Here is a 54,358-nt window from a genome sequence, read left to right as displayed (position 1 = left end):
ATTACCGCGCCCTTCAGCATCAGGCCGTCATCGACCTTGGCGGCGAATTCCCCCTCGGCCAGCCCGAACTTGGCGAGCGTGCCATAGAGCAGCGGCCCCGCGCCATCGCCGGTGAAGGGGCGGCCGGTACGGTGCGCGCCATGCTTGCCGGGGGCGAGGCCGACCACCGCCAGCCAGGCCTGGTCATCGCCGAACGGTGGCACCGGTGCGTTCCACCAAGTGGGATATTCGGCGGCGACCGCCTCGCGAACCTCGACCAGGCGGGGGCAGAGCGGGCAATCGCGCGGCGGCTGGATCGGGGCCAGCGTCGCGGGGATGACGGGAAAGGATGCGTCGGACATCGCGCTCGGGTAGTCGGGGGCGATGACGACGACAAGCTATGCCATCGCATTGGGGTCCAACCGTCCGGGGCGGCATGGCGGGCCACGCGACGAGATTCGCGCGGCGCTGGCGGCGCTGGACGGGGTCTATGCCGTGTCGCCGATCATCACCACCGCGCCCGTCGGGCCGTCGATCCGCGCCTTCGCCAATGCCGCCGCGCTGGTGGAGAGCGATTTGACCCCGCCGCAGATGCTGGCAGCGCTCAAGGCGATCGAGCGGCGCTTCGGCCGGCGGCGCGGGCAACGCTGGGGCGCGCGCGTCATCGACCTGGACATCATCCTGTGGTCGGGGGGGCAGTGGCGCTCGGCGGGGCTGACGGTGCCGCACATCGCCTATGCCGACCGCGCCTTCGTCCTGCATCCGCTCGTGCATATCGCCGCCGACTGGCGCGACCCGCGCGACGGGCGACGGATACGACATATGCGACAGAGTGTTGACCGGAGGCGTCCGCGCCCCTAGGTCGCTTCCACCCCGATGGAGGGTCCGTAGCTCAGTCGGTAGAGCAAGCGACTTTTAATCGAGAGGTCCCGGGTTCGAGCCCCGGCGGACCCACCACGGGGTTGTTTCAGGGCGTCGCAGCGTGTCTCACGCCCTTGCTAAACCACAGAAATTCAGGTGCGAACGTGTCGCGGGGTGTCTCACCCCGTGCCCCCGTATGTCATGCTCCGTGGGGGCACGACTGGGGGCACTGAAATTCAAAGTGGGGGCATCGTGCCGCTGACCGATACGCAGTGCCGAAAAGCACAAGGGGCCGAGAAGGATTACAAGCTCGCCGATGCTGGTGGGCTCTACCTGTTCGTGACGACCAAGGGCGCCAAGTCCTGGCGCATGAAATACCGCTTCGGGGGCAAGGAGCGGCGCATCGTCTTCGGCCGCTATCCTGAGGTCAGCCTGGCCAAGGCGCGCGAGCTGCGGGACCGGGCACGGGCCGAGCTACGCGAGCACAAGGACCCGCAGGTCGAGGAGCACAAGCGGGAGATGGCGGCGCAATCGGCGGCCGGCGCGACCTTCGAGGTCGTGGCCAAGCGCTGGCACGAGGCCCAACTCGGCCGCTGGTCGGTGGTTCAGGCCACCAAGGTCCGCCAGGCGCTGGAGCGAGACGTCTATCCTGCGATCGGTCGTATGCCGCTGCCTGACATCACTTCAGGCATGGTGCTCGACATGCTGCGCCAAATCGAGCGGCGCGGGGCGATCGACACGGCCAAGCGCATCCGCCAGCACGTCTCGGCGGTCTTCGCCTTTGCCATCCCGGAGGGGCTATGCACGGCTGACCCAGCTGGGCCAGCGCTGGTGAAGAGCCTGCTGCCCACACCGATCGGCGGCAGCCAGCCGGGGCTCAACTCCGTCGACGAGATCCGTAAGCTCCACGCGGCCATGGAGGCATCCACGGCGGCGCCATTGACCAAGCTGGCTTCACGCCTGCTGTCGCTGACCTTTGTGCGGCCAGGCATCGTGCCAACGGCGCGCTGGCATGAGTTCGAGGGCATCGACTGGAGCGATCCGACCGGCGCCAGCGACGCGGCCGAGCCGATCTGGCGAGTCAGCGCCGAGCGGATGAAGCTGGAGCAGGCCGACAAGCGCGAGGAGGCCTTCGAGCATATCTCACCACTGCCGCCCCAAGCCGCCGCGGTTCTGCGCGCCGTGCACCGCCTGACGGGCCGCTTTCCCTATCTTTTCCACAGCACGCGCTCGACCCATCAGCCGATGAGCACCAACACCATCGGCTATGCCTATAACCGGTGCGGGTACCAAGGCAGGCATGTGCCGCATGGCTGGCGCACCAGCTTCTCGACGATCATGAACGAGCGGGCGGCGGCGGCAGGCAGGCGGCGCGAGTTGCAGCCGATCATCGATGCAATGTTGTCCCACCGGCCGCGCGGGATATCGGCGGCGGAGTTCGCCTATAACCGGGCCGAGTACATGCCGCTCAGGTGGGAGTTAGCGCGGGAGTGGGCGAGCCTGACCTACTAAGATGCTCAGGACGCGTGAATATCAAGTAAGGCGCGTACCCATGCGATCAAATGCCGGATGGGCAAGCGACAGAATCACTACCCATCCAATATAAGCCAGAGCACGCCTCTCGATTTATTTTACGATCCGCAGTCGCCTTTCTGATGGCATGCTCGGCTGTATGCCATACAAATTGTTCAGGTCGTCCTGCAGAACATGCAGCATACGAGATAGGTCGGTGCTCGAATATCCCATTCCTGTTGCATGAAGATCGATGATGTGTTGATATAAATTTGGTTTTTCAGTCGGGAATTGAGTCTCATCAGGCTCCCTAACTCTCCACCCTCGAGAGCTTAGCTGCTTCCAAAGGTAGCTTGCTTGATTTGCCGTCAAAAAGCCGGATTTTCCAAACTTATAAAGAAGGGATGCAACGGAAACCTTCCAATACATCTTCAATTGGACAAGTCTTTCAAGCGTGATTCGGCCGCCAATAACATCGGCCCGAACTTGAGACACGGGAGCCAATAGCTCTCCTGCAAATGTATCTGCCTCATCTTCCATATCATCGGTAGGTATGGTGTGCATGATAAGATGGCCAAGCTCATGAGCCAATGAATGCCTCATACGATCTGCTGGTGAGTTCTTATTGAGAAAGATCAATGGCGGAAGATCCCGCACGCGCATTGTCATGCCATCTACCTTCTCAACGAAGTCACAGTGGATTACCAATATGCCGGCTCGTTCGCAGTAGGCAGTAAGGTTTCCAATCGGTCCGTCGGGAATGGACCAAGCTCGCCGTATCAACGCCGCAACCTTAGCAGCGCCACCAGTATCTTCGGCGTCAAAGCGAGGCATGGGCAAATCTGAGTCCAAATCAACGGCCTCAAGGTACCTGCGCACATGCATTATCCGCAAATTCAATTCTGCATGCAGTCTTTTCAAATCAGACGCACTTACCGTTGTGCGCTTTCTCCAAAATGGATCATGAATGCTGAGAGGTAGGCCTGCAACATCACTACGTTGGTAAAAAAAAGACGAAGGAAATTTTACCGCGCGGGCTACCGACTCAACCGTTGCTTCTGACGGGGGGCCGTTCATTAGCCCTCTTTCTAGTCGGGAATAATTGCCTTGGTCGAGATTTGCGATGGATGCCACTTCAGCTTGACTCATGCCTCTGAACTGGCGGGCCATAAGTAGCAATTCACCGTTGAACTGTTCGGTCATAATCTGCCGCTATCTGTGCTTTTTGCCTCCTCCTCGTTGGGAGCAGGCGTCTTGATACGAACCAGCTGCGTTGTGTCGATCTCAGGTGCATCAATCGGAAGACGTGCCGGTGCTGCGACCATGCCTGAGTCATCCAATTCGATTTTCCAGAGGAAGCGCCCCTTACTGTGCGCGGCGATGCCAATCCAGACAATTTCTGTTTCGTAGTCGTCTAGAATATAGCATAGACGAACCCGTTGAAGAGATGTCCTGCCAAATAGATCTACGGTGTGATCGTCAAAATCAAGAGCCTGTCCAGTTGGGACGTTCCTGGTCGCCAGCTCAATATCTGCGTGTTTTAGTCGTAGCAGAATCTGGTCATCGATGACTAATGAGACGGTGTCGTGGTGCTCAACGAATTCAATAGTGCTATCGGAAGACGCGATTGCCCGAAGCTTCGTGATAACCCGCTCCCAAAAGACATTCCTCGAAGTAGCTTTCCGCGTCCATAGGCGGCGCTCAGGATACTCATCCGTGAATTCTGACCATGCCTCGTGAATTGCCGTAAAAAACTTCGCGCCCCGCTGCCCTGTCTCCAGGCTTCCACGAACGTGATCTTCCAACGGCAGGGGCATGGGTGTCTCCGATCTTGCGCGATCGTATGACGGGTTTTTCCAAAATGCAATGCGAAATATGTAAATAACGATGTAACCCCCTCTCGCAGCGATCATGTTGACCGAACTTCGTGCAAAATGGCTAGTAATGCAGCGGCGCTTGGGCTGGAGGGGTGGGGGGACGCATGAAATGCTGCAGCCCTCCCCTTATGCCACCGCCTGCCACGACATAGGCTCGCGCAGCCACGCCTCGAAATCACTGGAATGCCAAGCGACGGAGTTCACGCCGATCTGCACCGATCGCGGAAACTCACCGCGTGCCATCTTCCGGTAGATGGTCGCGCGGGACAGCCGTGTACGCTCCAGCACCTCGGACATGCGGACGAGGCGCTCCACCGCTTCCCCCTTCTTCATTCAGGGCGCCTCCAGCCCATCGGGTTGGCCACCCAGGCATCGATGTCGCTCTCGTACCAAGCGACCAGTCCAACGCTGAGACGGATGGAAGGCGGGAAGGTGCCTGCGGCAATCCGGCGATAGATGGTGGTGCGGCCGAGCTTCGTCCGCGCCTTCACGTCAGCGATGCGCAGGAGGTTATCTTTGCTGCGATCTACGGGACCGTTCATGCGACCCGCCGGATCGGGGTGACAACGTTATCCTGCCGCTCGCCGCCGTCGGGACCGCCAGCGATCTGCGCCTTCCATTCCCCGCAGTGACGGCTCTCATGTGTCACGGGGAATAGCGAGACGGGGAAGGGGCCTGCCGCCTGGGCAACGCTCGGCGCCCGGACCTGGCAGGTGCCGGTGTCTGCCGCCGCGCCGGGGTCACGGATGGCGTTGGACAAGCGGGCGCCCATGCGCTGCCACCAGCGGCACGTTGCGCAGCTCTGTTCGCATGCGTTCGACATCAGGCCTCTCCTTTCGGGAAGGTACGTGGGCGGCCGGGCTGGGTCAGTTCCTGCGCGAGGGTTGCGATCGGCGTGCCGGCGCGCAGCATGTCGGCCGGGGGGAGCCACAGGTCGCAGGGAAGCAACGGCTCGCTGACGGGTTCGTCGGGCAGCAGCGCAGCGACGATATCGTCCGGCCGGGACATCATCCTGATCCGGTTGGCCGTGGCGGTGAGCGTGCGGGTGGTGAAGCTGGCGCGGACGCCAGCTTCCCGTTCTTCGCTTGTCCGGCGATCGGACCGGCGCCCCATCTCCCGACAAATCTCCTCCGCCTGCACCCGACCCAGCTTGTAGCCCTGGATCAGCAAGCGTCGTTCGTTGGCGGTGCCCTGGCCTTTCTTGGGTCGGGCGGCGGTCACAGGGGCATCCTGCTGTTGAATTCACCGCATTCTTGGTCGCGGTGGACGTACGGGAACACCGACATGGTGTCCTGCTTGTCGAGGTCCGGCACCCAGCGGGGTGGATAGCGGCGGCAGATGCCTTGCCCCGGTGCGACGCGCGCCAAGGCAACGACTTCGAAAGTGGCGGCGGGATCAACCTCCGAGGCAGCCGCCGCGCCCTCGAGGAAATGCAGGCAGGAGGAGCAAGCCATGATGCTATGCCCTTTCGTGACGGAATTGCGAGGGCAGGCAGTCGTCAGCGAGCATCGACCGGTATTCCGGTACAACGAGCAGCGCTTCATGGGCCATGTCGGCGGGCACCTTGTCGAAAGCCACCATGTGCCAAGCATCGATCATCAGTTGGAGCTGCTGCCCGATGGTACCCTTGGCATCCCAGTTGGCGAAGCACGCGCCGACGTTGCAGAGGTATTCGTCAGACAGGCCGATCTCGTCGGGATAGGATACGACCTTGCAGGCGGGCGTGTCGCCGTGGCGACCGCCGGTCCAGCACAGCATGGCGCTGGCAATCGGAATGTCGCGGCTCATGCCGTGGCCTCCTGGCTCTGCTGGTATTCAGCCTCACTCCGCCGATGCTCAGCCCGCTGGTTCCGCTCGTCGATTTCGTGCTTCAGGTAAGCGTCGACCGATGGAAACGAGACATAGTCGAGGTCGCCGACCGCGTGCACGGCCCCATCCGGCATTTCGACATAGCCCCAGCCGTTCTTCCACAGGCGGCCATCATCGACACCCATCGGCGTGACGATGCGGATCGAGCCATCGAAGCATAGTGCCCAAGCGATGACGGGCGTCTTGGAAACCTCGGACACGCCGTCCTCGATGCAGGCGGAGAGGGCCATGATCCCTGGCTGAGCTGGCATAAGCTGAAGGGGATGCGCCATGATCTGGGAATAGGCGTATTCGGATATCTCGTCCGACGTTTCCTCGCCCTCCAGGCGGACATAGTAGGCCATGTCCCCGATCTGGGCTTTGTCCTTCCGCGTGATCCGGGCGATCCGCGACAGCGGATAGGACATCCGCCAGTTCATATCGAACATGCCGGTCATGCCCCCACCTCCGACAGGTTGACGCCGCCGATGCGGGCGAGGTCTTCCATAATTTTCCAGAGAATCTGGAGATTGCCCGAATCTTCCTTCAGGCCCCGGAGAAACTCGGGGTGGCTGGGGTCGACGATTGCGCGATCCGCGTAGCCGTGGTTGCTTAGCTGAGGATACAGGGCCTTGAACCGCGTCAGGACGCCCTCGATGGTCGTGGCGCTCGTTGACCAGATGATCTCCTCAGCCTCCAAGGCGACCCGTTCGGACTGCTCTTCCGTTTCGATGGTGGCGGGCTCACGATCGGTGCGCAGCCAGTAAACGGCCTCCGCACGACGCTTGCGGAAGGCGTCGAACAGTGGCTGATCGTTCTGCGTGAACGCACCATGGCTGCCGAACCGGCGCGCATCGGCTGCGATCACTGCGAGGAGATCGGCGGGCGCATTGTCGAGACACATCCGGTTGTCGTGAAATAGCTTCAGCTTGGTTGCGAGTTCGGTAGGTGCCGGGGCTACGCAACGGATGAGGGCCTGCAATGCCTCGTATTCGGCATCGGCCAACTGGTCGAACCGGCTCTGCTTTGCCTCGAAAGCGATCTCGGTGTCCGTGTCCTGAACGGAGGCCTCGTACTGTGCCGATGCCAGGGCAAACTCGCCCTTCTCGTACAGGGTGCGTTCCACCTTTGCAGCGGCGTAGGCCTCATAGGCGCGCTGCCACTGAATGAACGGGCCGCGCATGAAGGGATCATAGCCCTGCGGCAGGGTGATCGGGGTTGGCCACCGAGGCTGAGCCGTTTCCAAGGGCGTATAGCCGATGCCGAAGTGTTTCCGGGCTTCGGTGATTGCCTGCGATGCCTCGGTATCGTCGACCTCGCGACCGGTAGCGGTGATCTGGGCCAGCGCGATCAGCTTCACGATGGCGTCGTCAGTAGTCGCAGCGGGGCTCGCCGTGATTGCCCTCTCCAGTCGATCTGATTCTAAGCAGGCGGCCCTCACTGTATCTTCGTCCAAGCTCGTATCGGTGTTCAGCTTGTCGGAGATCGCGTTGCGTTCGATCAGCAGGTTGCGGAGCGGCAGACCGGTGGGTGTTTGAACGGGTATTCCGGCGATCGCGTCGAGGAACGGCGTGCGGGCCGCTGCACCGATCGCAGGCGAGATGTTGATGCCATAGTCCGTCAGTTTAACGGCGCGGGTCGATAAGGCGTCGAACTGCTTGACCAAGTCGTTCATGTCGGGGGACAGGTGGAAAATGCCGTCCTCGCCCAGTGGCCCCAGCACTTGGCCGTCCGCAGCCATTTCCGCCAGATAGGCCTTAAGCGTGAAATCGCTTGGAGAGACGGCGGCATGTCCATGCAAATCGTCGCGCAGTTCGCAGGCCGCAATCCAGCGGCGAGAACCCTCGCTGTCGTCACTGCCGTCATAGCTCGCACAATGGAAAGCCGCCTCTGCCCAGCGCAGAAAGGCGGGATAGATGGCCGTCGACAGGCGGGTCTTGGCGAGCGCGATCACGTCGCGGGCCAGGGCGGCAATCTCCAGCTCTTCCAGCGTCGCTTCCTGCGTCTCGGCAGGCAGCTTCGCCAGTTCGCCAGCCATCGCCGTCTGGGCGGGGCCGGGCAGGAACACGACGCGGATGTTGGGCTTGGGCGTATACGGCGCTTGGCGTGCGAAAGTCGGATCGATCGGTAACGAAGCCATGCTGCATCTCCTGCATCTGTGGCGCAGGAGTGCGGCAGGGGCCTCCGTAGAGAGCGTGCGTTACTGGCCTGCGGTCAGCCGATTCGCAAAAGCTAACTTGCTGACATGCATTACGTACGCAATGTATATACGCACATCAACCCATTTGTTTGGCCTCGATTGGGGGTAGCAGATCCTCGACGTTGACCAAGCGAGCCATGAAATCAATCGCTTGGCTAGATAAATCGAACTGCCGCTCTGGATTGAATTGCGAAAAGAAAATGCGTGACGTTTCAATCTTATCGATCCGTGCGATAAAATGAACGAAGCGCAAATCTACATCCCGTGAAAATCGAGCGACGACGCAGTCACCCGCTCTGACAGGGCGGGTTCCATCAAAAACGACAAACTGGCCGACCTCATATTTTGGCCACATATTACTTACCGGGGTAAAAAATCCCGCCAAGGCGATATTCTGAAGATGACTAGGTGTTTTAATGACGGTTCCAGATGCCTTTCTCGTAAAGACCTCCAAAAATGATAGTTTTTCGTCATCTATCCCCTCAGCAACCCACTGCGCTGTGGTAATTGGGATGGTGTCGTTGGTCGTTATCCAGCCGCCTCCCCAAGTGTGATCGACCTCCTTAAGAAATTTTGTATCGCCGTACAGCCGCAGGACTTCCGCCTCTTCAATGGGCGGTTGGCCTCGACCGCCGAGCGCAGCCGCAAGTCGCCGCCCTACGATCCTGTTGGGCTGCGAGGGCGAATAATCTTGGTTGAAAAAGCGCTGAATGGCGGAGGCAGAGCGGTAGCCAGCAGCTTGGGCAATCTGGGCCAACGTTAGGCCGCTTCGATCTTTCAGGTCGAGCAGCGCTGCACCGAGCGTCTGCGCCTCATTCGGTTCTTGCACAAGCATATCCTTGACTGCGTGTACGCATTGCGTATTTTCTCGGTATGAAGGTTAGGTCGATCATACGCCTTTTTGGAGGCATACGCCCTATGGCACGCGCCCTTGGTCACGCAACTCACTCGACCGTTCAAGGGTGGTGGCTACGGGACACCATTCCAGCCAAACGTCAGGCCGAAGTGCTTCGAGCTGCGCGCCGGGCGGGTCTTCAGTTGTCCGCAAACGATCTAATTGATTGGATGGAAGCTGCCTGATGTTCTGGTCCCAGAAGCATGGCGCTAATTCCGCTTACTCCCCGCCCAGCCGGATCGGTCGCGGCTCGTGACTGACGGCGCCGCTCCGACCCACCGCCGCCATGCACTCGCGGAAGACGGAAATCGCATCGTCCTTTGCGGCGACGGAGCCGGGGTCCTTGTCGGCGATGTGCTGGAAGAGGGCGAAGGCGACGGCGGCTTCGCTGCCGGTGGCTGCCTGCACGCGCATATCAGGGTCGAGCATCGCGGTTCCTCAAGGCCACCACGGCATGGGGCCGTTGGCGGCAACAGTGATGCGGCCGTTGCGGATGGTGGTGACGACCAGTTCGAACGGCCCATAGCCATCATCGGAAATGAAGGTGAGCGCGTGTCCGATGATCTCATGCTCGAGGCTGTCCTCGAACGTGATTGCGCCATCGGCCTGGCGGCCCCGAGTGGTTTCCAGTCCGACCAGCGAGAGGTCGGCGCGTCCGAGCGGCTGATCCCCGAGAAAGGCGTCGCCGCTGCCTTCGTATCTGCGTTCGGCCATGTCGCCCTGTCTCCAGTGGATTGCGGGCGCCATGATAGCCGCAGGGCAGGGGGCGTCCAGCTGTCTGCGGTCCCGTCCGCCTCAATCATTGGCCACGACCTCGCCGCGCAGCACATCGGTGACGAAGTGCATGAAGGCCCCTGCGCCTGCCGGTGGCAGCATGTTGGTGTTCAGCCGGTCAAGCTCGTCGAGGAAGTGGTGCACGATGTCGTTGGGCAGATTGGTGTTCTGCATCGTGTCGACGATCGCCGCGACGAGGTTCGCCAATGCGATCGCGGTCAGCCGGTTGTCGGCACGTGCTCGTTTGTCTTTCCCCATGCCGGAGCTTGTGCGCGATGACCGCACCGCACATCCACGGACGTCGCCGCACCTTTTCCGCGTCATCTGCGGTCGATGCGCAGAACGCCGTGCTGACCGCGATCAAGACGGAGGACGCGGCGACCTGGGCGGATATCGGCCGGGTGCTAGGCAAGTCCGAGGACCGGGCGGCGGCCTATGCCAATACCGCGTCGCCGCTCGACTTGCCGACCTTCCTGGCCGGATGCCGGGAATGGGGAGGGCGGTTCGCCGATCCGCTGCTGACGCTGGTCGGCGGGCGCTGGGCGGAGGCGGGCGCGATCTGCACGGGCGATGAGAAGGCGGCGCTGACGCTCGCCACGCTGCTGCCCGCCGTGATCGCGATCGAGGCGGACGGGCTGACCGAGGCCGTCGAGCTCGTGCCGCACGAGGTGCTGATCCGCCGGGTGCACCGGCTGACCACGCTGTGGCTGAACATGATCGCCGAAGAGAAAGGGGGCGTGTCGTGAATCGTCGTCGCACCTATGAACAGGAAGCGGAGTTTCGGCGCGTCGTCGACGAGGCCAAGCAGCGCTACAACATCAGCGACATCGTGGCGCGGACCCGCAAGGTGACACGCGCCGGGCGCAACGAGATGCGGGCGCTATGCGCGTTCCATAACGAACGCACGCCGTCGATGCAGCTGAACGACGCCAAGGGCACCTATCACTGCTTCGGCTGCGGGGCGTCGGGTGATCTCGTCAGCTATGTGATGAACACCGAGCGGCTGGGCTTCATGGAGGCGCTGCGCTGGCTGGGTGCGGCGAATCTGCCCGGTGTCGATCCGGCGCAGCGAGCCATCGCGGCGGCCGAGGATGAAGCGACCCGGCGCCGGGCGATCGAGCGGGCGCAGGGTGTATGGGACAAGGCGATGCCAGCACCCGGCACGCCTGCCGAGGTTTACCTGCGCGGGCGGGGCATCGTCATGCCGATCCCGCACAGTATCCGCTTTGCGATGACCCCGGCCTGGTATGACGACGACACGGGTGAATGCGGGCCCGATTTGCCTGCGCTGGTGGGCGCGGTGGTCGATGGCGGCGATCAACTGGTCGGGCTTCAGCGCATTTTCCTGGCCGATGGCGGGCGGCGCAAGGCGGGCATGGCCAAGCCGAAGCGCAGCCTGGGGCGGGTGAAGGGTGGGGCGCTTCGCCTCAACTCCGACATCGACAGCGTGTCGGACACGCTGATCGTCACCGAGGGGCCGGAGGATGGTCTGAGCCTCGCGCAGGAGATGGACCGGGAGGTGTGGGTGACGCTGGGCACCGCACTGATGCCGCATGTCGACTATCCGCCGCGTGTCGTGACGATCGTCATTGCCGGGCAGAATGATGCGCCGGGTCGAGCCGCTGCGGCGAAGGCCGAGGAAGAGCTGTCCGAGCGTGGCTATGCGACGCGCACCATGTGGCCGGCCGAGGGCTTCAAGGACTGGAACGACCAGTTGCGGGGTATCCGGGCATGAGCGGCATGTTCGATCCGCAGTTCGCGGCGTCCGAGCAGGGCAACCCGCTGACCAATCCCGAAGCCGAGCTAGGGCTGCTAGGCGACCTGATCGCAAACAATGCGCTAATCGACCTGTGTGCCGATCGGTGTCGGCCGAACGACTTCTCCGTGCCGCTCTATGGGCAGGTCTATGCCCGGATGCTGGAGCGGACCGCGTCGGGTGCGGCGGTGGATGCGGTGATGCTTGCGCCGCACTTCGCTAATGACGAGGGCTGGGCGCGCCTGTTCAAGGTGCTGTCGGCCGCTGCGCTCAACGCTGGCCCGGTCGAGCGGACCAAGGCCTATTTCGAGCAGGTCGTGGCGCTCTCGGCCCGGCGTCGGCTGGTTGCGGGATTGCAGGACGTCGTCATGTCGGCCCGCGATCTCAGCGTGCCGCGCGAGGAGTTGGTCGCCAATGCCGACGAAGCGGTCGGGTCGATGGTGGACGACACGACGATCCGCCAGGCGCCGGCCGGGACCTATGCGCAGGGCGTTATCGACAGCTTCGGCAAGCCGGTCGTCGGCGTCCGCTGCGGCATTATCGGCTCGCTCGACGATGCGGTTGGCGTGCTGCGCCCCACCAACATGGTGGTGGTCGGTGGACGGCCGGGCATGGGCAAGACGGCGCTTGTCACCTCCTATTCGATCGGGGCGGCGGCGCGCGGTCACGGCGTGCTCATCTTCTCGCTGGAGATGAGCGCGGACGAACTGACGCGGCGTATCCTGGCCGACATGACCTTCTCGCCGCGTGGCGGTGTTCCTTACGAGCATGTCCGTGACGGCACGGTGCGGGCCCATGAGATGGACGCGGTGCATCGTGCGCAGCGGCGACTGTCCGAGATGCCGCTGGAGATCAACGACGGCTCCGGCCTGACCCTACAGCGCTTCATCCGCCAAGCGCGGCGTCACAAGCGGCGGCTGGAGGCTCAGGGCGGTAAGCTTGAGCTGGTCGTGATCGATTACCTCCAGCTCATGACCCACAGCAGGCGCGGCATGTCGCCTTACGAGCACGCATCGGAGGTCAGCATGGGCATCAAGCAGTTTGCCAAGGACGAGAACCTGACCGTCATCGCTGTGGCGCAGCTGAGCCGTGACGTGGAGCGTCGGCCCGACAAGCGGCCGATCCCCGCCGATCTGCGCGACAGCGGCCAGATCGAGCAGGACGCCGACCTGATCGTCTTCGTCTACCGCGAGGAGGAGTATCTCCGTCGCGAGGAGCCCGAGGACCAGTTCGGGTCGAAATACGAAACCTGGCGGACGGACATGGAAGCCGTGCGCGGTAAGATCGAATTTCTCGTGCCCAAGCGGCGCAGCGGCCCGACCGGCAAGGCGTCGGGCTATTTCTTCGGTGCCAACGCCGCCGTGCGTGGCAGCGACTTCTATTCATCCCATCATCAGTCGGAGACCATGTAATGGCTCGTATTCGCTCCGTGCATCCGGGTCTCTGGACGGATGAGGCCTTCGTATCGCTCACACCCTTCGCCCGGCTCTTCTTCATGGGGCTGTGGGGCGAGTGCGACGACATGGGTTCGTTCGAGTGGTCGCCGCTCAAACTGAAGATGCGCATCCTGCCCGCCGATGGTGTCGATGCAGGCGACCTGCTGGCCGAACTGGAGCAGGCCGGTTGCATCATGCGCTACGAGGTCGGCGGGCGCACGATCGGCGCGGTCCGGAATTTCTGCCAATTTCAAAGACCTAAGAAGCCGAACTCGGTGTACCCGCAGACGGAAGCGGTTCGGAACTGGGTCGGAACCGAGGAGCGTTCAAAGCGCGACGGTTCGGAACCGGTTCGGAACTCGGGGGGAAGCAGTTCGGAACCGGTGGGGAACCAGTTACCCACTGGTGGGGAAAAAGCTCGCCAGATGGAGGATGGAGATACCTTTCCTATCGGAAAGGGCGCTGAGGCGCCGCCAGTCGATTTGCGGAAAGTCGTTTTCGACGAGGGGGTGAAACTCCTGACCCAGTCCGGGCAGTCGGCCAGGGCAGCGAGGGGGCTGGTGGCGAAGTGGTGCAAGGCCCACGGGGAGGGGGCGACGCGGGAAGCGTTGGTCAGCGCTGGCGGCCGAGCCGATCCCGTCTCGTGGATCGAGGGGCGATGGCGAACCAAGGTCCAGCACACCGCCGACGCTGCCGCGATCAGCCATGCCCGTGCCGAGCGCTACCGCCGCATGGACCTGCCAGGGCCACCGCCCGAGGTCTTGGCGCGGATGGTGAACGGGGCGATCTGCCTGCCGGAGCCCGAGGTCCAGCATGCCTGAGTGGGGTTCGCCTGTCGTTCGCGAACGGGTCGCGTGGCGCGGAAGTGGGGAGGGCGTAACGCGGATCTCCACGTCACGCCCCCTGTCGATCACCGGCAGACCCGGACTCGTTCCCGGCCATGATGGCGGTACTCGGTCCAGCACCGCTGCCGGTAACCGTATCCGCCACGGTACCCGTAGCCACGACCTCGGTAGCCGTAGCCGTTGTCGCGGTACCCGCCGCCATAACCGTACCCGTCATACCGTGGCCCGTCATATCCGTCCCAACGTCCTGGGGGCGGTCCAGGCGGGGGAGGCGGGGGCGGGCCGTCCCAGCCGGGGCCAGGCCCATGGCCGGGGGGCGGTGGCGGCGGTGGGCCCCATTCCTGGGCGCTCGCACTCACGCTCAGGCCGAGCGTGGCAATGGCAAGTCCAGCAGCAACGACACGTGTCAGCTTCATGGTCGCATCCTCATGCCCGACGATTGGGCATGGAACGGGGTTACGCCAGCGTCCTATTCACAGGGCTGAACGCGGTTGTTCTCCGTCGTTCAGAATTGACCGGCCGGTTGGTGGTTGGAGCTGGATTAGTGCGAGAGTGGCGGCAAGCGTACTTCGCTTGGATTTTTGACGGCCGTCGTCGAGGCAGCGAATGAACGCGGCATTTGTCACCAGTGTACCACAGGCGATCCGCATCGACGTGAAGATCGTCAGCTTTGTTCGGGCGTTTCGCCTCGTCTATGATCGCGGACCGAGCCTTCGCGAAATCATGCTTGAGGTGAATGCAGGATCGAAGACGACGGTCAGCCGGGCGGTGGCTCGGCTTGTGTCGGCTGGACGGCTGGTTCGATGCAGCGACGGACCTGCAGTGCCTGACGATGTCGAGACGGCTGTAGCGCTGCTCCGGCGCAGTGGCTGGCATGTTGTAGCGCCACATGTAATCAGCCAAAGCTCGATTTAGACCGATGACGTGAAGGGGACTCGAACCATCGAGCCCCCTTGCACTTTTACAGCGTGATCGTGCTGCTGTTGTCCTTCGTCGGGAGCGCCGTGCCATCCGAGCTCTGCGCGCCAGTGTTGGATGCTGGAAGGCCGCTCGAAGCGACGTTGAAAGTGTTCCCCTGAGAGTCTTCGACCTGAAGAACGAGAATGTAGGCCGATGCGTCGACCTGAACGTTGGGGTAAATGCCAGTTACCTCTAGGCCGATCTGAACCGTTCCGCTCACCTTCTGCGATTGCTGAATTTCGTGGAAGGTCTGCGTGATCTGTTCGTGTTCCTTTGTGCCCCCGGCATGAAGACCGATCCAGCTCCAAAACGCGCTGATGCCTGCCTCAACCTTGTAAGAGTCGCGGATCTCTTGATAGGTTTTGGAGTCTTCCAAGCGCATGATCTCGAAAGTCATGCTGCCCGTCATTTTTGCCCAAGCGCCGGCTCCAGAAACGGATACGCCAACACCGGAGATTGCACCGCGCTTATTCGTAACCTTGTAGGTCTGCGCATCACCAAGAAATGCCAGCTGCGCGTGGTCCGAAGTGATTTTCAACGACATGGCTATTTAACTTTCGTTATAGGAAAATTATCAAAGCCTTACACGACCCATGAGTCGCTGTTTTATAATTGGTAATCTTAGAAATGAATATTGGAACTTATCAATTTGCGGTGATGCATATAGTCCATAGTGAACGTAATAAAGTATCGCTTTATCTCACATTATACTGTCATGCGGCCGTCACGTCTGGTTTGCCGGAATGGTGGCCAGCCCAAGAGGAATACGATGGGAGGAAGTTTTAGTGAATAATTGCTGCAAGTGGCATGGCGCATAATAGTTGCGGAAGCGAAATGGGTGCTCAGGCGAATGCCGTAAACGGCTTTTCCCTTTGCGCTATTCCCGAAAGGTGGAACGGAATGGCAACTATCCGAGACTGATAGTGCAGCCGCATACTTGAGGTGCGGTCGTCGCTTGCTCCCGGGCGGCGGCCGTACACCACCGCATCATGCGGCATGACGTAACCGGGTAGCCATGCGGCGGGGCGAAGTTCATGGGTCAGGCGAAGAAGAAGCCGGTGAGTATGAAGGTCCGCCGGGCAGTTCGGACCGAGCGTGATCAGGTCAGGGACCTAGCCAACGCGTGCGGTGTGCCGGATGCGCAAGTCGGTAATCTCGGACTGGCCAAGATCGTCGATCTCAGCGGCGAACTTGGTGAGCGACAGAAGACCTATACCGTGCTGGTGAACCGGGGCGGGACCGCGATCGATCGCTGGATTAGCGGGGACAAGGGGGGGCTGTTCGGCGAGCCCCAGCAGCGAGCCATTCGCCATACCCAGCGGTTGTGGGTGAGGGCGGACGGGCACTTGCGCGCTCTCGATCCTGCCCGTGACGTCGTGGACGAGCATGTCGATGGCATGTCTCAGCAGGAGGCGCTCGACGAGCTACAGCGCTACAAGGATCGCATGCCGCGACTGTACTGGGACGTTTATGAGAATGTCTGCCGGTTTGATGAAGAGGCCGGTGTCGCGGGTGCCAGGATCGCGACAAATGCCCGGTCAGCGGTCGATGCGGCCAAGACGACGGTCGCTTTCACGGCCAGCCTCATTGTGATGTGGCGGGGGCTCTAAGTGAAGTCGGACGGCTCACGGCCAAGAACTGCCAAGAGGCCGCGAATATACCTGAGAACCAGACTGTATGCGGACCGTATCGGCTGGACGGCTCGGAGTGACGGTACCCTCAAAAGCATCCGCATAATTTTTTGCTTCATTCACATAGGGAGAATTAATTTTGGTTGAATGGACGACCTTCCCGGTCGCGCTATCTAATATTTCAATTGACCAAAATCCCATTATCACACCTCTTGACCACTGCGCAGCTATGTGGGATGTACACGGTAGTTGAAAGAGCCGCGCCCGACGGGGTTAGCGGCTCTTTCTGTATCTGGGCGGTTGGCCGTCAGGTAACAAGCGGCTTGAGTTGAGGCGTGTCCGAGCATGCGGCCGTGGCCTTTGATCTTGGACGTACGTGCCACTGTATGACCGCCTCACCGTATCAGCTGCTGCCGGTGCGTCTCCGTAAGGCTTTAAAATTCTTTGAAGCGTACTGCCTGATCGTTGGGCTCGTTTAGCACCGTCATTATCACTTCACAGCATTGGAACGGGCGATGGCCGGGCAACGCAATTTCGGATCTTCTCGGAGCGGCGGCTACGCCAGGGCCCCGAGATTGAACGTTATAAATAGCGGTCGCGAATCCGACGGCGAGCCTCGTGCATTAAGCGAAAACTTGATCGTAACGGCTCGTCCGACGGTTGCTCGGAGGGCCAAGCAGGAGCCTGCCATCCTTGGAATGGGCTCCAAGAAGCACCCGGAACCGACATCGCCCATTTGTTAAAGGCAATCATGGCACTATTGTTAACCCTATATTGCTGAATAGCTTGTTCAACGTCCTCGTCGTCAACCAGTATCACGTAACGGTTCTCGATCGATGCCGGCCATTGTAGGTTAACCGGCACTGAGTCGTCAGGAATAAATGCTGTCACTCCATCACTAGGCTGAGCCCGTTGTGGTGCGGTTACATCGACCATTTGACCATTCGGCAGCTTGACGACCGCGTGGTGCATAGCCTGAATGTAAACGTTCGGTAGCCATTCGATCATCCAGCCGTGCTGCACCGATGCACCGTTCTGCTTGGCGACGTCATCCGCAATCCAATAGCATGCACCGGCAGGGCCGAGGGCCTGCCTATCGACTTCAATCGGCGTAGCACCAAGCAATGCTTTGAGCTTGCCGACGGTCGGATCGGTGATTGGATAGTCGGTCAGATCAAAATCGACACGTTCGGTCATGATTCGTCCCCTCGTTCGGGATAGTTTGGCCTAAGGGCTAGCAATCGGCAACGGCTTGGAGTTCGTAGCCTTTGGGTCCTTCCCAGCCTCACAGATAATACGGGGGGCAAAGGCGCTACTTCGGTCTAGCCACGAAAAAATGGCATAGTTCTTCCTCCCTGTTGACCGCAAAAGCCGCAGAAACCCGCCATTTCTTGGCATTTTGACAGGGAAGTATGACACCCTGGGGAGGGAAGTGGTGGAAATTGACCTCGAAGAGCCCACCCGCGCCATGATCGGCGCCGTCCTTGGCGTTTCGAGCCGGTGGATCGGCGAGTTGCGGTCGAAAGGCGACATGCCCGCCGATGGCGCGACCCTCTTGGAAAACGTTGAGGCCTGGGCTGCCAACAAATACGGGATCGAAGGGGCGCAGGGCGACCTCGACCTCGAAACCGAGCGGGCGCGGCTCGCCAAGGAACAGGCCGACAGCAAGGCCATGGATAATGCGGAGCGTCGCCGGGAATTGGCGTCGCTGCCCGACATGTCCGGCGCCGTCGTCTCCGTCATCGCACTGGCCGTCACCCGGTTGCAGCAGGTCGGGCTGGAGGTGGCGAACGGCGACCACAAGCTGCGCGCCAAGATCGACACTGCCATCAACGATGCCCTAGAAGAATTGACCGTGGCGCGCGTCGAGGAGGCAAGAGGCGGGGGCCTAAATGAGGAAGAGCCCTCGGACGAAGAAGAGGGCTGAGCCCTCGGCCATTCAGGTCGTCGGCGCCGAGATCGCGGCGGCGGCGCGCGAATGGCTCAGCATCTTCAAGCCCCGGATCAAGCCCAAGCTGTCCGAGTTCATGCGAGATCATGGCCGGACGGACGATGGGCGTCGCATTCGCCCGTTCCCGTTCCAGTCGGATATGGCGGACGCCTTTACCGACCCAGAGACTGAACAGGTCTCGGTTCGGAAGAGCAGCCGCATCGGCTATTCGACCATCTTGCAATGCTTCATCGCGTACCGCATCCGGTACGACCCGGCACGCTCGCTGATCTACCAGCCGACCATCGACGACGCCGAGAAGTTCAGCCGCGACGACCTCGACCCGGTCCTGCAATGGAAGATCGTCCGCGAGGTCGCGACGTTCAAACCACGGCACGCGGACAACCAGATCCGGGCCAAGCGCTACAAAGGCGGCTGGGTCCAGATTAAGGGCGCCAACAGCCCCAAGGAATTCCGGCGCGTCACCGCTGATGACGTGTTTCTGGAGGAATGCGACGGGTACCCATGGGCCGCCAAGGAGGAAGGCGACCCCGCCCGACTGGCTTTCAAGCGCAACCTCACCTCGCCGCGCCGTTTCCGCGCTGCCGGTTCAACCCCTAAGGTCAAAGGCTTCAGCCGGATTGACGGACTGTTCGAACAGGGCAGCCAGGAATATCGGTACGTTCCCTGCCCTGAGTGTGGGCACATGCAGAAGCTGGTGTTCGGCGACGGCACCGGCGCCGGCATCCGGTGGGAGCCGCGTCACGCACCGACCCGCGCGTGGTACCAGTGCGAAAACGGCTGCGAGATCGACGAAGAGCACAAGCCGTGGATGGACGAGCAGGGCGAATGGCGGGCTGACAATCCGGCCGCCTTCCCCCGACATCGGTCCTTCCATATCTGGGCGGCCTATAGCCAGCATCCCGGTGCCGCCTGGCTGGAGATCGCCCGCGAGTTCCTGGAAGTTCGGCACGATCCGAATCTGCTGAGGACCTTCGTCAATCAGGTACTCGGCGAGGCATGGGCCGAAAAGGGCGAGGCCCCGGAGTGGCAGCGCCTTTACGATCGCCGGGAGAAGGCGATGATGGTCGGCACGCCTTCTGCCAAAGCCGCTCTGCTGATCGGCGCGGCCGACGTTCAGCGCGGCGGCGGTGGCCGTATCGACCTGGATATCTGGGCATTCCGGCCGGATGGCGGGCGCGAGTTCGTCGAGCGCATCGAAGTGTTCGGTCCCATTGCCGATCCGAAGACCTGGGCCGGGCTTGATGAGGCGGTAGCGCGAACCTGGGTGACGGCCGATGGCCGTCGCCTCCGCCTCGCCCGCGTCGCGATCGACTCCGGTGACGGCGAGAACACGATGGAGGTCTATCGCTGGGCTCGCCGCCATCCCGGCTTTGCCATGGCGGTGAAGGGGCGCGAGAGCATCGCCGCGCAACAGGCCATCGGTTCGCCGACGTGGCAGGACGTCACGGTCAACGGACGCAAGATCAAGAAGGGCGTCCGGCTCTGGAACATCGGCACGTCGATGCTGAAGATGGAGTTGTACGGCCAGCTGGCGCTCGAAAAGCCTGTCGACGGCGAGGACTATCCCAAGGGGTACGTCTTCCTGCCTGACGGCACGCCGGATGAATGGATCAAGCAGCTGGTCGCTGAGGAATTGCGCATCATCCGCCTGCGCAACGGCGGTTTCCGGCGGGAATGGCACAAGGTCCGGGACCGCAACGAAGCGCTCGACAACGCTGTCTATGCGCGAGCGGTCGCAGTAAGCCTCGGCGTTGACCGCTGGGGACCGCGCCAGTGGGGCAAGCTAATGGGTGCGATTAAGGCACCGCGAAAAACCGCCGCCCCGGCGCAGGCATCCGAAACAGTCGCCGACCAAGCATCCACGCCAATACCGCCGCCCCGCGCGAAACGTCCCGCTCCGGCCCGCCGGTCCAACCCATTCACCAGTCGAGGGAGATAGCGATGGCATATCAGCAATCCGATCTCGACCAGTTGCACCAGACGCTGCTGACCGTCGCCACCGGCGCGCAAAAGGTCCGCTTCGCTGATGGGCGCGAGACGACGTTTCAGACCGTCGATGCCGTCACGGCCGCCATCAAGGTCGTGGATGCGCAGTTGAAGATGCAGCGCATTGCCCAGGGCGGCATCTCGCGTCGGCGCACGCCCTATTATCGCAGCGGCCTCTGACCTTGGCGGGGCGTTCTCTCCTTGACCGGCTGCTGCGCCGACCCGCACCCGCCGGATCGGCGGTACCAGCGGCAAATCAACGTATCCGGATGGGGCGCGGCGCCCGCGCAGCGTACGACGGCGCCACAAAGGGCAAGCGGGCCGCGGGATGGCGGCGGAACCGGCTGGACGCGAATAGCGAGCTGACGCCCGCCGTTCAGGCGCTGCTGCGCGGCATCGCAGCTGATCTGGTTCGCAATAACCCGTTTGCGGCACGCGGATCGGCGAAGGTCGCGGAGGCGATTGTCGGAACGGGCATCACCTTCCAGGTCTATCGGAACGGCAAGGTCGATGACCGCCTCAACGGCATCGCCCGACGCCACCTCGACAAGGCGACCTGCGACGCGGGCGGGCGGCATGACCTGTACGGTCTTCAGTTGCAGGCGGCCCGGACCATCGTCGAGCGCGGCGGCGCTGTCGTGCGACGGCGCTGGCGCCGGGCATCCGACCGACTGCCACTGCCGTTCCAGCTTCAGGTGCTCGAGCCCGACTACATCGATCCATCGCACAACGGACCGCTGTCGAGCGATCCGGGCAAGCCGGGCGGGTTCTGCGTCTATGGCGTCCAGTTCGACCCGATCGGTCGTCGCGAGGGATACTGGCTCTACAATGGGCACCCCGGCGGCAACCGGGTAGACCGGCTCGGCTCGACATATGTGCAGGCCAGCGAGGTCGCCCACATCTTCCGCGCCGATCGGCCGGAGCAGGAGCACGGTGCGACTTGGTTCGCACCGATCATCCTGCGGATGCGCGATTTCGCGGACTATGAAGACGGCCAGCTCACCCGCCAAAAGATCGCGTCGGCGTTCGTGGGCGTGGTGCGTGGTGATGATGATGGCGGCACGGTGCCCGGTATCGTCAGCGAGGGGGAAGATGGCGGCGATATCGTCGGTGACGGCATCGGCGAGGATCGCGAGCCGCTCGATTATGTCGAGCCCGGCACCTTCCAGTATCTGCGCAGCGGCGAAGAAGTCACATTCTCCAGCCCGCCGTCGGTCGAGGGGTACGGGGAATATACGAAGGTCTCGCTGCGCGCGATCGCGGCCGGTCTTGGTGTCCCGTATGAGGTCCTGACCGGCGACCTGTCCGATGTCAGCTTCATTTCCGGCCGCCTCGGTCGATTGGAATACCGCGACACGGTTTCTGCCTGGCAATGGCTGATGTTCATTCCTCAGTTCTGCGGCTCAGTCGAGCGCTGGGTGATCGAAGCGCTCGAAATGATCGGCGAGGATGCGACCGGCGTCGAACTGCGCTGGACACCTCCGCCGACCAAGATGCTCGACCCGGCCACTGAGATCGCCGCCAACAAGGAGGCGGTCCGGTCCGGTCAGGCGACCATCTCGTCGCTGGCGCGCGAGCGCGGCGAGGACCCCGACAAGTTCCTGGCCGAGTGGAAGGCAGACGCCGAGAAGCTCGATACCCTCGGCCTGATCTTCGACAGCGATCCGCGCCACGTCACCTCTGTCGGCAATGCCACCAATCTCGCTGACGCCGTCGCGGCGCGGACAGCGCGGGAGCAACCCTAAATGGCTGAAATTTTGATTTATGGGATCGTCGGCGACAGCTGGGACGGTCTCGATGCCAACACGCTCGTCCCGCTCATCAGCGAAGGCGACGACGATCTCGACATCCGCATCAACAGCCCCGGCGGTTACGTCATGGAGGGGCTGGCGATCTTCAACGCGATTACCCGCGAGAAGAAGAAGGGCCGCACGGTCACATGCCACATCGATGGCCTCGCTGCCTCCATGGCGTCGATCATCGCCATGGCGGGTGACGAGACCATCATGGCCGACAACGCCCTGATGATGATCCACAATCCGTGGGATTGCGCCTGCGGCGATGCAGCCGAACTGCGCCGCGCCGCGGACCAGCTCGACCGTATCCGTGACCAACTGGTCGGCATCTATGCGGCTCGCACCGGCCTCACCGCCGACGAACTGATCCCGATGCTCGACGCCGAGACCTGGCTGACGGCCAAGGATGCGCTCGACCAGAAATTCGTCACGTCGATCAGTGCCGCCGTCGAAGTGCAGGCCGCGATCAGCGTCAAAGCATTCGGGTTCCGCAAGGCCCCCGATAGCCCGCTCATCACCATGATGGCGATGGCGGGCAACCGGACGGCGCCCGCCGCTCCGCCCCAGCAGAAGGAAACCAGCATGCCTCAGGGTAACCAGCCGGGCGGCGACAACCAGCCGCCCGCCGACACCATCACCGCAGTCGACGCGCAGGCGCGCGCCGATGCCGCCGTCGTCGCCGAGCGCCAGCGCACCGCTGGCATTCGCGCGCTCGGGACCAAGCACAAGCTGCCCGCTGACTTCATTGATGGTCTGATCGCAGACGGCACCGCCCTGGCTGCCGCCCGCGAACAGATTCTCGACAAGCTCGCCGAACAGGGCGACGCCGCGAACATCGGCCACAACAGCCCGGCGCGCGTCACCGTCGACCAGCGTGACAAGTTTCGCGAAGGCGCGACCAACTGGCTGCTCGTCAAGGCCGGCGTCGCCCACCTCGTCGAAAAGGCGGCGGCGCTGAAGGGCGAGACGGTCAAGATCGATCCGGGCGAGTTTCGCGGCGTGCGCAACGTCGATCTGGCGCGCGAGTCGCTCGCCAACCTCGGCGTCAACGTCACCACCCGCGATCCCGACTCGATCGTTCGGCAGGCGATGACCTCGCAGGGCGCGGTGATCACCCAGACCACCAGCGATTTCCCGGTGCTGTTCGAGAATGCGATCCACCGGGTGTTGCAGGCGGCCTATGCCACCACGCCGGACACCTGGACTCGGTTCTGCGGCACCGGCACGGTGGTCGATTTCCGCGATCACAGCCGGTATCTGCGCGGCTCGTTCGGCGCCCTCGACAATGTGAACGAGGCGGGCGAGTTCAAGAACAAGCCCATCCCTGACCTGGCGAAGGAGAAAATCCGCGCCACGACCAAGGGCAACATCATCAACTTGTCGCGCCAGGCGATCGTCAACGACGACATGGAGGTCTTCTCCGGGCTCGCCGTCGACCTCGGCCGCGCCGCCAAGCTGACGATCGAGATCGACGTCTATGCGCTGCTCAACAGCAACCCGCTGATGAACGACGGCGTGCCGCTGTTCGACGCCGCCCACGGCAATCTGGCTTCGTCGGGTACCCCGCCGACCGTCGTCGCCTTCGACGCGATCCGCGTTGCTATGGCCTCGCAGAAGGACATCAGCGGCAACGAGTTCCTCGACATCCGCCCGGCGATCGGCCTGTTCCCGATCGGGCTTGGCGGCTCGGCGCGTATCGTCAACGGCAGCCAATATGATCCTGACTCGGTCAACAAGCTGCAGCGCCCGAACATCGTCAATGGCATGCTCGAGAACATCGTCGACACGCCCCGGCTGACCGGCTCGGCCTATTACCTGTTCGCCGACCCCAACATCGCACCCGCGATCGAGGTGGTGTTCCTTAACGGCGTCACCGAGCCGTTCACTGACAGCCAGGACGGCTGGCGCGTGGATGGTGTCGAGTGGAAGGTCCGCCACGACTATGGCGTCGGCGCGGTCAACTACCGCTCGGCCTACAAGCAGCCCGGCGCATAACGCCAACCCGCACCTGAGGGAGTGGGCGGCGTGCCGTCCCTCCCGATTGGGAGATCACCCATGAAATTCGTGAAACTGCTCACGGCGGCTCATGTCGCCGGGGTGCTGCGGCACCCGCATGAGGGCGTTCTGCACGTCAGCGATGACGATGCCGCTCGCCTGATCGCCGATCAGGCCGCCGAGGATGTCTCGGCCGACTTCGCCGATCGCGACTTCGCCGATCTGCCCCCCGAGCCGGTCTCGAATGCCGAGCCCGATGCTCCGACCGCCGATCCCGCCCCCCACCAGTCCGACGTCGAGCCCCAGGCCACGACCGAGGCGAAGCCGAAGGCCAGCAAGGCCTCGGCCGACAAGGAGTAACCCAGCATGGCACGCAACTATGTGCAGCCCGGCGACACGCTGACGCTGATCGCGCCGCGCAATCTCACCAGCGGCGCTGGCTTCATGGTCGGCGGCATCTTCGCGATCGCCCTGACGTCGGCCGCTGCCGGTACGCCGGTGGAGGGCTGTCGAATCGGCGTCTTCGACGCGGCGAAAGCCACCGGCGCATGGACCCAGGGGCAGAAGCTGTATTGGGACAATACGGCCTTCAACCTCACCACCACGTCGACCAACAACACGCTGGTCGGTGCGGCGGCGCAGGCGCAGGCATCCGCCGACACGGTCGGCCGCGTCCTGCTGACCGGCCAGATCGCGGCGTAACCCATGGACCCGTTCGTCGCAGCGCTGGATGCGCAGTTCCACGCACCCGGCTCTGCGGCGGCGGTCTATGATGGGGTTCGGCCGTGAACCATTGGGACGCAGCTATGGCCGCGATTGATGCGGCCTTCGTCGATCCCGAGCCTCTGGTCTATCTGGTCGATGGCGCTTCCGCGCCGCTCGCGCCTTTTCATGCCATCCGTTCGGACGGAGAGGCGCGGTTCGCGGGCAGCGTATCGGCCCCGCGCACCTCCTACGAAATTAACCCGATCTATGTCGCCCAGCCGAAGCGCGGCGATAGTTTCGAGCATTGCGGTCGCCGATGGAAGGTGGAGGAGGCCAACTGGCTTCCCGCCGTCAGCCGATGGGACGTTCGCGTATCCGACGCGGGCCCGGCGGCCTGACCATGTTCGGCTTCACGTCGAGCGGTTTCCGCGAACTCGACCGCCAACTCGAGCGGCTCGAGCGCACTTTGGATGAAGATCGGCTTCGTGCCGCGCTCCGCCAGGGTGCTCAGCCGATCGTTGATGAGGCAAAGCGCCTCGTCCACGTCGATACCGGCCGGCTGCGCGACAGCATCATGGCTGTCGATGACCGCGATGGTCGCCTTTACGGCAAGTTGAACGGCGCTGAGGGCGTGTCCGTCTATGTCGGACCGGTCGGCTCAGATGAAGACGGCGATGTCTATTACGCCAAGTTCCAGGAATTCGGCACCGTGGTCATGCGGGCCAACCCGTTCATGCGCCCGGCCATCGCCGCCAAGCGGCCGGAGGCCGAAGCCCTCGTGCAGGCCATCCTGACGCAAGCCGCCATGGAGGTGCTGCGATGACGCTGGAAGACGCCATCGAGACGCGGCTGCTGGCCTTCGACAATCTGACTGCGCGCATCGCTGACCGGGTCGGCTGGACGCGCCGTTTGGCTGGTATCCCGGCGATCACGCTGCAGGTCATCTCCGATCAGCGTCCCCAGCATTTCAAAGGGTTTCAGCCGATCCGGCCGACGCTGGTCCAACTCGACGTCTGGAGCGCCGATCCCCGCGAGGCGGCTGCGATCCGGGATCTGTGCATCGCCGCCCTGGTGCCGGCCGAAACCGTTGGGGACGTCCAGTTCCAGCGCGCGATGATCGCTAGCGTCCGCTCGGGCGCGGAGCCCGATCGCAGCGGCGATAGCCATTCCTACGCGGGTGAACTGCACCGCGAGAGCATCGACTTTTCCTTCCTTCACAACGCCTGAAAGGGACAATCATGGACGCCAACGGCAATAGCGAGGCCCAGTCCGGCTGGGGCTCGGGCTTTTTTATGGGGCTGACCGCCTCCACGATGATCGAGATCTCGGAAGTCACCAAGATCCCGTTCGCCGAGGAGAAGGCTGGCACCTTCGAGAAGACGCACTTCAAGTCGCCTGGGCGCCGCAAGGAATATGGCGCCGCCCTGATCGAGCCGGGCGAGGACACGCTGGAGATCAACTATATCCCCGGCTCGCCGACCGACCTGCTCCTGACCGCCGCCCACAATAGCGGCGCGCCCTATATGTATGAAGCGTATCTGCCCGCGCCGCAGAACAAGTGGTGGAAGGTCAGCGGCTATCTGATCGTCCAGTCGCGCGGTCGGTCCATCCCGATCGATGGGGCGATGAAGCAGATGGTCAGCGTGCGGTTCACCGGGGCCTCGGCTGAAGCGAGCGCCACCGCCCAGCGGACCGTCTCGGCCGGGTCGGGCTCGTAATGCGCGGCGAGATTGTCTTCGATGCCGGGGACCAGCGCTACACGCTGTTCCTTGGCAATGCCGCGCAGTGCGCCATCGAGGAGCAGTATGACCGCGGCTTCTTCGCCGTCGTGGCCGATGCGATGCCCGGCATCGATCCGCAGGTTGCCATGGCGGTCGCGCGGGCGATGCAGACGGGTGCCGAGCTACCTCCGGCGCTGGCGGCCAAGGCCCAGGAAGGCCTGCGTAGCATCCGCCTGAGCGTGCTGCGCGATCTCGCCTGGCATGGCCTGCGCGAGCACCACCCCGACATCACTCTGCTGCAGGTCAGCGCGATTGCCGACGAGCTGGGGCGCGACGCGTTCAGCGAAATCATCGGCCGGGCACTGCGCGCGGCACAGGGCGAAGCCGAGGAGGCGGGCCCCGCTCCCAAGCCGGGAAAGCCCAAGCCGTCGAGGTCCCGCAAGACCCGCGCCTGAAGACCGAATGGGGCAAGCTGGAGCGCCAATGGGCGCGCTTTGGCCTGCCGCCTGAGGTCTTCTGGAAAATCACTCCCGCGATCATGCGATCGACCATCCTCGGGCGAATCGACGCCAGGCGGGATGATTACGAACTGGCCAAATATGCGGGCTGGAAAGCGATCTGGTTCCACCGTCAGGAACGGCTGGAGCCTTTTGGCAACTATGCCGCGAAAGAGCAGCCCGATGGGGACGCTGACCGTCAGCGGCCCGAAGAAATGCTGGCGTCGCTGGTCAGCAGGGCGGGCACCGGCTCCCCGATCAATGTCGAACTGGTCGACAGACCCCGTCCGCGGGGCTGAATGCCGTTAGCGTCAGGAGGCGTCGATGGAAGCGATGCTCGCCAATCTCACCTTTGGGATGAACGTGCGCGACGCCGCCTTCCGGTCGGCGCTCGCGACCGATCGCGCCGAGTTGCAGCGCACCGAGCGTCAGTTTCGCCAATCGGGTGATGGCATGGCCGGCGCGATGCAGGACGCCGCCCGCGAGATCAACCAAGCGGCACTGGCGATGATCGACAGCCTGTCACGCGCCGCTGACAAGGTACGCAACGCCGGCCTCGTCATGACGGCAGCGCTCACCGTGCCGCTCGCGGCGGCAGGTAAGACCGCCAAGGATACTGCATCCGATTTCCAGGTCGCGATGAACAAGGTGCAGGCAGCCATGCTTGATGCCTCACCCGAGCAGCTGGAAAAACTGCGCGATGCCGCGCTCGAGCTGGGCCCGGCCTACGGTAAAAGCGCGATCGAGGCGGCAGGGGCGATCGAGAATCTTGCCAAGAACGGCATGGACGCGGCGTCGATCCTGGGCGGTGGTCTGGCAGGCGCGCTGGCGCTCGGCGTTGTCGGTCAGACCAACCTCGGGGACGCGGCCGATGCGACGACCGACATTCTCCAGCAATTTCATATCTCGGCTGGGCAGCTGCCGACCATCGTCGACAAGGTCAGCGGGGCGCTTGATGCGTCAAAGCTGTCCTTCGACGGGTACAAGGATGCAATCGGCCAGGTCGGTGGCATCGCCGGCGGTCTCGGCTATCAGTTCGAGGACATGAACACCGCCCTGGCGGCCGTCGTCCCGCTCATGACGGGCGGCGCGGATGCGGGCACCTCGTTCAAGACCTTCCTCCTCGCGCTCGTGCCGCAATCGAAGGACGCGGCTGACGTGATGGACAAGCTGGGCCTGTCGTTCTTCAATGCGAACGGCAGTGCGAAGTCGCTGAGCGAGGTCGCGACGCAGCTGAATGAGAAGCTGACCCCGCTCACGGATAAGTCGCGCCAGACTGCGCTGACCAAGATGTTCGGCACCGACGGTATGCGCGTGGCGATCGCGCTGATGCAGGCCGGCGCCAAGGGTATCGCGGACGTTCAGGCGCAGATCGACAAGGCGTCCGCCAACCAGAAGATGGCCGTGCTTCTCGATGGCGAAGCGGCCGCGACCCAGCGCGTCGCCAGCGCCTGGGAGAAGCTGAAGATCGTCGTCGGCGAGGCCGGGATCATCCAGGCGTTCACCATGGTAAAGGAGGCTACCGCCTCTGTCCTGTCGGTGCTCGCCGGTGGCCCGCCCTGGTTCTACAAGATCATGGTCGCGGTAGGCCTATTCGCGGCCTCGCTCGGTCCGCTCACACTGGCATTGCTGCAGGTCGCCAAGATCGGCTTGCCGCTGTTGTTGCTCCGGCTGGGGCCGGTCGCACTCGGGATGGCGGCCATCATCAACCCCATGGGCGTGCTGATCCGGCTGCTCGGGCAGTTGGCGCTGCAGGCTGGCGCTGCCGCTATCCTCAGCCGACTCGGCACGGCGATGATCGGGTTCGCTGGCCCGATCGGGTTAGTCATCACTGCGCTCACCGTGTTGGTGCCGCTGCTCTTCCGCAAGCGAGAAGCGTCGATGGCCGCGCAGGCGGCGGTGGACGCCGCCCGTGAGGCGGATCGCCGCTCGACCCAGACCGCGCTGGAACTGGCGAGCGCGACGGATAAGGCGCGGGCTGCGATACTTGAGAAGGCCAAGGCCGACCGCATCGCCGCGCTGGACGCCGTCGCCAAGGCCAAGGCGGACATGGCGGCTGCCCGTGCCGCCTACACCCGCGCCAAGGCGGATGCGGATCGGGCGGCGCAACTGGGGCCAACCGATAGCGAGGGCGGCATTGGCGTCGCACAGACCGCCGCGACCACGCGCTTCATGCAGGCGTCCGCCAATTTTCAGGCGAGCATGGACGCGCTCAGCGGTCAGGTGCGCGCGCTGGAAACGCTGAATAAGGCGATCGGCTCCGCCAGCGCAGGGTCGACCGACCGGGTCGACATGTCGTTCGACGACGAGAAGAAGAAAAAGCAGAAGAAGGGGCGCGACGCTGCGCAGGATGAGGCGAACTATCTCGACGAGCTCGGCCGCGCCCGTGTCGCACTGCTGCGCGCACAGGCGGACATGACCGAGGATGCGCGCGCCCGTCACCGCGCCGATATCGCGGCGCTGGAAGAAGACCGGGCCGCCTATGGCCGCCAGGTCGAACTGGACAAGGGTCTGACCGACGCCAAGCGGCAGACGCTCCTCGCCAAGCGCGACGAGGCGATAGAGATCGAGCGCGCTGTTATCGACCAGACGCTGTTCCGAGCGGAAACGCAGGAGGCCTATGATCTGGCCAAGGCCGGGAACGACGCCCAGCAGGAACACCTGCGCGCCCAGCTCGACCTCGTCGATAGCATGGAGGGGCGCCGCGACATCGAGTTGCGGTTGCTCGCCCTCCAGCGCCAGCAGGAGGAAGCCGACCTCGAACTGATCCTCGCCACCAAGTCGACCGCATCGGCGGAATGGGCCAACGCGCAAAAGCGCAAAGGTCAGCTGGATCAGATCTATGGTGATCGCCGGGCATCGATCGAGCGTCAGACCGAGGGGCCGGGTGCGTCCTATCTGCGCGAGATCAACGGCTCGGCTGCCGCGATCAACGAGCGGATGCAGGAAGGTGCCGTTGGCGCGCTGCGCAACCTCAACACCGAACTGACCGATGCGATCATGGGGACCAAGTCGCTGTCGGACGCCTTTGCGAACATGGGCAAGCGTATGGTCGCCACCCTGATCGACATCGCGATCCAGCAGAAGCTGATCCGCCCGCTTGCTGAAAAGCTGCTTGGCGGCGGATCGTCCGGGTCGACCGGTTTTATCGGCAGCCTGGGTTCGATGTTCGGCTCATCGTCGAAAGCGAGCAGCCCCGGAATCGTCGAGGGCGATCAGGCGACGAAGGACAGCCAGACCTGGCTAAAGTCGCTGGGAAGATTCTTCCAGCTGTTCGGCGGCGGCCGGGCGAACGGTGGCGGTGTCGACCAGAACCAATGGTATGTCGTTGGGGAGCGCGGGCCTGAACTGTTCGCGCCCGGCATCAATGGCACCGTGATCCCGAACGGTGGCTTGCGCCCGGCGGGCGGAGCCTCGGTCGAGGTGCGTCCGTCGCCCTATTTCGATGCGGTGGTCGACGGCCGCGCGGCCCGGGTTGCGCAGCCGATCGCCACCGACATAACCTCGGCAGGCCTGCGCACCGCAGGGCGGGCACAGAGCTGGCGCGCGCGCCAGACGGTGCGCTGATGGCTGTGATCGAACTGCCGAACTGGGCTGTCCCGAACAGTGCCTCCCCTGCGTTCATGGACTTCGGTGCGGTTCTGCGGCCTTCGACCGGGGCGGCGCTCCTCCGCGTCGATCGGCTGGGGTCGCGCTACAAGCTGACCTTGGGCTTCCCACCGTTCGACGATGCCGACCAAGGCCGCGTCATCGTGTCGCGCCTCATTCGCGCCAAGCGCATGGGGCTTCGGATCGAGGTGCCGCTGCTCGCACCCCAGGTGATCGAGGACGCGATCGTCGACGGGGCGGGGCAGGCGGGCACGACGCTTCGCTTGCGCGGCCTGTTTCCCCGCCGTGTCGTGCGCGAAGGGTACTGGCTGTCGGTCGAGAAGGCAGACGGCCAGCATTTCCTGCACAATGTGGCCGACGAGAGCATCGCCGATGCGACCGGCAAGGTCGCGCTGCCCCTGTCGGAAATGCTGCGCTGGCCGTTCGCGGACGGCGCGCGCGTCCATCTGGTGCGCCCGATGATCGAAGGGCTGATCGACGGCAACGAGCAGGCCTGGTCGATCAGCGTCGAGAAATTCACCCATATCGAATTCACCGTCGAGGAGGCTGCCTGATGGATCGCATCCTGCTCGCGGGCCTCATGAAGATGGAGCTTCCCGGCCGCACGGTGCTGCTGTGCGACGGCGGCTTCGTACCGTGGGGCTCGGAAACCTATTTGAGCGTCGACGACACGTTCGGCACGATCGCAGGGTTCGAGGTTCCGGAGGAAGGCGTGGGATCGGTCATCCCGTCCGCTTCGGTGACGATGCTGCCGAAGAGCACGGCCGCAGCGATCGAAATCTCGCGGCCCGCCTATCAGGGCTCGCGGATCCGGATGTGGGTCGCGGAGGTCGACGAGGCTACGGGCCAGATCATCGGTCAGCCCGACCTTCAGGCCGACTGGCAGCTGGACCGGACGACGCTGCGCTCCAAGCGCGGGGAGCGTCAGGTCACCATCGACTGTGTCAGCCGGTCGCAGCGGCTGCTGGCCAAGGTCGAGGGCAATACGCTATCCAGCGCCTTCCATTCGTCGATCTTCCCGGGCGAACGCGGCTTCGACAACGCCACCGGGCTAGAAGCGTCGTTCGCGTGGGGCGTCGCGTCACCACCGCGTGGCACGGTGGCGAGCAACACCAGTGCTTGACCTTGCACAGCGCGCTAGCGCGACCGAGGCTGTGGTGGCGCGGTTCCGCGGCCGGCCGTTCGACTGGAAGAGTCGTCGCACCTGCATCCATCTGGCACGGGCGCAGGCGCGGGCGCTGGGTCACCGCCCGCCATCCGTGCCCGACTTCCGATCACCGTTGTCGGCCCGCACTGCGCTGCGTTCGACTGGTCATGAGACGCTGGAGGCGCTGCTCGACAGTCTGTTCGATCGCATTGCACCGGCGGCCATGTGGCTTGGGGATCTTGCGTTGATGGCGGGCGGAGACGGCTTCGACGCGATCGTTATCGCGGTGGGCGGCAAGATGATCGGCTATCATCAGGATCATCTGGCGGACGGGCCGGTCGTCATCGAGCCGGAGAGTATGGCGTCGTTCATCGGGGCGTGGCGCCTGTGAGCGGCGTGTTGTCCACCGTCGGCAAGGTTGCCGGCATTGTCGCGACTGTCGCGGCGTTCATACCCGGCGGCCAGCCGGTCGCGCTGATCGCCGCAGCCGTTTCCGCCGGTGCCAATGTCGGCGCATCGCTGCTCGCGGTACCGCCGCCCGCCAAGGGGTCGGTCAACGGTATCACGGTCGGCTCGGACCAGCCGATGCCCTATCTTATTGGAGAGACCTATTACGGTGGGAGCCGGGCCTATCAGATCGGCTATGGCCCGACCGTCAAGAAGGTGCAGAACCCCTATGCGCTGATCGTCGACACCTATTCGGGTGCAGGCCCGATCGAGGGCTTGGTCGATGCGCAGGCAGACTTCGTGTCGCTCGGCATCCCGCCGGCCGGCGGGGCCGCTACCGGCTATGCGGCGGGTTTCCTATGGGCTTCGGTCCAGCGTGGTGCGGTGCCCGAGCAGTCTGCGCTTCAGCCGCATTGGGCCGGCGCGCCTGGCTGGGGCACCGATTACCGATTGTCGGGACATGCGGCGATCGCCTGGTCGCTGCTGTTCGATCGTGACGGCAAGATCTTCGCCAGCGGCGTGCCGCAACTCGGCGCGATCTGGCGCGGTCAGCTGTGCTGGGATCCCCGACAGGATTCCACCTATCCCGGCGGCTGTGGCTCACACCGCTGGGCCGTGCCGGCCGACACCGCTGCGCACGACGCGGCGCGCGCCAGCTGGAGCTACACAAACAGCCCTGGCCTGAACGCGCTGAAATATGCGCTCGGGGTTTATCAACGCGACCCGCGCGTCGCGGGCTCGACCTATCAGAAGGTCGCAGGCGTAGGGTTGCCGATCGATGCGGTCATCGTCGAGGACTTCATTCACCTCGCCAATGTCTGCGCCGCCAATGGCTGGACCTGCGGCGGGGTGATTTTTGAGCCTGCGACCGGTGGTCAATCCACCCGGTGGCAGAACCTGTGCGACATCCTCGCGGCGGGCGGCGCCGAGCCGTGCTGGCGCGGTGGTCGCCTTGGCCTGAAGATCAACGCCCCGCGCGTCGCGCTCGACACGATAACGGCGGCCGATCTGGCTGATGACGAAACTGTCGTGTCGTCCGGCTCTGGCTGGGAAGAGCGGCTGAATACGATCGTTCCGAAGTGGCGCTCGCCTGATCACAAATGGGAATATGTCGCCTCGACCAAACCCGTATCGATCGCGCTTCAAATAGAGATTGATGGTGAGGTGAAGCGCGCGGAGCGCCAGTTTAATCTGGTCCAGGACGGGGACCAGGGGGCGGAATTGGCGGCCTATGAGCTGTTCAATCGGCGCGAACTCGGAGAGATCGAGATCGTCGTAAAGCCGCGCCTGCGCCGGTACGGCCCGGGCGATATGGTGATCGTCGACCTGCCTGACGATGGTCTCGTGCAGCAGCCGTGCGTGATCCTGAAGCGCCAGCCGATGCCCGACCGGATGGCGTGGAAGTTCACGCTGATGGGCGAGACGCCGGGCAAGCATGCCTTCGCCTTGGGTCAGATGGCGGTCGCGCCGCCAATACCCGCCCTACGTTCGACGTCCGATCTGGACGGCGTCGCGGTGCCGGTGGCCGACACCAATGTCGAGCAACTGATCATCGCCAACAGCTACCCGATCAATATTTCGCTCATCGGCCATGACGAGGGCGGCTCAGCATCGGTGACGGTCAGCGCGCATAGCCGGGTCTATCAGGACCGGACCGTCAGCGTGGCCGCCTCGTCGATCACGGGCCTCCAGAACAGCACATCCTATTACCTCTACTATGATGACGCGGCCCGCACGGGCGGCACGGTGCAGGCGATGGCGACGACTGTCTTCGCTGACGCTTTCACCTCGTCGACCAATCCGGCCCGCCACCCCCTCGGCTCGATCACGACGCCCGCCCCCGGTGGCGCGGATAGCGGCGGCTCGGGCAGCGCCCCGCCGGGCGGTGGCGGTGGCGAGGTCAATCCGAACGTCGTCGAACAATAAGGGGATACTCTATGGCAACTGCGGCCTGTCTGCCGATCGCGGCGGACCGGGCGGGCCCTTGCGTCCGCACCATCTTTTTCGAAGGCCTCGACCTTACGGGCGTGACGCTAGCGCTGGAGGCACGGCTTAACCCGGAGACGCCGGGTCCGGCTCCAATCGCGCTGGGCATGGGCGCGACGGCGAACGCCGAGGGCCTCCGCTTGGTCGACGTCACGGTCGCCGATGGCGTGCCGACCAGTCAGGTGGTGCTGCGCATCAACGAGACGACGATGAAGGACGCGTCGAAGGTCCCTTACGCCGGCGAACTCGGGTCTACGTCGGTGCTCTATTTTGACCTCATCGGCACCTTCGGGCAGGACAAACGGCGACTGGCCTATGGGACGCTGAGCGCGGTTCCGACCGTCTATGGCATGGACGCAGCGCCCACCAACCGCCCGGCGGGCGGGAGTGGGGCGGCATCGACAGGTGGCGCCTGGTTGAACGCGCGAGCTATCTTCTCGAATGACGATGTTCGTGTCGTGATCGATGGAGCAGATTTGCTGGGCGGCTATGCCAGCCGCAGCGAAATAGCCGCGAGCCGGGCGGTCGCCGCTGCCGAAACTGCTGTGGCGGTAAACGACGCGTGGCAGGTTTCGTTCTCGAAGGCGATCATCGTCGACCATATCGCCAATGTCGTGCGGTATCCCAAGTTCCTCCTGATGCGGGAGAGCGAAGGACTGTTTGTCGTTAATCCCGAGTCTTACAACCTGCCGTCGTTTGATCTGCCCATTCCGGCGCCGGGCGAAAACAATAACATCTTCCACTATGTCGATGTCGCCCAGCTACGGGCGCAGGGAACCTCGGGCGGATCGCCGCTGAAGTTCAGAGAAAATGCGGACGTCGACCCTCGGAGCGCCAATCTCGCGATCCTCGGCAATGCGTACGAAGGATCATACACCAGCGCGACCGGCGCGGAGATTGTCAGCCCGGTAGCCTCGAACATGTTTCTCGACGGACGCACGATGGACGGGCCGTTCGTTCGCGGCTTTGGCGGGGGCATTCAGGACAATCTGCGGCCGATCGTTTCCCCGGAGCTTTTGGCGAAGGGCTTCACCAAAGGTTACGTTGTCGATAGCGTGGGTCAGGACCTTCCCGCGCCGATCACACGCAACACCAAAGCCGTCTTCACCTTCTACGCAGAGACGGACGCGGAGAACGTGCTGCCAGCCAACGGCACGCTGTTCCTGTGGTCCATCAGCGATTACCAGACTGCCGTCAACTTTCCCCGCGTTCAGCAACTTTCAAGCCGCGCTGCGAAGTACAGCGTTCAGGTCGATATTCCGGCTTCGATGAATTTGCATCACTTTTTCATGGCTTTGGACATGAGCGCGTCCGGTGTGGAGGCTCGGATCACCGGTTCGCAGTTCCATTGCTCCGACACGCCTGCCTACACCATTGCCGACGACGACTACCCGGCCAATGACGGTGCACTGGCGCGACGTGATGATGCAGCCGTGCAACGGTCGCTTGCGATGCGCGTCCCCCGGCCGTCACGCTTGCAGCGGCCGACGTTCAAATACTCGCTGCTGATCGGCACGGGGCAGTCGATCATGGCGGGACAAGAGACGTACCCGCGCCTGAGCCGCATCACGTACCCCGGCACGATGATGCTAGGAACCGGGCCTCTGCCCAAGACGGGTGCCGCGAATGGTGTCGGTCGTCAGTATATCACGGTTGACGGCGACTACAGCCTCACGTCGTTGACAGCCTCAACCACGCTGACCTTCACGCGCGAATCCACCTTGAGCGACGCTGAGGTTGCCGACCCGAACATCGTTTTCCCAGGATTTGCCGCCTACGCTGAGCCGCCGACGATCGGCTGGGCGCGGGGCATGCGCTGGTATCTCGACCAGCATCTGCTCACCACGGGCGATCCCCGCCAATACCTGGTCATCAACGAGGCCGTCTCAGGCGAACCGCTGGCAAGCTGGCAGAAGCCGAACGGGCGCTACTATGGCCGCGCGCTCGACGCTGTGGCGAAGGTCAAAGCGGCTGCGGGCTCGGATACCGTTGGTGTGATCGCTACTGCATATTATGGCAGTCAGTTTGATTATTATGCGCTTGGCGGGGGCGTCAACAACAAGGCGAATCAGAAATCTGGTCTGGTCAAGTTCTTTAACGATCAGCAGACCGACTTTGCCGCGCTGACGGGCCAGACGCAGCCCTTCGCCAAGTTCTTGATCCAGGCTGGTGGCGCGTACACGCAAGACGTCCAGGATGACGGCCAGAAGACGCTTCCGATTGGCATGGCCCAGCTCGAGATCGCGCTGGAACGACCAGACGTGTTCATGGCCGGGCCGGTCTACCAATTCACCGACAAGCTGCGCGAGGGTGATTCCGAACATGACGACGCCAATGGCGCGCGCGCGGCGGGCTGGCTGCTCGCCAAGGTATCGCACTTGGTCGTGCATCGTTCAGAAGAATGGGAGCCGACCCGCCCGCTGATCTTCACGCGTGACGGTGACCGACTGTTTGGCGACTTTCACGTGCCCGTGCCCCCATTGGTGCGTGATCAGCCATACCGCGCGAATACGGCGGTCGATGTCGCGCAGTCCGGCTTCAAGGTCACCGATGACAGTGGCGATGTGCCTCTCGGCCCGCTCGCGATCGTTGGACAGGCACAGATCCGCCTCGATCTGATGCGCTCGACCGTAGGCGTGGTGCGCGTCTGGTACGCGCACCAGAGCGTTGGCGGCCTCGGGATGCTCCGCGATAGCGATCCGACGACCTCGCTCGATGTCTACGAGTATCTGCCGGAAAGCGGCATGTACGCGTCGGCGAATATCCCGGCGCTCGTCGGTCAGCCCTATCGCCTTCAAAATTGGTGCACCGCCTTCGTCTTGCCGGTCGGGGTGCGCCTATGATCTGTGGCCGCGCTCAGGCCGAAGCCTGACTGCAAAATCGGCAGCCTTCGGCCCCGGATCGCGGCTGACCATACGGAGTAACATCGATGGATAATGATAGCCTCGCGGCCCGGCCGGTCGCGAAATGACCGCGCTCGCCTTCCTCGCCGATCTAAGCGCGCAGGCCTCGGACGCCGCTAACAGCCTATCGGCTGCCATGGTATCGAACACGCAGACGCCGGCGCCGCCCAGTTTCAACAACGACCCCCAGCTCTTTTTGTGGAACCTGTTCCTGATGACGGCTGGGTTCTTCCTTGGAGCGATGATGGTCGGCCGGCAGGGGTCAAGGATATGGGGACAGCGGCGGTATGATCATCCGCTCGACCCAGTGAGCCTCTATCGGCTGATAACGCTCTTAGCGGGCTCGGCGCTTATGATCCGATGCGGGGCGGAGGCGGTCAGCCTGTGGGGCTGGAACCCCGACGATCCGGCGCTGACGGCCCGCGCACTGATGGCGAAGCGCATGGTCGACCCGATCGCTCTGGCGTTCGGCTTCACATGGATGGCGCTGGTCATCCTTGGAGAGCCGGGGATCGAGCATCAGCTCCGCAAGGCTCCCCTCCCCGTCGACATGTGGAGCCGCTGGCCGGTGCTTGGTCGCGCGCTGATCGTCATTGCGCTCAGTTTCGCGGCTGCGCTTGTCGCGGTCATCTTCCGGTGAGGTTCGCGGCCGTAGCAGGGGCGGCCGCCGCGACCCCCATCGCCACCGCGCCGGTCACCTGGGATTTTCTCGGTTACAGCTATCACCCTGGTCCGGTGCTCATCTCCATTATCGCCGTCGCCATCACGCGAGCGATCGTCTTCCTGCAGACTAAGGGGCGTCGACAGGTAGTGCTCGACGTGCTGGTTTCCATGCTCTGCGCGCTGATCGCTGCGCTGTGGACGCAGGCCCATAACCTCGACCTCCTCCAGGCGGGGGTGACCGGGATTGGGGTCGCGGCCATCGGCCTCGGCATCATCAGCATGGCGAAGGGTCAGGTCGGCGCCGCGCTACGCGAGGGTTTTCAGGCGATGCTCAAGGTGCTGGCCGGGACAAACAATCCTTCGGCGTGACCAAGTCGCCCCGCCCCGTTCCTGACCGGGCGGGGCGACCTGCTGTCCGCCCAGCGAATGCCGGGCGGGTGATGGGTAGGGCTCAATGATGTCGAAACGATGAATGCAGGGGCCGCCGGCCAGGGGAGGTGGGCGACCCCTGCGGCCGGCGATAACCATCGGGGGACGGGGCCGGCCTGTGGCTCCCCTATCCCGCGCCGCGCCGCGTGTCTCCAACAAAGGATAAACGAATGGACGTTGCACTCGTGCAGCGCCGTCTTGGCGTGCGCGCTGACGGCGATTTCGGGCCGATGACGCTGGCTGCGCTGCTGCGGAAGCTCGGCGCACCTGCGGGGACGGCCGCACCTCTTGCGGGTGGTGTCGAGGCGCTGGAGGGCGCGGTCATTCTCGCCAGCGGCCTACGCCTCGCCCATTTCCTGGCCCAGGCGGGCCACGAGACGATGGGCTTTGCCCGCATGGTGGAGATGTGGGGGCCGACGCCCGCGCAGCGGCGCTATGAGGGGCGCGCAGATCTCGGCAACGTCCGCCCGGGCGACGGCTTCCGCTATCGTGGGCGCGGTGTGCTCCAGATCACCGGCCGCGACAATTACCGGCGCTTCGGCGCGCTGATCGGCGTCGACATCGAGGGCCAGCCGGACCTGGCGGCCAAGCCCGCGATCGCCATGGCGCTGGCCTGTGCTTATTGGACCTCGCGGCGCATCAACGCTGCCGCCGATCGCGATGACGTCGAGGCGGTCACACGGCTGATCAACGGGGGCCTGAATGGCATCGACGATCGCCGCCAGCGCCTGGCGCGCGCGAAGGCGATCCTGCTGTGACCCGCGCCACGCGATTGCTTCGGCTCTGGCCGGCAGTGCTAGTCCTGCTGGTCGGGCTATGGATATGGCGGCTCGACACACTGCGGGCCGATTACCGCCAGACGCTGACCAATGAGCGCGCAGCCTGGTCGATCGCGATCGCAGACGGCGAGAAAGCCCGGTCCGCTGACGAAGCGCGCTTCGCCCGCCAGCAAGCCGCCGCCGTCCAGGCCTATGCGGCCGCGCTGGCCGCCCGCCAACCCCTCATCATCCATTCGAAAGACATGGTGACACGCTATGCTCAAACTGATGCTGGTCGCGTGCTGTGTCGTGCCGCTGACCGCGTGCGCGACATCGACGCGCTTGATGCCGATCTCGCCCGAGATCCCGCCGCCCCCGGCCGCAGCGAGCGAGCCGTGCCGGCCGACGCCGCAGCATCGCCAGTTGGACGGTAGCGCCAGCGCGGCGGATGACGATGCGACAATTCGCGATGGCAGATTCGACCTGGCCGACTGTGACGCCAAGCGCCGGATGCTTTGGGATGCGTGGCCGCGCCGATGACGGGCCGGCAGCGCGATCCAGTTGCATAAGAGTGCCGGCTTAAGCGAGCAAGGCGGCCGGCACCTGAACCGTTGATCATCGGCCGCCCGCGGTTACGTACTAGGCTGCCATACGCACTTCTGGTGTAAGGTCGGCCGCCTCGCGTTCGGCCGTCTCTAAGAGCATCGCCTGCCACTTTTCAGCATGTTCCGCCTGCTTTCGCCGGCGGTAATTTTCGATCCGCCGTTGCTCGCGTCTTTTTCTATTCACAAACGCAACCGCCGTCCCGGCGGCGCACGCCGCTGAGCATCCCAGAATTATCAGTATCATACGCCCACCCAATGAATGAGCACGGCAACGCGCAACAATCTCTGCGCGATGACGCTGCTCTACGCTTGCCTGGATTTTGATACGCCGACTGTTCCCCAACCGGTCGGCGTGAAACATGGGTTAGGCCAAATTGGTTAAAAAAGTCGATTTGCTTGCCCGCAAGTGGCGCGAAAACCGTCCATTTTCGTGAGATCGGGTTTCCGGGCGACCAGAGGGGCGATAATGCGGCGATTTATACGACCCACCAGAGGAATCCTGTCGATCGCGCCATCGCGCAGAAGGGCGTCGGATTTCTCGTCTTCCACGACGGTCTGGACGGCAGCCTGTCCAACTGGCGGCCGGCGTTCGACCAGCTGCTCGCCTATCTCGATGCCAATCGTGCTTTGATTGATGTCGTGACGGTGGAGGATCTCGAAACACCGTAAAGCCGGATTGACGTTTGTTCACCATCTGTTCCATCATGGCCGGCGTAACGAATCGCTGGAACCGCCCCATGATGCAGCACGACCACCGGCTGCGCGCTGCTGCGCGCGCCATCTACGACGCATGCTATCCGTCCGAGGAATGGGCGCTCCTCTCCTTCGACGAGGCCGAGCGGTACCGGACGGTGCTGTACAGGCAGGCTGTAGATGGCGCGCTGGCGGCGCGGGGTGCGTTGGCCCCGGCTGGCGAGCAGCTCGCCCTCCCCGTCGCGTGACGAGCCAGGCGACGATGCGCCTTCACGATGTGCCATTTGAGCTTGTTCCGCGCGAGATCCCGTTCTTCCTGTGTCGAACGCCGGCGGGATTCCCGTCGCCCGCTCAGGACGACATGGAAGAGCCGATCGACCTCGCCGCCTGGCTCATCGAGCAGCCGGCGGCCAGCTATATCATGCGGGTCGAAGGCGGCTCGATGGTCGGGGCCGGCATCAATGACGGCGACCTGATCGTCGTCAACCGCGCGGTGCGCCCGCGGGCAGGTTCAATTGTCGTGGCGCTGGTCCATGGCGACCGCACGCTGAAGCGCCTGAAAAAGCTCGACGGTCGCTATTGGCTTGTCCCCGAGGCGGAGGGATTTTCGCACATCCTTGTCGACGAATATGTCGACATTTGGGGCGTCGTGGTCAGCGTGGCGCGCAAGGTCGTATGACCGCGCCGATCGGCCTCATCGACTGCAACAATTATTATGTCAGCTGCGAGCGCGCCTTCGACGCCAGCCTGATCGGCGTTCCGGTGATCGTGCTGTCGAACAACGACGGCTGCGCAATCGCGCGATCTGCCGAGGCGAAGGCGCTGGGCATCAAGATGGGCGACCCACTGCACCATCTGCGCGACCTGATCCGCCAGCACGAGATCCGCGTCCGATCCTCAAATTACGCGCTGTACGGCGACATGCAGCGCCGAGTCGTCGCGGCCTGCGAGGCGTTCGTGCGCGATTTCGAGATCTATTCGATCGACGAGATATTCCTCGACCTGGCCGGCTTCGAGGATCGCGACCTGGTCGATCACGCGCATCGCCTCCGCGCCCAGGTGCTGCTCTGGACGGCGATTCCTACCTGTGTTGGTATCGCGGATACCAAGACGCTTGCGAAGCTGGCGAACGCCACCGCGAAGAAGCAGCACAGGTTCGGCGGCGTCGTCGACCTGCGGGACGCGCTGCTTCGAGAGGAAGTGATGCGCGTGTTCCCCGCGGAGGATGTCTGGGGCATAGGCCGGGCCACTGCGGGCAAGCTGGCGTTGCTCGGCGTCACGACAGCGGCCCAGCTGCGCGACATGCCGATGAAGCAGGCGCGCGGGGTCGGGACTGTCGTTCTCGAGCGGCTTGTCGCTGAGCTGCGGGGCATCCCGGCCAATGCAGTCGAAGACGTCGAGCCGCAGCGCAAGGGCATGGCGGTGACCCGTTCGTTCGGAACGCCTGTCACCACCTTTGACGCGTTAATGGGGGCGCTCTCCCAATATGCTCTGCGCGCCGGCGAAAAGCTGCGCCAGCATGGTCTGGTCGCCGGCCGGCTGACGGCGTTCTTTCATACCAACCGACACAAGCCCGATCGGCCGCAATATGCGGGATCGAGGGCAACCACCCTCCACCCTATGACCAGCGACAGCCTGGAACTGATCGCGGCCGCGCGCCGCTGCGCCGAACGCGCGTGGCGGGACGGCTATGCCTATACGAAGGCCGGGGTGCTGCTGGACGACCTTACGCCAGTCAACGCGCGCCCCCGGACGCTGTTCGAAGGTGATACCGACCGGCGCGATCGTTTGATGGCGGCGCTTGATGATGTGAATGGCCGCTTTGGCAAATTCACGGCCGTCACCGCCAGCCAAGGGTTCAGGCGGCAATGGCGCCTGCGGTCCGATATGAAATCGCCGGCATGGACGACAAGCCTTGCAGAGGTGCCGATCGTCCGTGCGTGATCAAGACCAGCCTTCGATGTAACGGATGGCGCCCCAGACACTTGCGACCATACCGCTGACGACCAGCACCCCGAAGCCGAAGAACTCGAGATAGATGAAGCCCCTCTCCCACCAAGACGGCGGCGGCTCCTGCTTGTCAGGGACCATCGGCGGCGGGGCTGGGCGGCGGCGTTCGCGGCGCATGATCAGGGTCCTGCGGTGGTGGCTGCTCGACGCTAACCGCCGCGGATTCGCTGGTCCAGCGCCATTATGACAAATAGCTGGACGCCGCAGATACCCTACCGTGAACAGAGTGCGAAAACGTCAGAAAGGCCCGCAGAAAACAGCCGTTTCCACTCCTCTGTTAATCGAGCGGCAGCGCTGATCATAACCATATAGTAGGGATGGCAGGTCGGGCGCCTATTCTTCACGGTCAGTTTCCGCCGATAATGCTGTCGGCGTCGACTACATGGCGCGACAATTGCAGGAATACGACAGCTGGATATTCAGCCCATGGCGTGGGAGCAGAAAGCGGCCTGATCTATCACGGTTGCCCCAGCGTAGGGGGTGGCGGGGGGAATGGAGTGGGGTTGCACCACGAAACTATGCAGGCACCATGATTGGACCCGGGAAGCGAAAACCGAGTGGAGATATCAACCTCCACTGCACCCTGCCGGTGCAAGTCCCCAGCAAATTCGCGACAACCGCCGCTTCTGTTTATCGCCTTGATCATGAACTGCGATAAGCCAGGCTCATAGTCCGAGCCTGATTCAGGCTTGCATGCGTGAAGTCGGCTTTCCCCCACTAGGCATCGAACGCGCCCATAGCGCTCGATGCTAAAGTCGTGCTTCAAAACGCCGCCGTCCACGGTGCTGCTTGGGAAAAGAGAGATGTCAGATTCCACGATATCAATCGATGGCGTGACCCCGTGCGAGCGAGTTTCCATTTGCACCGGAGCGTGAGCCGAACCGGCCAGCACGGCTGCGATTATGGATGTGATCATACCAGCCCTATATACCCCTTGGGTTCAGCTATGAACCAAGACAGGCGGGTGTCCGGCCGATTCAAGCAATTATCTTTTGGGGGCACGGGCGGGGGCACCCGCTCAATCGGCCTACTAGAAAACGACGAAGATCCGCCAATTTTGGCCTTGTTCATGGTAGGCGGCGGACCCACCACGGGGGCGATAGGGTGACGATCCACCCGATCCCGATGATTTCCGATTGTATCGCGCGAGGACGGTCCCGGCCGCCCGAATGGCTTCGGCCCGTGGGATGACGAGCCGAAGACCGGTTGGTCAGAACAGGTGCTGGACGAGCTTCGATGCGCCAAAGGCGACGCCGCCGACCGCGATCCAGCTTGCCATGGCGCCAAAGGTCAGGACCATCAGGCGATCGAGCGGGGACATGATGTCGTCGTTCATGGTGTTGCCATCCTCTCCCACCGGTCTGTTCGCCGGTGTGAGACAAAAATGCGACAAAATGCGGGAACACGCAAACCCGTTTTTCGAATAATGCTGATCGAAATACTGATCGCAAAGCCATGCGGCGGAGCGGTTGAGCGAAAATCTCGTTCGATCAGCATGATGCTGCGCCGATCCTTGATGTCATGCGCCCGATGGAGGAAAGCCCGGCCCCTATGAGCGACCCCCATTCATTGAAAATGCCATCGATTGTGCCCGAATCGGCCGAACCCGAAGTTCGACCCTCGGCGATGCCGCCGGCGCTGCGTGGCGCCGTGGCGGGCGCGGTGGCGCTGGCGATCCTGCTGATCGCCGGATTGCTGGTCGATCACTGGCCTTTCGACTGGGACCGGGCGATCCTGGTGGGCCTGCGCGAACATGCCCATTCGCGTGCTCTTGCGAAGGCGGCGGTCGACATCACCGCGCTGGGCAGCGTGCCGGTACTGGTGCTGATGGTCGCAGGCGCGGCGATTCTGTTGCTGGCGCGGGGGCTGTGGCTGACCGCGCTCGCGGTGGCGGCGGCGGGGATCAGCGGCGGCGCGGTGGTGACCCTGGTCAAGAACGCCGTGTCGCGCGCCCGGCCCGATCTGGTGCCGCATTGGGTGGACGTGTCCAACGCCAGCTTTCCCAGCGGGCATGCGGCGGGCAGCGCGATGGTCTATCTGACGCTGGCGGCGCTCGCGACCCAGGTCACGCGGCATCACCGCATGCGGCAGGCCATCATCCTGCTGGCGCTGCTGCTGGTCGGCGCGATCGGGGTGAGCCGGGTCTATCTGGGCGTGCACTGGCCGTCCGACGTCGCCGCCGGGTGGAGCTTCGGCACGCTTTGGGCGCTGGGCTGGTGGTGGGCGACCGCGAAGCTGCGCGTGTCCTGGGCCGCCGGTGGATCAGTCGGCCGCGCGCGCCAATAGGGCCTGCGCCGCTTTCAGGTGCGGCGCATCGACCATGCGCCCGTCCAACTGAAGCGCGCCGGCTCCGGGATTCGCGGCGAACAAGTCGACGATCGCCTGCGCGCGCGCCAGTTCGTCGGCGGAAGGGGTGAAGGCGGCGTTGATCACCGGCACCTGCGCAGGGTGGATCGCCATCATGCCGGTAAAGCCATCGCGCCGCCCGCGCGCGGCATAGGCGGCAAGCCCGTCCAGATCGCGGAAATCGGGATAGACGGTCTCGATCGCCGCGACGCCCGCCGCATGCGCGCCGAACAGCGTCAGCGAGCGGGCGAGCTGATAGGGGGCGGTATAGCCGCCATCCGCCTCGCGCGCGGCCGTCGCGCCGATCGCCGCCGGCAGGTCCTCGGCACCCCAGGTCAGCCCGGCGAGCGGCACGCTGGCACCGGCATACTCGCCCAGCTTGAAGATGGCGGCCGGCGTCTCGGTCGCGATCGGCAGGACGGGGATATGGGTGAGGCCGCGCGCCGCCAGCGCGTGCACGCTGACCAACCCTTCCGCCTTGGGCAGGACGATGCCGTCGGGGCGCGCGTCGGCGATGGCGGCGAGGTCATCGGCCGCCAGCGGACCGTCGATCGGGTTGATGCGGACGAACAGCATCACCGCCGGGTCGCGCGGCGCGGCGAGAAACGCCGCGACCGCCGCCCGCGCGGCCGGCTTGGCCTGGAGCGCGACCGCATCCTCCAGATCGAGGATCAAGGCGTCCGCGCCCACCCCCATGGCCTTGGCCATCCGGTCGGGCCGGTCACCCGGCACGAAAAGGAGCGAGCGCAGCCGCATCATCCTTTAGCGGCCCATCTCGGCCAGCTTGCGCTCCCAGGCGAGCGCATCGCGGACGATGCCGTCCAGATCGTCGCGCTCGGGCCGCCAGGGCAGGGTGGCGAGGATCGCGCTGTTATCGGCGACCAGCTCGGCCGGGTCGCCCGCGCGGCGGCCTTCCATGCGGCGCTCGATCGTGTGGTTGGTCACCCGGTCGACCGCGTCGAGCACTTCGAGCACCGAGAAGCCGCGACCATAGCCGCAGTTGAGCGTGTGGCTCTCGCCCGGCTGTTCGACCAGCAGTTCGAGCGCGGCGACATGCGCGGCGGCGAGGTCGGAGACATGGATATAGTCGCGCACGCCCGTCCCGTCGCGGGTGGCAAAGTCGGTGCCATAGACGCCCACCGCCTCCCGCTTGCCGATCGCCGCCTCGACCGCGATCTTGATCAGGTGAGTCGCGCCGACCGTCGACTGGCCCGTGCGGCCCTTGGGATCGGCACCCGCGACGTTGAAGTAGCGCAGCGCGCAATAGTTGATCGGATGCGCGGCGGCGACGTCCTTCAGCATGATCTCGGTCATCAGCTTGGACATGCCGTACGGATTGATCGGCGCCTTGGGATCATTCTCCGACACCGGCACCTTTTCGGGCGTGCCATAGGTGGCGGCGGTCGAGGAGAAGATGAAGTGGGGCACGCCCTCGGCCACCGCGCTTTCGATCAGCGAACGGCTGGCCGCGGTGTTGTTGCGATAATATTTGAGCGGGTCGCTGACCGACTCCGGCACCACGACCGACCCGGCGAAATGCATGATCGCGCGCACCCGGTGTTCGCGGATCGCGGCGCGGACCTTGTCGTCGTCGGCGACGTTCGCCACCACCAGCGCAGCGCGCGGATCGACCGCCCAGTCGAAGCCGGTGACGAGATTGTCGAGCACGACGACCTCATAGCCGGCATCCAGCAGCGCCAGCACGGCATGGCTGCCGATATAGCCGGCCCCGCCGGTCACCATCACCTTGCCGTCGATCGCCGCCATCATCTTTTGTCCCAAGTCGTTGGATTGCCGTCGCCTAGCCGCTTCCTATCTAGGCAGACAAGACGACAAGGAGATTCCGAGTGACCGAATATGTGACGCTGGCCGGCGGTTGTTTCTGGTGCACCGAGGCGGTGTTCAAGGACGTGATTGGGGTCGAATCGGTCGAAAGCGGCTATATCGGCGGCAGCTTGCCGAACCCGACCTACAAGCAGGTATGCGGCGGCGATACCGGCCACGCCGAGGCGATCCGCATCGGGTTCGATCCCGAACAGCTGGCGCTGGACGATCTGCTCGACATCTATTTCGCGACGCATGATCCGACGCAGCTCAATCGCCAGGGCAATGACGTCGGCACGCAGTATCGCTCGGCAATGTTCCCGGCGGACGAGGACCAGGAGGCCGCGATGAAGGCGGCGATCGCGCGGACGCAGGCCGGGCTCGACAAGCCGGTCGTCACGACCATCGAGCCGATGGCGCCGTGGTATCCGGCCGAGGATTATCACCAGGATTATTGGGAAACCTCGGGCCGCGCCAATCCCTATTGCATGGCGGTGATCCCGCCCAAGCTCCAGAAGCTGCGCAAGAGCTTCGCCGCGCGGTCGAAGGCGGTGACGGGGTAACGCTATTTCCCTTGGCCTTCGACTTCGCTCAGGCTGAACGGGGGACGGGAATTGATCCTGGTCTCCGTTCGCACTGAGCGAAGTCGAAGTGCACGCGTGACGCGCGCGCCCACACCTTATCGCGTCGCCGCGCGCCGCAGCCGGTCGTTGATCGCCTCGCCGATCCCCTCCGCCGGGATCGGGGCCACCGCCAGCCGCGCATAGTCGCTCGCGTCCGCGCGGTGGAGCGCGTCGAACAGCCGGGCGGCGGCCTCGACCGGGTCGCCGTTCGCCGACAGGCTGTCCTGCCCCGCGACCGCGCCGAAGCCGATCAGCCACTCGTCCGCCTCCGCCGCCATCGCGTTCAGCCGCAGGGGTTTGCGGGGTGCGTAGTGGCTGGCCAGCTGCCCCGGTGCGGTGACGATGGAGGGGGCCTGGGGGCCTTGCTCGACCGAACCCAGCACCGTCGCCAGCATCGTCGCCGTGATCGGGCCGGGACGCAGAATAGTGCGGCCCGCGACGATCGTCGATTCCAACCCCGCCTCGGTCGCGCCGTCGTCGAGCACGGGCACGCCCGCCCCCAGGCTGGCGCGGACATGCGCGGCGCGGGTGGGGCTGATCCCGCCGCTGGCATTGGCGGAAGGGGCGGCGAGCGGGCGGCCGCTTGCCGCCAGCAGCGCCTGCATCGCGCGGTGGCGCGGCACGCGGATGGCGACGGTATCCAGTCCCGCCGTCACCAGCGAGGCGATGCCCGACCCCGCTTTGATCGGCCGCACCAGCGTCAGCGGGCCGGGCCAGAACGCCTCGGCCAGCGCCAGCGCGTCGGCGTCGAACATGGCCAGGCCGCATGCCGCCGCCAGATCGGGCACATGGACGATCAGCGGGTTGAAGGACGGACGCCCCTTGGCTGCATAGATGTGCGCGACGGCGTTCGCATCGGTCGCGTCGGCGGCCAGGCCATAGACCGTCTCGGTCGGCACCGCGACGATCCCGCCCGCGCCGATCACCGTCGCGGCCGCCTGGATCGCGGCTGGGCTGAAGGGCAGGGTCGGGTCGTGATCGGGAAAAGTCATGGTCGCGAGGGGCTATAACGCCTCGGATGCGCGCGGATAAGGGGCCGCCCTTCGACAATCGGCGCGGGCCATCCTATCTCGGGCATCATGTTCGACCTTGATACCTATCTCACCCGAATCGCCCTGCCGTCCCGCGTCACCGTCGATGCCGATGGGCTGGCGCGGCTGCAATGGGCGCACCGGCTGGCCATCCCGTTCGAGAATCTCGACGTCCGGCTCGGCCGGCCGATCGCGATCGACAGCGCCAGCGTCTTCGCCAAGCTGGTCGGTGCCAAGCGCGGCGGCTATTGCTTCGAGCAGAACCGGCTGTTCCTCGATGCGCTGGCCGCGCATGGTTTCACCGCCCGGCCGCTGCTCGCGCGCGTCTGGCTGCGTGCGACCGACGTGCCGCCGACCACCCACACGCTCAGCCTGGTGCATATCGACGGGCAGGACTGGATCGCCGATGCCGGTTTCGGTGGCAGCTATTCCCCGCCGATGCCGCTGGTCGACGGGATCGAGGCGGACGGACCCGATGGCGCGCGCTTCCGACTGGTGCGCGACGTCCAGCATGGCTGGATGCTGCTGCGCGATGGCCATCCGGGGCTGACCGACGGCCGTTCGGCGGGCGAGGGGTGGGAGCCGCAGTACAGCTTCACCACCGACCAGGTCTGGGACGCCGATCTGGCGATGGGCAATCACTGGACCGCCAATCACGAAGACAGCCGGTTCCGCCAGGCCAATATCGTCAGCATCATCCTGCCGCGCGGCTTCGCGACACTGACCGACCGCCACTATCGCCGCCGCGTCGGCGAGGAAGAGACGAGCGCGACGATCACCGATCCGCGCGTCTATCGCATGCGCATGAGCCTGATGTTCGGGATCGACCTGTCGGCCGAGGATAACGCGACGTTGTTCGCGGAATAATCGCGCGGCGCTATCGCCGGAGTCGTCGGGGTGTACGGGGCGGGAAGGCCATTCCCGCCCCATTTTCATGGCCCCGACGCCGTTCGGGCCAATCAAAATATGTCGATACCATCGCGACGGCGGACCGATCGGGTCGCCGCATCGCGCTATCGTCGCCATTTTGGCGACTTTTGCATCATTCAAGTATTTGAAAGGCCGGCCTTTCCCTGCAGGGGAAAGGACGAAGCGGCAATATTTGTCCACTCCCGTTACATTTAAGCGCGATTTTACCTTTGTCGCGTATTCCCAAGAGGAACATGGGGGGATCGAATATGACAAGCCACGGGGCCGATCCACGGCCCGACACGAAACCGCACCGCCGCTGACACGCCATCGTCGTCACGATCGGCACGGGCTGCTTCGTCTGACCTGAATTCGGTGGGCGCGTATGGTCGCGCGTCTCGCCCCCTTGCGTAAAGGATTATCCGATGTCGATCACCCTGGTGACGGCGGCCGAGGACCTGTGCCTGCCGACGATCGGTCTGCTCGCGGACCAGCTGGAAGGCGCGATCGCGCCGGGCGGCACCGTGCGGCTCGACCTGTCCGCCGTCGCCGCGCCCGACCTCAGCGTCGTCCAGCTCGTCCAGTCGGCGCGCGTCACCGCCGACCGGCGCGGCTGCGACTTCGCGCTTGCCGCGCCCGCCGGCGAGCGCCTGCAAAAGCTTCTCGACCGGGCGGGTTTCCTGCCCTGTCCCACCCCCGAACATACCCAATTCTGGTTCCACGGAGATTCCCCCCAATGAGCGCTTCCATCCTGACCGTCGACGACAGCGCCAGCCTTCGGATGGCGATCCGAATCGCGCTGACCGGTGCCGGCTATGCGGTGACGGAAGCCAGCGACGGGGCCGAGGGATTGGCCAAGGCGACCGCGACCCGGTTCGACCTGATCGTCACCGATCTCAACATGCCCAACATGGACGGCCTGTCGATGATCCGCGCGCTGCGTCAGCAGCCGGCGCAGGCGGGCGTGCCAATCATCTTCCTGACCACCGAATCGGATGACGCGATGAAGGCGCAGGCCAAGGCGGCGGGCGCCACCGGCTGGCTGGTCAAGCCGTTCCAACCCGAACAGCTGATCCGCGTCGCGCAGAAGGTGCTGGCGCGATGAACGGGGAAGATCCCGCCGCCGCCTTTCGGGTCGAGGCGGGCGAGCTGCTCGAACAGGTCGAACAGGGCCTGCTCGACCTGGGGCATCGCCTGGACGATATGGGGCTGGTCAACGCGGTCTTTCGCGGCCTGCACACCCTGAAGGGGTCGGGCGCGATGTTCGGCTTCGACGCGCTGGCCGCCTTCACCCATCATTGCGAAAGCGCGTTCGACCGGGTGCGCAAGGGCGATGTCCGGGCGACGCCGGAACTGGTCGACGTGATCCTGTCGGCGGGCGACCATATGCGCGCGCTGGTCGATGGCGACGCGCCGGCGGCCGAGGGGCAGGCGATCCTGGCCCGGCTGGCGGCGGCGGTCGACGCGGCGGCTGGGGGCAATGCGCCCGCCTCGGCGGCGTCGACGAAGCGCGGCTGGACCCTGTCCTTCCGCCTGCCGCCCGATGCCATGGCCAACGGCACCAATCCGCTGGCGCTGCTCGACGAGCTGCGCGAGCTGGGTGAGGCGACGATCGTCGCGCGGGTGGATGACGTTCCGCCGCTGGGCGAATGCAATCCCGCCCATTGCCTGATCGGCTGGGACTGCACGCTGATCGGCGACATTTCCAGGGACGCGATCGAGGACGTCTTCCTGTTCGTCATGGACGATATGGACATCACGATCACGCCGCTGACGGTCGAGGACGAGGCGCCGGTCGCCGAGGCAATCGTCGAGGAGGTGATACCGACCGCCGAACCGGTCGCCGCCAACGATGCTGCCACCCGTACCGCCCGTACCCAGGGCGAGAATGTCCGCGTTCCCGCCGAGCGGCTCGACGAGCTGATGGACCGGGTAGGCGAGCTGGTGATTGCGCAGAGCCGGTTGTCGCAGCTGGCCGCGCATGGCCATGACCTCAGCCTGCGCTCGGTCTCCGAGGAGATCGAGCGGTTGACCGGCGAGATGCGCGACACGATGATGATCCTGCGCATGGTGCCGGTATCGACGCTGTTCGGCCGCTTCCGCCGCCTGATCCACGATCTGGCGATCGAGACCGGCAAGGCGATCGAGCTGGTCACCGACGGCGAGACGACGGAGGTCGACAAGACGGTGATCGAGCGGCTGTTCGATCCGCTGGTCCATATCATCCGCAATTCCTGCGACCATGGGCTGGAGACGGCCGAGGCGCGCCTCGCCGCCGGCAAGCCGGCCTCGGGCGTCATCCGGCTGAGCGCGCATCAGGCGGGTGGCGAGGTGCTGATCACCATCACCGATGACGGCCGCGGCATCGATCGCGAGCGGGTGCGGGCCAAGGCGGAGGCCAATGGCCTGATCCAGCCGGGTCAGGCGATGAGCGACGACGAACTGCTCGGCCTGATCTTCCATCCCGGCTTCTCGACGGCGGCGCAGGTGACCAACCTGTCCGGGCGCGGCGTCGGCATGGATGTCGTCAAGCGCACCATCGAGAGCCTGCGCGGGTCGATCGACGTCAAGAGCGTCGACGGCCGGGGATCGACCATCACGCTGCGCATCCCGCTGACGCTGGCGATCATCGAGGGGCTGCTCGTCCGGGTGGGCGAGGGGCGCTACGTCATCCCGCTGGCGGCGGTCGAGGAATGTCTGGAGCTATCGCTGGAAGACGATCTGCGCTCGCGCGGACGCAGCCTGATCACGCTGCGCGACACGCTGGTGCCGTTCGTGCGGCTGCGCGAGATGTTCGCGACCGGCACCAGGCCCGATCCCTTTCAAAAGATCGTGGTGGTCGCCACGGGGCGCGAGCGCGTCGGCCTGGTCGTCGACCAGATCGTCGGCAACCACCAGACCGTCATCAAGTCGCTGTCCGCCTTCCACCGGGGTGCGGCCAGCTTTTCGGGGGCGACGATCCTGGGCGACGGCAGCGTCGCGCTGATCCTCGACGTGGCGCAACTGGTCGCCATGGCCCAACCGCAGGAGGAGATGCTTCGTGCCGCAGGATAAGATGCGCGCGTCGGACGGACCGACGCCGGACGGACTCATCGCGTGGAACGCACATGGTGAGCTGGAGGTGCTGATCTTCGACCTGGGCGGCGAGACCTTCGCGCTGGAGGCGACCCTGGTTCAGGAGATACTGGACCTGCTGCCCGAAACCTTCATTCCCGGCGCACCGGCGCTGGTCAGCCATGTCGTCAATTTCCGGGGCAAGATCGTGCCCGTCGCCGACCTGCGGCTGGCCTTCGGCATGGAGCCGACCCCGCCGAGTGCGGACAGCCGGATCGTGGTGATCGAACTGGAACTGGCGGGGGAGGCGACGCTGCTCGGCCTGCGCACCGACCATGTCCATGAAGTCGCGACCCTTCGCCAGGCGACGAGCGAGGCGGTGCCGACCGTCGGCATAGGCTGGCGTCGCGATCATGTGCGCAGCCTGATCCGGTGGAAGGACGATCTGGTCGTCCTGCCCGATCTGGCCGCCATCCTGGTGCCGGCGATGGGGGCTGCGGCGACCCGTCAGTAGATTTTCACAGGTTTTTGGAGGGGTGTATGAGAGCGACGATCAAGATGAAATTGGGCGCGACATTCGCGTTTATCATCTTCTGTCTTTTGGTCGTGGTCGGGCTTGGCATCACCAAGCTGAGCACATTGAACGACACCACGACCGAAATGGTCGCCGGCCCGGCGACGCGGCTCGACCGCGCGCAGACGCTGAACGAGCGGGTCAGCTTCATGGTGCGTGCCGAAAAGAACATGGCGCTGACCGATGACAGCGCGCTGACCAACAAGTTCGACGGCGATCTCATGAAGACGCGCGGAGAGGTCGAGGCGCTGATTTCGACGGGGCTTGGGACCGCGACCGAGAAGGGCCGTCCGCTGTGGAACGACATCCAGGCGGCGTATCGCAACTATATCCCGATCAACGACACGATCCGCGAACTGGCCAAGCGCAATCAGAACGCACAGGCTGGCGCTTTGTCGATCACCAAGTCGCGCGAGATGGCGATGCGCATGTCGGCGCTGTCTGCCCAGCTGGTGTCGTTCGCCAAGAACGATCTGCAGACGGCCAGCAACGATGCACAGACCACCTATGACAATGCCCGCAACGTGATGCTGGGCGTCGCCGCGATGGCGATGTTGATCGCGGTGGGCGGCGCGCTGTGGATTTCGCGGATCGTGTCGATGGGCCTCAAGAAGGTGTCGGTCGCGGTCGAGGCGGTGTCGATCGGCGACCTCGATCAGGACGTCGTCGTCACCAGCAATGACGAGATCAAGGACCTGGTCGAGACCGTCAACCGCATGACCGCCAATCTGCGCCAGAGCGCCAAGCTGGCCGATACGATCGCGGCGGGCGACCTGACGGTCGAGCATCAGCCGCTGTCGGACAAGGACAAGCTGGGCCATGCGCTGGTGTCGATGGTCGAGCGGCTGCGCGGCGTGGTCGGCGATGCGACCCAGGCGGCGCAGAATGTCGCGTCGGGCAGCCAGCAGCTGTCCTCCTCGTCCGAACAGGTGAGCCAGGGCGCGACCGAGCAGGCCGCCGCCGCCGAGGAAGCCTCGGCGTCGATGGAGCAGATGGCCGCCAACATCAAACAGAATGCCGACAACGCGACGCAGACCGAGAAGATCGCACGCCAGTCGAGCCAGGACGCCGAGCAGAGCGGCGTGGCGGTGCAGGAAGCGGTCGTCGCGATGCGCACCATCGCCGAGAAGATCGGCATCGTGCAGGAGATCGCGCGCCAGACCGACCTGCTGGCGCTCAACGCGGCGGTCGAAGCGGCGCGCGCGGGCGAACATGGTCGCGGCTTTGCGGTCGTCGCCGCCGAGGTCCGCAAGCTGGCCGAACGCAGCCAGACGGCGGCGTCGGAGATCAGCGGCATGTCGTCGGCCACCGTCACCGCCGCGACGCAAGCCGGCGAGATGCTGACCCGGCTGGTGCCCGACATCCGCCGCACCGCCGAACTGGTCGCCGAGATCAGCGCGGCGTGTCGCGAACAGGATATCGGCGCGAACCAGATCAACGAGGCGATCCAGCAGCTCGACAAGGTGACGCAGCAGAACGCCTCGGCCTCCGAGCAGATTTCCTCGACCTCCGAGGAACT

The 54,358-nt window shown here is 64.3% G+C and carries 65 protein-coding genes and 1 tRNA gene (2 of these 66 running past the window's edge); 45 read left to right on the top strand and 21 right to left on the bottom strand.

All coding sequences use genetic code 11. The annotated features are described in order from the left end of the window. On the bottom strand, window positions 1-341 hold the 5' portion of the coding sequence (locus ACQHGV_RS13605) for a uracil-DNA glycosylase (protein ID WP_440978602.1). The gene continues 331 nt to the left of window position 1, outside the view; 341 of the gene's 672 nt are visible here — the first part of the coding sequence; it begins with the start codon at window positions 339-341; the stop codon falls past the left edge of the window. Between the two features lie 22 nt (window positions 342-363). Here ACQHGV_RS13605 and folK point away from each other — a divergent pair, with 22 nt between their 5' ends. From folK to ACQHGV_RS13590, 3 genes are all read left to right on the top strand, one after another. Continuing rightward, window positions 364-840, top strand: coding sequence for a 2-amino-4-hydroxy-6-hydroxymethyldihydropteridine diphosphokinase (gene folK, locus ACQHGV_RS13600; RefSeq protein WP_440978601.1), 477 nt, complete (start codon window positions 364-366; stop codon window positions 838-840). 20 nt (window positions 841-860) lie between these two features. Beyond that, window positions 861-936, top strand: a tRNA-Lys gene (locus tag ACQHGV_RS13595). 156 nt (window positions 937-1,092) lie between these two features. After that, a complete protein-coding gene (locus ACQHGV_RS13590; protein WP_440978600.1) occupies window positions 1,093-2,352 on the top strand; it encodes a tyrosine-type recombinase/integrase in 1,260 nt (419 codons plus the stop codon). Window positions 2,353-2,466: 114 nt separating this feature from the next. Here ACQHGV_RS13590 and ACQHGV_RS13585 read toward each other — a convergent pair whose 3' ends face one another. The 10 genes from ACQHGV_RS13585 to ACQHGV_RS13540 form a co-directional block, all read right to left on the bottom strand. Further along, the gene (locus ACQHGV_RS13585) at window positions 2,467-3,555 is read right to left on the bottom strand and encodes a helix-turn-helix domain-containing protein (RefSeq protein ID WP_440978599.1); all 1,089 of its coding nucleotides are present in this window, start codon (window positions 3,553-3,555) and stop codon (window positions 2,467-2,469) included. Further along, entirely contained in the window at window positions 3,552-4,169 is a 618-nt protein-coding gene (locus tag ACQHGV_RS13580) for a hypothetical protein (RefSeq protein WP_440978598.1), read from the bottom strand. The genes ACQHGV_RS13585 and ACQHGV_RS13580 overlap by 4 nt, the downstream gene beginning before the upstream one ends. A gap of 186 nt (window positions 4,170-4,355) precedes the next feature. Beyond that, window positions 4,356-4,562: a helix-turn-helix transcriptional regulator gene (locus ACQHGV_RS13575; RefSeq protein ID WP_415413077.1), complete on the bottom strand. Its 207-nt coding sequence runs from the start codon at window positions 4,560-4,562 to the stop codon at window positions 4,356-4,358. After that, complete coding sequence (locus tag ACQHGV_RS13570) at window positions 4,559-4,771, bottom strand: helix-turn-helix transcriptional regulator (protein ID WP_440978597.1); 213 nt, start codon at window positions 4,769-4,771, stop codon at window positions 4,559-4,561. Before ACQHGV_RS13570 ends, ACQHGV_RS13575 begins: the two co-directional genes overlap by 4 nt. A 280-nt stretch (window positions 4,772-5,051) precedes the next feature. Further along, entirely contained in the window at window positions 5,052-5,450 is a 399-nt protein-coding gene (locus ACQHGV_RS13565; RefSeq protein ID WP_440978596.1) for a hypothetical protein, read from the bottom strand. After that, a complete protein-coding gene (locus ACQHGV_RS13560) occupies window positions 5,447-5,683 on the bottom strand; it encodes a hypothetical protein (RefSeq protein WP_440978595.1) in 237 nt (78 codons plus the stop codon). Before ACQHGV_RS13560 ends, ACQHGV_RS13565 begins: the two co-directional genes overlap by 4 nt. A gap of 4 nt (window positions 5,684-5,687) precedes the next feature. Beyond that, window positions 5,688-6,017 (bottom strand): hypothetical protein, encoded by a 330-nt coding sequence (locus ACQHGV_RS13555; protein ID WP_440978594.1) that lies wholly within the window; start codon window positions 6,015-6,017, stop codon window positions 5,688-5,690. Then, a complete protein-coding gene (locus tag ACQHGV_RS13550; protein WP_440978593.1) occupies window positions 6,014-6,535 on the bottom strand; it encodes a hypothetical protein in 522 nt (173 codons plus the stop codon). The genes ACQHGV_RS13555 and ACQHGV_RS13550 overlap by 4 nt, the downstream gene beginning before the upstream one ends. Then, window positions 6,532-8,217, bottom strand: coding sequence for a hypothetical protein (locus ACQHGV_RS13545; protein WP_440978592.1), 1,686 nt, complete (start codon window positions 8,215-8,217; stop codon window positions 6,532-6,534). The genes ACQHGV_RS13550 and ACQHGV_RS13545 overlap by 4 nt, the downstream gene beginning before the upstream one ends. Window positions 8,218-8,353: 136 nt before the next feature. Beyond that, on the bottom strand, window positions 8,354-9,106 hold the full coding sequence (locus tag ACQHGV_RS13540; RefSeq protein WP_440978591.1) for a hypothetical protein: 753 nt from the start codon (window positions 9,104-9,106) through the stop codon (window positions 8,354-8,356). A 44-nt stretch (window positions 9,107-9,150) separates the two neighbouring features. Between ACQHGV_RS13540 and ACQHGV_RS13535 the strand changes: the two genes are divergently transcribed. Beyond that, window positions 9,151-9,357: a carph-isopro domain-containing protein gene (locus tag ACQHGV_RS13535; RefSeq protein WP_440978590.1), complete on the top strand. Its 207-nt coding sequence runs from the start codon at window positions 9,151-9,153 to the stop codon at window positions 9,355-9,357. A 34-nt stretch (window positions 9,358-9,391) separates the two neighbouring features. Here the strand turns inward: ACQHGV_RS13535 and ACQHGV_RS13530 are convergent, their stop codons facing one another. From ACQHGV_RS13530 to ACQHGV_RS13520, 3 genes are all read right to left on the bottom strand, one after another. Beyond that, the gene (locus ACQHGV_RS13530) at window positions 9,392-9,601 is read right to left on the bottom strand and encodes a hypothetical protein (protein WP_440978589.1); all 210 of its coding nucleotides are present in this window, start codon (window positions 9,599-9,601) and stop codon (window positions 9,392-9,394) included. 9 nt (window positions 9,602-9,610) lie between these two features. Then, entirely contained in the window at window positions 9,611-9,886 is a 276-nt protein-coding gene (locus ACQHGV_RS13525) for a hypothetical protein (protein WP_440978588.1), read from the bottom strand. A gap of 81 nt (window positions 9,887-9,967) precedes the next feature. Further along, window positions 9,968-10,204 carry a hypothetical protein gene (locus ACQHGV_RS13520; RefSeq protein ID WP_440978587.1) on the bottom strand — a complete coding sequence of 79 codons (237 nt, stop codon included), beginning with the start codon at window positions 10,202-10,204 and terminating at the stop codon, window positions 9,968-9,970. 17 nt (window positions 10,205-10,221) lie between these two features. On the opposite strand from ACQHGV_RS13520, the gene ACQHGV_RS13515 reads away from it, so the two are divergent. From ACQHGV_RS13515 to ACQHGV_RS13495, 5 genes are all read left to right on the top strand, one after another. Then, on the top strand, window positions 10,222-10,692 hold the full coding sequence (locus ACQHGV_RS13515) for a hypothetical protein (protein ID WP_440978586.1): 471 nt from the start codon (window positions 10,222-10,224) through the stop codon (window positions 10,690-10,692). Continuing rightward, the gene (locus ACQHGV_RS13510; RefSeq protein WP_440978585.1) at window positions 10,689-11,681 is read left to right on the top strand and encodes a DUF7146 domain-containing protein; all 993 of its coding nucleotides are present in this window, start codon (window positions 10,689-10,691) and stop codon (window positions 11,679-11,681) included. Before ACQHGV_RS13515 ends, ACQHGV_RS13510 begins: the two co-directional genes overlap by 4 nt. Beyond that, window positions 11,678-13,114 (top strand): replicative DNA helicase, encoded by a 1,437-nt coding sequence (locus tag ACQHGV_RS13505; RefSeq protein ID WP_440978584.1) that lies wholly within the window; start codon window positions 11,678-11,680, stop codon window positions 13,112-13,114. The genes ACQHGV_RS13510 and ACQHGV_RS13505 overlap by 4 nt, the downstream gene beginning before the upstream one ends. Next, window positions 13,114-13,959: a hypothetical protein gene (locus ACQHGV_RS13500; RefSeq protein WP_440978583.1), complete on the top strand. Its 846-nt coding sequence runs from the start codon at window positions 13,114-13,116 to the stop codon at window positions 13,957-13,959. Before ACQHGV_RS13505 ends, ACQHGV_RS13500 begins: the two co-directional genes overlap by 1 nt. A 630-nt stretch (window positions 13,960-14,589) precedes the next feature. Next, window positions 14,590-14,898, top strand: a complete 309-nt coding sequence (locus ACQHGV_RS13495; RefSeq protein WP_440978582.1) for a hypothetical protein — start codon at window positions 14,590-14,592, stop codon at window positions 14,896-14,898. A gap of 46 nt (window positions 14,899-14,944) precedes the next feature. Here the strand turns inward: ACQHGV_RS13495 and ACQHGV_RS13490 are convergent, their stop codons facing one another. After that, window positions 14,945-15,487 carry a hypothetical protein gene (locus ACQHGV_RS13490; RefSeq protein WP_440978581.1) on the bottom strand — a complete coding sequence of 181 codons (543 nt, stop codon included), beginning with the start codon at window positions 15,485-15,487 and terminating at the stop codon, window positions 14,945-14,947. Window positions 15,488-15,977: 490 nt separating this feature from the next. On the opposite strand from ACQHGV_RS13490, the gene ACQHGV_RS13485 reads away from it, so the two are divergent. Beyond that, on the top strand, window positions 15,978-16,553 hold the full coding sequence (locus tag ACQHGV_RS13485) for a hypothetical protein (RefSeq protein ID WP_440978580.1): 576 nt from the start codon (window positions 15,978-15,980) through the stop codon (window positions 16,551-16,553). A 603-nt stretch (window positions 16,554-17,156) separates the two neighbouring features. Here the strand turns inward: ACQHGV_RS13485 and ACQHGV_RS13480 are convergent. Further along, window positions 17,157-17,771 carry a hypothetical protein gene (locus ACQHGV_RS13480; RefSeq protein WP_440978579.1) on the bottom strand — a complete coding sequence of 205 codons (615 nt, stop codon included), beginning with the start codon at window positions 17,769-17,771 and terminating at the stop codon, window positions 17,157-17,159. A 238-nt stretch (window positions 17,772-18,009) separates the two neighbouring features. Between ACQHGV_RS13480 and ACQHGV_RS13475 the strand changes: the two genes are divergently transcribed. The 27 genes from ACQHGV_RS13475 (at window position 18,010) to ACQHGV_RS13345 (ending at window position 42,412) form a co-directional block, all read left to right on the top strand. Continuing rightward, entirely contained in the window at window positions 18,010-18,501 is a 492-nt protein-coding gene (locus ACQHGV_RS13475; protein WP_056437835.1) for a hypothetical protein, read from the top strand. Then, entirely contained in the window at window positions 18,467-20,467 is a 2,001-nt protein-coding gene (locus ACQHGV_RS13470; RefSeq protein ID WP_440978578.1) for a phage terminase large subunit family protein, read from the top strand. The genes ACQHGV_RS13475 and ACQHGV_RS13470 overlap by 35 nt, the downstream gene beginning before the upstream one ends. Window positions 20,468-20,469: 2 nt before the next feature. After that, entirely contained in the window at window positions 20,470-20,694 is a 225-nt protein-coding gene (locus ACQHGV_RS13465) for a phage head-tail joining protein (protein ID WP_440978577.1), read from the top strand. Window positions 20,695-20,783: 89 nt separating this feature from the next. Next, the gene (locus ACQHGV_RS13460) at window positions 20,784-22,259 is read left to right on the top strand and encodes a phage portal protein (RefSeq protein ID WP_440978576.1); all 1,476 of its coding nucleotides are present in this window, start codon (window positions 20,784-20,786) and stop codon (window positions 22,257-22,259) included. Beyond that, complete coding sequence (locus tag ACQHGV_RS13455; protein WP_440978575.1) at window positions 22,260-24,305, top strand: ClpP-like prohead protease/major capsid protein fusion protein; 2,046 nt, start codon at window positions 22,260-22,262, stop codon at window positions 24,303-24,305. Window positions 24,306-24,365: 60 nt separating this feature from the next. Next, window positions 24,366-24,665: a hypothetical protein gene (locus tag ACQHGV_RS13450; protein WP_440978574.1), complete on the top strand. Its 300-nt coding sequence runs from the start codon at window positions 24,366-24,368 to the stop codon at window positions 24,663-24,665. Window positions 24,666-24,671: 6 nt separating this feature from the next. Beyond that, a complete protein-coding gene (locus ACQHGV_RS13445) occupies window positions 24,672-25,007 on the top strand; it encodes a DUF2190 family protein (protein WP_440978573.1) in 336 nt (111 codons plus the stop codon). A gap of 104 nt (window positions 25,008-25,111) precedes the next feature. Beyond that, on the top strand, window positions 25,112-25,408 hold the full coding sequence (locus tag ACQHGV_RS13440; protein ID WP_440978572.1) for a hypothetical protein: 297 nt from the start codon (window positions 25,112-25,114) through the stop codon (window positions 25,406-25,408). 2 nt (window positions 25,409-25,410) lie between these two features. Then, window positions 25,411-25,833, top strand: coding sequence for an HK97-gp10 family putative phage morphogenesis protein (locus ACQHGV_RS13435; protein WP_440978571.1), 423 nt, complete (start codon window positions 25,411-25,413; stop codon window positions 25,831-25,833). After that, window positions 25,830-26,237 carry a tail completion protein gp17 gene (gene gp17 / locus ACQHGV_RS13430; RefSeq protein ID WP_440978570.1) on the top strand — a complete coding sequence of 136 codons (408 nt, stop codon included), beginning with the start codon at window positions 25,830-25,832 and terminating at the stop codon, window positions 26,235-26,237. Before ACQHGV_RS13435 ends, gp17 begins: the two co-directional genes overlap by 4 nt. Window positions 26,238-26,248: 11 nt before the next feature. Further along, window positions 26,249-26,728 (top strand): phage tail tube protein, encoded by a 480-nt coding sequence (locus tag ACQHGV_RS13425; RefSeq protein WP_440978569.1) that lies wholly within the window; start codon window positions 26,249-26,251, stop codon window positions 26,726-26,728. After that, the gene (locus ACQHGV_RS13420; RefSeq protein ID WP_440978568.1) at window positions 26,728-27,186 is read left to right on the top strand and encodes a hypothetical protein; all 459 of its coding nucleotides are present in this window, start codon (window positions 26,728-26,730) and stop codon (window positions 27,184-27,186) included. Before ACQHGV_RS13425 ends, ACQHGV_RS13420 begins: the two co-directional genes overlap by 1 nt. An 83-nt stretch (window positions 27,187-27,269) precedes the next feature. Further along, window positions 27,270-27,527 (top strand): hypothetical protein, encoded by a 258-nt coding sequence (locus ACQHGV_RS13415; protein ID WP_440978567.1) that lies wholly within the window; start codon window positions 27,270-27,272, stop codon window positions 27,525-27,527. A 25-nt stretch (window positions 27,528-27,552) separates the two neighbouring features. Continuing rightward, window positions 27,553-30,795: a phage tail tape measure protein gene (locus ACQHGV_RS13410; RefSeq protein ID WP_440978566.1), complete on the top strand. Its 3,243-nt coding sequence runs from the start codon at window positions 27,553-27,555 to the stop codon at window positions 30,793-30,795. Further along, window positions 30,795-31,391: a hypothetical protein gene (locus ACQHGV_RS13405; RefSeq protein ID WP_440978565.1), complete on the top strand. Its 597-nt coding sequence runs from the start codon at window positions 30,795-30,797 to the stop codon at window positions 31,389-31,391. The genes ACQHGV_RS13410 and ACQHGV_RS13405 overlap by 1 nt, the downstream gene beginning before the upstream one ends. Then, complete coding sequence (locus ACQHGV_RS13400) at window positions 31,391-31,960, top strand: hypothetical protein (protein ID WP_440978564.1); 570 nt, start codon at window positions 31,391-31,393, stop codon at window positions 31,958-31,960. Before ACQHGV_RS13405 ends, ACQHGV_RS13400 begins: the two co-directional genes overlap by 1 nt. After that, window positions 31,929-32,375 (top strand): DUF6950 family protein, encoded by a 447-nt coding sequence (locus ACQHGV_RS13395; protein ID WP_440978563.1) that lies wholly within the window; start codon window positions 31,929-31,931, stop codon window positions 32,373-32,375. Before ACQHGV_RS13400 ends, ACQHGV_RS13395 begins: the two co-directional genes overlap by 32 nt. After that, window positions 32,363-34,357: a phage tail protein gene (locus tag ACQHGV_RS13390; RefSeq protein ID WP_440978562.1), complete on the top strand. Its 1,995-nt coding sequence runs from the start codon at window positions 32,363-32,365 to the stop codon at window positions 34,355-34,357. Before ACQHGV_RS13395 ends, ACQHGV_RS13390 begins: the two co-directional genes overlap by 13 nt. 11 nt (window positions 34,358-34,368) lie before the next feature. Then, window positions 34,369-37,260: a hypothetical protein gene (locus ACQHGV_RS13385; protein ID WP_440978561.1), complete on the top strand. Its 2,892-nt coding sequence runs from the start codon at window positions 34,369-34,371 to the stop codon at window positions 37,258-37,260. Window positions 37,261-37,384: 124 nt separating this feature from the next. Then, a complete protein-coding gene (locus ACQHGV_RS13380) occupies window positions 37,385-37,960 on the top strand; it encodes a hypothetical protein (protein ID WP_440978560.1) in 576 nt (191 codons plus the stop codon). Then, entirely contained in the window at window positions 37,957-38,352 is a 396-nt protein-coding gene (locus ACQHGV_RS13375; protein ID WP_440978559.1) for a hypothetical protein, read from the top strand. The genes ACQHGV_RS13380 and ACQHGV_RS13375 overlap by 4 nt, the downstream gene beginning before the upstream one ends. Before the next feature lie 230 nt (window positions 38,353-38,582). Continuing rightward, window positions 38,583-39,170: a glycoside hydrolase family 19 protein gene (locus tag ACQHGV_RS13370; RefSeq protein WP_440978558.1), complete on the top strand. Its 588-nt coding sequence runs from the start codon at window positions 38,583-38,585 to the stop codon at window positions 39,168-39,170. Next, the gene (locus ACQHGV_RS13365; protein ID WP_440978557.1) at window positions 39,167-39,604 is read left to right on the top strand and encodes a hypothetical protein; all 438 of its coding nucleotides are present in this window, start codon (window positions 39,167-39,169) and stop codon (window positions 39,602-39,604) included. Before ACQHGV_RS13370 ends, ACQHGV_RS13365 begins: the two co-directional genes overlap by 4 nt. Before the next feature lie 567 nt (window positions 39,605-40,171). Next, window positions 40,172-40,444, top strand: a complete 273-nt coding sequence (locus ACQHGV_RS13360; RefSeq protein ID WP_440978556.1) for a hypothetical protein — start codon at window positions 40,172-40,174, stop codon at window positions 40,442-40,444. 68 nt (window positions 40,445-40,512) lie between these two features. Continuing rightward, entirely contained in the window at window positions 40,513-40,716 is a 204-nt protein-coding gene (locus tag ACQHGV_RS13355) for a hypothetical protein (protein WP_440978555.1), read from the top strand. Continuing rightward, entirely contained in the window at window positions 40,713-41,147 is a 435-nt protein-coding gene (locus tag ACQHGV_RS13350; protein WP_440978554.1) for a LexA family protein, read from the top strand. The genes ACQHGV_RS13355 and ACQHGV_RS13350 overlap by 4 nt, the downstream gene beginning before the upstream one ends. Next, on the top strand, window positions 41,144-42,412 hold the full coding sequence (locus tag ACQHGV_RS13345; RefSeq protein WP_440978553.1) for a Y-family DNA polymerase: 1,269 nt from the start codon (window positions 41,144-41,146) through the stop codon (window positions 42,410-42,412). Before ACQHGV_RS13350 ends, ACQHGV_RS13345 begins: the two co-directional genes overlap by 4 nt. Here the strand turns inward: ACQHGV_RS13345 and ACQHGV_RS13340 are convergent, their stop codons facing one another. After that, the gene (locus ACQHGV_RS13340; protein ID WP_440978552.1) at window positions 42,413-42,595 is read right to left on the bottom strand and encodes a hypothetical protein; all 183 of its coding nucleotides are present in this window, start codon (window positions 42,593-42,595) and stop codon (window positions 42,413-42,415) included. It abuts the gene before it with no gap. Between the two features lie 1,093 nt (window positions 42,596-43,688). Beyond that, window positions 43,689-43,814 (bottom strand): hypothetical protein, encoded by a 126-nt coding sequence (locus tag ACQHGV_RS13335; RefSeq protein ID WP_276208024.1) that lies wholly within the window; start codon window positions 43,812-43,814, stop codon window positions 43,689-43,691. A gap of 251 nt (window positions 43,815-44,065) precedes the next feature. On the opposite strand from ACQHGV_RS13335, the gene ACQHGV_RS13330 reads away from it, so the two are divergent. Beyond that, the gene (locus ACQHGV_RS13330) at window positions 44,066-44,764 is read left to right on the top strand and encodes a phosphatase PAP2 family protein (protein ID WP_440978551.1); all 699 of its coding nucleotides are present in this window, start codon (window positions 44,066-44,068) and stop codon (window positions 44,762-44,764) included. Here ACQHGV_RS13330 and ACQHGV_RS13325 read toward each other — a convergent pair. After that, on the bottom strand, window positions 44,741-45,580 hold the full coding sequence (locus ACQHGV_RS13325; RefSeq protein WP_440980212.1) for an HpcH/HpaI aldolase/citrate lyase family protein: 840 nt from the start codon (window positions 45,578-45,580) through the stop codon (window positions 44,741-44,743). The two genes, ACQHGV_RS13330 and ACQHGV_RS13325, sit on opposite strands and share 24 nt — an antisense overlap. A gap of 6 nt (window positions 45,581-45,586) precedes the next feature. Then, on the bottom strand, window positions 45,587-46,594 hold the full coding sequence (gene galE, locus ACQHGV_RS13320; protein WP_440978550.1) for a UDP-glucose 4-epimerase GalE: 1,008 nt from the start codon (window positions 46,592-46,594) through the stop codon (window positions 45,587-45,589). A 77-nt stretch (window positions 46,595-46,671) separates the two neighbouring features. Here galE and msrA point away from each other — a divergent pair, with 77 nt between their 5' ends. Next, window positions 46,672-47,211, top strand: a complete 540-nt coding sequence (gene msrA, locus ACQHGV_RS13315) for a peptide-methionine (S)-S-oxide reductase MsrA (RefSeq protein ID WP_440978549.1) — start codon at window positions 46,672-46,674, stop codon at window positions 47,209-47,211. Window positions 47,212-47,327: 116 nt separating this feature from the next. Here msrA and ACQHGV_RS13310 read toward each other — a convergent pair whose 3' ends face one another. Beyond that, a complete protein-coding gene (locus tag ACQHGV_RS13310) occupies window positions 47,328-48,263 on the bottom strand; it encodes an L-threonylcarbamoyladenylate synthase (protein WP_440978548.1) in 936 nt (311 codons plus the stop codon). Window positions 48,264-48,350: 87 nt separating this feature from the next. Between ACQHGV_RS13310 and ACQHGV_RS13305 the strand changes: the two genes are divergently transcribed. From ACQHGV_RS13305 to ACQHGV_RS13280, 6 genes are all read left to right on the top strand, one after another. Next, window positions 48,351-49,169, top strand: coding sequence for an arylamine N-acetyltransferase family protein (locus tag ACQHGV_RS13305; RefSeq protein WP_440978547.1), 819 nt, complete (start codon window positions 48,351-48,353; stop codon window positions 49,167-49,169). 467 nt (window positions 49,170-49,636) lie between these two features. After that, entirely contained in the window at window positions 49,637-49,951 is a 315-nt protein-coding gene (locus ACQHGV_RS13300; RefSeq protein WP_440978546.1) for an STAS domain-containing protein, read from the top strand. Further along, the gene (locus tag ACQHGV_RS13295; RefSeq protein WP_183950073.1) at window positions 49,948-50,316 is read left to right on the top strand and encodes a response regulator; all 369 of its coding nucleotides are present in this window, start codon (window positions 49,948-49,950) and stop codon (window positions 50,314-50,316) included. The genes ACQHGV_RS13300 and ACQHGV_RS13295 overlap by 4 nt, the downstream gene beginning before the upstream one ends. Next, window positions 50,313-52,265 (top strand): chemotaxis protein CheA, encoded by a 1,953-nt coding sequence (locus ACQHGV_RS13290; protein ID WP_440978545.1) that lies wholly within the window; start codon window positions 50,313-50,315, stop codon window positions 52,263-52,265. The genes ACQHGV_RS13295 and ACQHGV_RS13290 overlap by 4 nt, the downstream gene beginning before the upstream one ends. Further along, window positions 52,252-52,779 carry a chemotaxis protein CheW gene (locus ACQHGV_RS13285; RefSeq protein WP_420854078.1) on the top strand — a complete coding sequence of 176 codons (528 nt, stop codon included), beginning with the start codon at window positions 52,252-52,254 and terminating at the stop codon, window positions 52,777-52,779. The genes ACQHGV_RS13290 and ACQHGV_RS13285 overlap by 14 nt, the downstream gene beginning before the upstream one ends. Before the next feature lie 26 nt (window positions 52,780-52,805). Next, a protein-coding gene (locus ACQHGV_RS13280) for a methyl-accepting chemotaxis protein (protein WP_440978544.1) crosses the window boundary here: on the top strand, window positions 52,806-54,358 show its 5' portion. The gene runs 247 nt beyond the window's last position; the window shows 1,553 of its 1,800 coding nt (coding positions 1-1,553); it begins with the start codon at window positions 52,806-52,808; its stop codon lies beyond the right edge, outside the window.

Origin of the sequence: Sphingomonas pseudosanguinis (genome assembly GCF_052056765.1) — a bacterium.
Lineage (GTDB): Bacteria > Pseudomonadota > Alphaproteobacteria > Sphingomonadales > Sphingomonadaceae > Sphingomonas > Sphingomonas pseudosanguinis.
This window is presented reverse-complemented; position numbering and strand designations above follow the sequence as displayed.

Bases quoted from the DNA above. Each gene is read 5' to 3' on its own strand.
- ACQHGV_RS13400 (WP_440978564.1), top strand. From the start codon at position 31,391: ATGGATCGCATCCTGCTCGCGGGCCTCATGAAGATGGAGCTTCCCGGC.
- ACQHGV_RS13435 (WP_440978571.1), top strand. From the start codon at position 25,411: ATGTTCGGCTTCACGTCGAGCGGTTTCCGCGAACTCGACCGCCAACTC.
- ACQHGV_RS13530 (WP_440978589.1), bottom strand. From the start codon at position 9,601: ATGCTCGACCCTGATATGCGCGTGCAGGCAGCCACCGGCAGCGAAGCC.
- ACQHGV_RS13460 (WP_440978576.1), top strand. From the start codon at position 20,784: ATGGGGCGCGGCGCCCGCGCAGCGTACGACGGCGCCACAAAGGGCAAG.
- ACQHGV_RS13520 (WP_440978587.1), bottom strand. From the start codon at position 10,204: ATGGGGAAAGACAAACGAGCACGTGCCGACAACCGGCTGACCGCGATC.
- ACQHGV_RS13545 (WP_440978592.1), bottom strand. From the start codon at position 8,217: ATGGCTTCGTTACCGATCGATCCGACTTTCGCACGCCAAGCGCCGTAT.
- ACQHGV_RS13585 (WP_440978599.1), bottom strand. From the start codon at position 3,555: ATGACCGAACAGTTCAACGGTGAATTGCTACTTATGGCCCGCCAGTTC.
- ACQHGV_RS13570 (WP_440978597.1), bottom strand. From the start codon at position 4,771: ATGAACGGTCCCGTAGATCGCAGCAAAGATAACCTCCTGCGCATCGCT.
- ACQHGV_RS13480 (WP_440978579.1), bottom strand. From the start codon at position 17,771: ATGACCGAACGTGTCGATTTTGATCTGACCGACTATCCAATCACCGAT.
- ACQHGV_RS13580 (WP_440978598.1), bottom strand. From the start codon at position 4,169: ATGCCCCTGCCGTTGGAAGATCACGTTCGTGGAAGCCTGGAGACAGGG.
- ACQHGV_RS13445 (WP_440978573.1), top strand. From the start codon at position 24,672: ATGGCACGCAACTATGTGCAGCCCGGCGACACGCTGACGCTGATCGCG.
- ACQHGV_RS13465 (WP_440978577.1), top strand. From the start codon at position 20,470: ATGGCATATCAGCAATCCGATCTCGACCAGTTGCACCAGACGCTGCTG.
- folK (WP_440978601.1), top strand. From the start codon at position 364: ATGACGACGACAAGCTATGCCATCGCATTGGGGTCCAACCGTCCGGGG.
- ACQHGV_RS13310 (WP_440978548.1), bottom strand. From the start codon at position 48,263: ATGACTTTTCCCGATCACGACCCGACCCTGCCCTTCAGCCCAGCCGCG.
- ACQHGV_RS13495 (WP_440978582.1), top strand. From the start codon at position 14,590: ATGAACGCGGCATTTGTCACCAGTGTACCACAGGCGATCCGCATCGAC.
- ACQHGV_RS13405 (WP_440978565.1), top strand. From the start codon at position 30,795: ATGGCTGTGATCGAACTGCCGAACTGGGCTGTCCCGAACAGTGCCTCC.
- ACQHGV_RS13575 (WP_415413077.1), bottom strand. From the start codon at position 4,562: ATGAAGAAGGGGGAAGCGGTGGAGCGCCTCGTCCGCATGTCCGAGGTG.
- ACQHGV_RS13455 (WP_440978575.1), top strand. From the start codon at position 22,260: ATGGCTGAAATTTTGATTTATGGGATCGTCGGCGACAGCTGGGACGGT.
- ACQHGV_RS13425 (WP_440978569.1), top strand. From the start codon at position 26,249: ATGGACGCCAACGGCAATAGCGAGGCCCAGTCCGGCTGGGGCTCGGGC.
- ACQHGV_RS13305 (WP_440978547.1), top strand. From the start codon at position 48,351: ATGTTCGACCTTGATACCTATCTCACCCGAATCGCCCTGCCGTCCCGC.
- ACQHGV_RS13485 (WP_440978580.1), top strand. From the start codon at position 15,978: ATGGGTCAGGCGAAGAAGAAGCCGGTGAGTATGAAGGTCCGCCGGGCA.
- ACQHGV_RS13415 (WP_440978567.1), top strand. From the start codon at position 27,270: ATGCGATCGACCATCCTCGGGCGAATCGACGCCAGGCGGGATGATTAC.
- ACQHGV_RS13295 (WP_183950073.1), top strand. From the start codon at position 49,948: ATGAGCGCTTCCATCCTGACCGTCGACGACAGCGCCAGCCTTCGGATG.
- ACQHGV_RS13385 (WP_440978561.1), top strand. From the start codon at position 34,369: ATGGCAACTGCGGCCTGTCTGCCGATCGCGGCGGACCGGGCGGGCCCT.
- ACQHGV_RS13290 (WP_440978545.1), top strand. From the start codon at position 50,313: ATGAACGGGGAAGATCCCGCCGCCGCCTTTCGGGTCGAGGCGGGCGAG.
- ACQHGV_RS13505 (WP_440978584.1), top strand. From the start codon at position 11,678: ATGAGCGGCATGTTCGATCCGCAGTTCGCGGCGTCCGAGCAGGGCAAC.
- ACQHGV_RS13515 (WP_440978586.1), top strand. From the start codon at position 10,222: ATGACCGCACCGCACATCCACGGACGTCGCCGCACCTTTTCCGCGTCA.
- ACQHGV_RS13420 (WP_440978568.1), top strand. From the start codon at position 26,728: ATGCGCGGCGAGATTGTCTTCGATGCCGGGGACCAGCGCTACACGCTG.
- ACQHGV_RS13490 (WP_440978581.1), bottom strand. From the start codon at position 15,487: ATGTCGTTGAAAATCACTTCGGACCACGCGCAGCTGGCATTTCTTGGT.
- ACQHGV_RS13340 (WP_440978552.1), bottom strand. From the start codon at position 42,595: ATGCGCCGCGAACGCCGCCGCCCAGCCCCGCCGCCGATGGTCCCTGAC.
- ACQHGV_RS13380 (WP_440978560.1), top strand. From the start codon at position 37,385: ATGACCGCGCTCGCCTTCCTCGCCGATCTAAGCGCGCAGGCCTCGGAC.
- ACQHGV_RS13335 (WP_276208024.1), bottom strand. From the start codon at position 43,814: ATGAACGACGACATCATGTCCCCGCTCGATCGCCTGATGGTCCTGACC.
- gp17 (WP_440978570.1), top strand. From the start codon at position 25,830: ATGACGCTGGAAGACGCCATCGAGACGCGGCTGCTGGCCTTCGACAAT.
- galE (WP_440978550.1), bottom strand. From the start codon at position 46,594: ATGATGGCGGCGATCGACGGCAAGGTGATGGTGACCGGCGGGGCCGGC.
- ACQHGV_RS13410 (WP_440978566.1), top strand. From the start codon at position 27,553: ATGGAAGCGATGCTCGCCAATCTCACCTTTGGGATGAACGTGCGCGAC.
- ACQHGV_RS13345 (WP_440978553.1), top strand. From the start codon at position 41,144: ATGACCGCGCCGATCGGCCTCATCGACTGCAACAATTATTATGTCAGC.
- ACQHGV_RS13450 (WP_440978574.1), top strand. From the start codon at position 24,366: ATGAAATTCGTGAAACTGCTCACGGCGGCTCATGTCGCCGGGGTGCTG.
- ACQHGV_RS13535 (WP_440978590.1), top strand. From the start codon at position 9,151: ATGAAGGTTAGGTCGATCATACGCCTTTTTGGAGGCATACGCCCTATG.
- ACQHGV_RS13440 (WP_440978572.1), top strand. From the start codon at position 25,112: ATGGCCGCGATTGATGCGGCCTTCGTCGATCCCGAGCCTCTGGTCTAT.
- ACQHGV_RS13470 (WP_440978578.1), top strand. From the start codon at position 18,467: ATGAGGAAGAGCCCTCGGACGAAGAAGAGGGCTGAGCCCTCGGCCATT.
- ACQHGV_RS13370 (WP_440978558.1), top strand. From the start codon at position 38,583: ATGGACGTTGCACTCGTGCAGCGCCGTCTTGGCGTGCGCGCTGACGGC.
- ACQHGV_RS13555 (WP_440978594.1), bottom strand. From the start codon at position 6,017: ATGAGCCGCGACATTCCGATTGCCAGCGCCATGCTGTGCTGGACCGGC.
- ACQHGV_RS13325 (WP_440980212.1), bottom strand. From the start codon at position 45,580: ATGCGGCTGCGCTCGCTCCTTTTCGTGCCGGGTGACCGGCCCGACCGG.
- ACQHGV_RS13525 (WP_440978588.1), bottom strand. From the start codon at position 9,886: ATGGCCGAACGCAGATACGAAGGCAGCGGCGACGCCTTTCTCGGGGAT.
- ACQHGV_RS13300 (WP_440978546.1), top strand. From the start codon at position 49,637: ATGTCGATCACCCTGGTGACGGCGGCCGAGGACCTGTGCCTGCCGACG.
- ACQHGV_RS13500 (WP_440978583.1), top strand. From the start codon at position 13,114: ATGGCTCGTATTCGCTCCGTGCATCCGGGTCTCTGGACGGATGAGGCC.
- ACQHGV_RS13560 (WP_440978595.1), bottom strand. From the start codon at position 5,683: ATGGCTTGCTCCTCCTGCCTGCATTTCCTCGAGGGCGCGGCGGCTGCC.
- ACQHGV_RS13550 (WP_440978593.1), bottom strand. From the start codon at position 6,535: ATGACCGGCATGTTCGATATGAACTGGCGGATGTCCTATCCGCTGTCG.
- ACQHGV_RS13355 (WP_440978555.1), top strand. From the start codon at position 40,513: ATGATGCAGCACGACCACCGGCTGCGCGCTGCTGCGCGCGCCATCTAC.